This window comes from Myceligenerans pegani (genome assembly GCF_014892515.1).
GTDB classification, from domain to species: Bacteria; Actinomycetota; Actinomycetes; order Actinomycetales; family Cellulomonadaceae; genus Myceligenerans; species Myceligenerans pegani.
Map to the genome: position 1 here is coordinate 181,507 of NZ_JADBGR010000104.1, position 57,344 is coordinate 238,850.

Annotated in this window: 52 protein-coding genes; 29 read left to right on the forward strand and 23 right to left on the reverse strand. The window is 71.9% G+C overall.

The annotated features are described in order from the left end of the window. Positions 1–93 precede the first annotated feature (93 nt). On the forward strand, positions 94–1,113 hold the full coding sequence (gene holA, locus IIE03_RS18795) for a DNA polymerase III subunit delta (RefSeq protein WP_318843065.1): 1,020 nt from the start codon (positions 94–96) through the stop codon (positions 1,111–1,113). Between the two features lie 166 nt (positions 1,114–1,279). Next, the gene (gene putP, locus IIE03_RS18800; RefSeq protein ID WP_192864292.1) at positions 1,280–2,779 is read left to right on the forward strand and encodes a sodium/proline symporter PutP; all 1,500 of its coding nucleotides are present in this window, start codon (positions 1,280–1,282) and stop codon (positions 2,777–2,779) included. 62 nt (positions 2,780–2,841) lie between these two features. Here the strand turns inward: putP and IIE03_RS18805 are convergent, their stop codons facing one another. Then, positions 2,842–3,465, reverse strand: a complete 624-nt coding sequence (locus IIE03_RS18805) for a G5 domain-containing protein (protein ID WP_225997976.1) — start codon at positions 3,463–3,465, stop codon at positions 2,842–2,844. Positions 3,466–3,657: 192 nt separating this feature from the next. Next, the gene (rpsT, locus tag IIE03_RS18810) at positions 3,658–3,918 is read right to left on the reverse strand and encodes a 30S ribosomal protein S20 (protein ID WP_192864293.1); all 261 of its coding nucleotides are present in this window, start codon (positions 3,916–3,918) and stop codon (positions 3,658–3,660) included. 278 nt (positions 3,919–4,196) lie between these two features. Here rpsT and IIE03_RS18815 point away from each other — a divergent pair, with 278 nt between their 5' ends. The 6 genes from IIE03_RS18815 to IIE03_RS18840 all read left to right on the forward strand — a co-directional run bounded on the left by IIE03_RS18815 (position 4,197) and on the right by IIE03_RS18840 (position 10,515). Then, on the forward strand, positions 4,197–5,360 hold the full coding sequence (locus IIE03_RS18815) for an ABC transporter substrate-binding protein (RefSeq protein WP_192864294.1): 1,164 nt from the start codon (positions 4,197–4,199) through the stop codon (positions 5,358–5,360). A gap of 27 nt (positions 5,361–5,387) precedes the next feature. Beyond that, positions 5,388–6,263, forward strand: a complete 876-nt coding sequence (locus IIE03_RS18820; protein ID WP_192864295.1) for a branched-chain amino acid ABC transporter permease — start codon at positions 5,388–5,390, stop codon at positions 6,261–6,263. Continuing rightward, on the forward strand, positions 6,263–8,038 hold the full coding sequence (locus IIE03_RS18825; protein ID WP_192864296.1) for a branched-chain amino acid ABC transporter ATP-binding protein/permease: 1,776 nt from the start codon (positions 6,263–6,265) through the stop codon (positions 8,036–8,038). Before IIE03_RS18820 ends, IIE03_RS18825 begins: the two co-directional genes overlap by 1 nt. Further along, on the forward strand, positions 8,038–8,724 hold the full coding sequence (locus IIE03_RS18830) for an ABC transporter ATP-binding protein (RefSeq protein WP_192864297.1): 687 nt from the start codon (positions 8,038–8,040) through the stop codon (positions 8,722–8,724). The genes IIE03_RS18825 and IIE03_RS18830 overlap by 1 nt, the downstream gene beginning before the upstream one ends. 108 nt (positions 8,725–8,832) lie before the next feature. Beyond that, on the forward strand, positions 8,833–9,954 hold the full coding sequence (locus IIE03_RS18835) for a calcium:cation antiporter (protein WP_192864298.1): 1,122 nt from the start codon (positions 8,833–8,835) through the stop codon (positions 9,952–9,954). A 27-nt stretch (positions 9,955–9,981) separates the two neighbouring features. Further along, positions 9,982–10,515, forward strand: a complete 534-nt coding sequence (locus IIE03_RS18840) for a type II toxin-antitoxin system PemK/MazF family toxin (protein ID WP_192864299.1) — start codon at positions 9,982–9,984, stop codon at positions 10,513–10,515. Positions 10,516–10,763: 248 nt separating this feature from the next. On the opposite strand, the gene IIE03_RS18845 is transcribed toward IIE03_RS18840, so the two are convergent. The 5 genes from IIE03_RS18845 to IIE03_RS18865 all read right to left on the reverse strand — a co-directional run bounded on the left by IIE03_RS18845 (position 10,764) and on the right by IIE03_RS18865 (position 13,769). Next, entirely contained in the window at positions 10,764–11,393 is a 630-nt protein-coding gene (locus IIE03_RS18845; RefSeq protein ID WP_225997977.1) for a GNAT family N-acetyltransferase, read from the reverse strand. 3 nt (positions 11,394–11,396) lie between these two features. Then, the gene (locus IIE03_RS18850) at positions 11,397–11,570 is read right to left on the reverse strand and encodes a lasso peptide biosynthesis B2 protein (protein WP_192864300.1); all 174 of its coding nucleotides are present in this window, start codon (positions 11,568–11,570) and stop codon (positions 11,397–11,399) included. A gap of 539 nt (positions 11,571–12,109) precedes the next feature. Next, a complete protein-coding gene (locus IIE03_RS18855) occupies positions 12,110–13,003 on the reverse strand; it encodes an HAD family hydrolase (RefSeq protein ID WP_192864301.1) in 894 nt (297 codons plus the stop codon). After that, positions 13,000–13,413, reverse strand: coding sequence for a hypothetical protein (locus tag IIE03_RS18860; RefSeq protein ID WP_192864302.1), 414 nt, complete (start codon positions 13,411–13,413; stop codon positions 13,000–13,002). The genes IIE03_RS18855 and IIE03_RS18860 overlap by 4 nt, the downstream gene beginning before the upstream one ends. Continuing rightward, positions 13,410–13,769 carry a hypothetical protein gene (locus IIE03_RS18865; protein WP_192864303.1) on the reverse strand — a complete coding sequence of 120 codons (360 nt, stop codon included), beginning with the start codon at positions 13,767–13,769 and terminating at the stop codon, positions 13,410–13,412. Before IIE03_RS18865 ends, IIE03_RS18860 begins: the two co-directional genes overlap by 4 nt. Before the next feature lie 314 nt (positions 13,770–14,083). Between IIE03_RS18865 and IIE03_RS18870 the strand changes: the two genes are divergently transcribed. The 4 genes from IIE03_RS18870 (at position 14,084) to IIE03_RS18885 (ending at position 16,687) form a co-directional block, all read left to right on the forward strand. Further along, on the forward strand, positions 14,084–15,142 hold the full coding sequence (locus IIE03_RS18870) for a helix-turn-helix domain-containing protein (protein WP_225997978.1): 1,059 nt from the start codon (positions 14,084–14,086) through the stop codon (positions 15,140–15,142). A 53-nt stretch (positions 15,143–15,195) separates the two neighbouring features. Continuing rightward, positions 15,196–15,765 carry an HD domain-containing protein gene (locus IIE03_RS18875; protein WP_192864304.1) on the forward strand — a complete coding sequence of 190 codons (570 nt, stop codon included), beginning with the start codon at positions 15,196–15,198 and terminating at the stop codon, positions 15,763–15,765. 227 nt (positions 15,766–15,992) lie between these two features. Continuing rightward, positions 15,993–16,193, forward strand: a complete 201-nt coding sequence (locus tag IIE03_RS18880; protein ID WP_192864305.1) for a hypothetical protein — start codon at positions 15,993–15,995, stop codon at positions 16,191–16,193. After that, positions 16,190–16,687: a hypothetical protein gene (locus tag IIE03_RS18885; RefSeq protein ID WP_192864306.1), complete on the forward strand. Its 498-nt coding sequence runs from the start codon at positions 16,190–16,192 to the stop codon at positions 16,685–16,687. The genes IIE03_RS18880 and IIE03_RS18885 overlap by 4 nt, the downstream gene beginning before the upstream one ends. Before the next feature lie 147 nt (positions 16,688–16,834). Here the strand turns inward: IIE03_RS18885 and IIE03_RS18890 are convergent, their stop codons facing one another. From IIE03_RS18890 to IIE03_RS18905, 4 genes are all read right to left on the reverse strand, one after another. After that, positions 16,835–17,266 (reverse strand): type II toxin-antitoxin system PemK/MazF family toxin, encoded by a 432-nt coding sequence (locus tag IIE03_RS18890; protein ID WP_192864307.1) that lies wholly within the window; start codon positions 17,264–17,266, stop codon positions 16,835–16,837. Between the two features lie 23 nt (positions 17,267–17,289). Further along, a complete protein-coding gene (locus IIE03_RS18895) occupies positions 17,290–18,579 on the reverse strand; it encodes a cytochrome P450 (protein ID WP_192864308.1) in 1,290 nt (429 codons plus the stop codon). A 166-nt stretch (positions 18,580–18,745) separates the two neighbouring features. Beyond that, positions 18,746–19,534, reverse strand: coding sequence for a maleylpyruvate isomerase family mycothiol-dependent enzyme (locus tag IIE03_RS18900; RefSeq protein WP_192864309.1), 789 nt, complete (start codon positions 19,532–19,534; stop codon positions 18,746–18,748). A 43-nt stretch (positions 19,535–19,577) separates the two neighbouring features. Beyond that, the gene (locus IIE03_RS18905) at positions 19,578–20,354 is read right to left on the reverse strand and encodes an HAD-IIA family hydrolase (RefSeq protein ID WP_192864310.1); all 777 of its coding nucleotides are present in this window, start codon (positions 20,352–20,354) and stop codon (positions 19,578–19,580) included. Positions 20,355–20,593: 239 nt separating this feature from the next. Between IIE03_RS18905 and lepA the strand changes: the two genes are divergently transcribed. From lepA to IIE03_RS18920, 3 genes are all read left to right on the forward strand, one after another. After that, positions 20,594–22,483, forward strand: a complete 1,890-nt coding sequence (gene lepA, locus IIE03_RS18910; protein WP_318843066.1) for a translation elongation factor 4 — start codon at positions 20,594–20,596, stop codon at positions 22,481–22,483. A 1-nt stretch (position 22,484) separates the two neighbouring features. Then, positions 22,485–23,804: a radical SAM family heme chaperone HemW gene (gene hemW / locus IIE03_RS18915; RefSeq protein WP_192864311.1), complete on the forward strand. Its 1,320-nt coding sequence runs from the start codon at positions 22,485–22,487 to the stop codon at positions 23,802–23,804. Positions 23,805–23,896: 92 nt separating this feature from the next. After that, positions 23,897–24,880 (forward strand): DUF2189 domain-containing protein, encoded by a 984-nt coding sequence (locus IIE03_RS18920; protein ID WP_192864312.1) that lies wholly within the window; start codon positions 23,897–23,899, stop codon positions 24,878–24,880. Between the two features lie 14 nt (positions 24,881–24,894). On the opposite strand, the gene mnhG is transcribed toward IIE03_RS18920, so the two are convergent. Genes mnhG through IIE03_RS18950 form a run of 6 tightly spaced genes read right to left on the reverse strand, consistent with a single transcriptional unit; the run spans position 24,895 to position 31,372 of the window. After that, complete coding sequence (gene mnhG / locus IIE03_RS18925) at positions 24,895–25,236, reverse strand: monovalent cation/H(+) antiporter subunit G (protein ID WP_192864313.1); 342 nt, start codon at positions 25,234–25,236, stop codon at positions 24,895–24,897. Beyond that, on the reverse strand, positions 25,233–25,568 hold the full coding sequence (locus tag IIE03_RS18930) for an MrpF/PhaF family protein (protein ID WP_192864314.1): 336 nt from the start codon (positions 25,566–25,568) through the stop codon (positions 25,233–25,235). Before IIE03_RS18930 ends, mnhG begins: the two co-directional genes overlap by 4 nt. Beyond that, positions 25,565–26,176 carry a Na+/H+ antiporter subunit E gene (locus tag IIE03_RS18935; protein ID WP_318843067.1) on the reverse strand — a complete coding sequence of 204 codons (612 nt, stop codon included), beginning with the start codon at positions 26,174–26,176 and terminating at the stop codon, positions 25,565–25,567. Before IIE03_RS18935 ends, IIE03_RS18930 begins: the two co-directional genes overlap by 4 nt. Continuing rightward, positions 26,173–27,840, reverse strand: a complete 1,668-nt coding sequence (locus IIE03_RS18940) for a Na+/H+ antiporter subunit D (protein WP_192864315.1) — start codon at positions 27,838–27,840, stop codon at positions 26,173–26,175. Before IIE03_RS18940 ends, IIE03_RS18935 begins: the two co-directional genes overlap by 4 nt. Next, positions 27,837–28,364 (reverse strand): Na(+)/H(+) antiporter subunit C, encoded by a 528-nt coding sequence (locus tag IIE03_RS18945; RefSeq protein ID WP_192864316.1) that lies wholly within the window; start codon positions 28,362–28,364, stop codon positions 27,837–27,839. The genes IIE03_RS18940 and IIE03_RS18945 overlap by 4 nt, the downstream gene beginning before the upstream one ends. Further along, positions 28,361–31,372 carry a Na+/H+ antiporter subunit A gene (locus tag IIE03_RS18950; protein ID WP_192864317.1) on the reverse strand — a complete coding sequence of 1,004 codons (3,012 nt, stop codon included), beginning with the start codon at positions 31,370–31,372 and terminating at the stop codon, positions 28,361–28,363. The genes IIE03_RS18945 and IIE03_RS18950 overlap by 4 nt, the downstream gene beginning before the upstream one ends. A 543-nt stretch (positions 31,373–31,915) precedes the next feature. On the opposite strand from IIE03_RS18950, the gene IIE03_RS18955 reads away from it, so the two are divergent. After that, positions 31,916–33,013, forward strand: coding sequence for a DUF2189 domain-containing protein (locus IIE03_RS18955; protein WP_192864318.1), 1,098 nt, complete (start codon positions 31,916–31,918; stop codon positions 33,011–33,013). A gap of 70 nt (positions 33,014–33,083) precedes the next feature. Here IIE03_RS18955 and IIE03_RS18960 read toward each other — a convergent pair whose 3' ends face one another. The 4 genes from IIE03_RS18960 to IIE03_RS18975 all read right to left on the reverse strand — a co-directional run bounded on the left by IIE03_RS18960 (position 33,084) and on the right by IIE03_RS18975 (position 37,846). After that, entirely contained in the window at positions 33,084–33,632 is a 549-nt protein-coding gene (locus IIE03_RS18960; RefSeq protein ID WP_192864319.1) for a DUF4870 domain-containing protein, read from the reverse strand. A 117-nt stretch (positions 33,633–33,749) separates the two neighbouring features. Further along, on the reverse strand, positions 33,750–34,622 hold the full coding sequence (locus IIE03_RS18965) for a DUF3097 domain-containing protein (protein WP_192864320.1): 873 nt from the start codon (positions 34,620–34,622) through the stop codon (positions 33,750–33,752). Positions 34,623–34,718: 96 nt separating this feature from the next. Then, positions 34,719–37,604, reverse strand: coding sequence for a helix-turn-helix transcriptional regulator (locus IIE03_RS18970; RefSeq protein WP_192864321.1), 2,886 nt, complete (start codon positions 37,602–37,604; stop codon positions 34,719–34,721). Between the two features lie 65 nt (positions 37,605–37,669). Then, complete coding sequence (locus IIE03_RS18975; protein WP_192864322.1) at positions 37,670–37,846, reverse strand: hypothetical protein; 177 nt, start codon at positions 37,844–37,846, stop codon at positions 37,670–37,672. 220 nt (positions 37,847–38,066) lie between these two features. Here IIE03_RS18975 and IIE03_RS18980 point away from each other — a divergent pair, with 220 nt between their 5' ends. The 4 genes from IIE03_RS18980 (at position 38,067) to IIE03_RS18995 (ending at position 42,358) form a co-directional block, all read left to right on the forward strand. Beyond that, positions 38,067–39,161, forward strand: coding sequence for an alpha/beta hydrolase (locus tag IIE03_RS18980; protein WP_192864323.1), 1,095 nt, complete (start codon positions 38,067–38,069; stop codon positions 39,159–39,161). 42 nt (positions 39,162–39,203) lie between these two features. After that, entirely contained in the window at positions 39,204–40,220 is a 1,017-nt protein-coding gene (gene hrcA, locus IIE03_RS18985; RefSeq protein WP_192864324.1) for a heat-inducible transcriptional repressor HrcA, read from the forward strand. Positions 40,221–40,332: 112 nt separating this feature from the next. Continuing rightward, on the forward strand, positions 40,333–41,454 hold the full coding sequence (gene dnaJ / locus IIE03_RS18990; protein ID WP_192864325.1) for a molecular chaperone DnaJ: 1,122 nt from the start codon (positions 40,333–40,335) through the stop codon (positions 41,452–41,454). A 55-nt stretch (positions 41,455–41,509) separates the two neighbouring features. After that, positions 41,510–42,358, forward strand: coding sequence for a 16S rRNA (uracil(1498)-N(3))-methyltransferase (locus IIE03_RS18995; RefSeq protein WP_192864326.1), 849 nt, complete (start codon positions 41,510–41,512; stop codon positions 42,356–42,358). A gap of 158 nt (positions 42,359–42,516) precedes the next feature. On the opposite strand, the gene IIE03_RS19000 is transcribed toward IIE03_RS18995, so the two are convergent. After that, positions 42,517–43,476: an OmpA family protein gene (locus tag IIE03_RS19000; RefSeq protein WP_192864327.1), complete on the reverse strand. Its 960-nt coding sequence runs from the start codon at positions 43,474–43,476 to the stop codon at positions 42,517–42,519. After that, positions 43,473–45,008, reverse strand: coding sequence for a helix-hairpin-helix domain-containing protein (locus IIE03_RS19005; protein WP_192864328.1), 1,536 nt, complete (start codon positions 45,006–45,008; stop codon positions 43,473–43,475). The genes IIE03_RS19000 and IIE03_RS19005 overlap by 4 nt, the downstream gene beginning before the upstream one ends. A 298-nt stretch (positions 45,009–45,306) precedes the next feature. Here IIE03_RS19005 and IIE03_RS19010 point away from each other — a divergent pair, with 298 nt between their 5' ends. From IIE03_RS19010 to leuA, 9 genes are all read left to right on the forward strand, one after another. Continuing rightward, a complete protein-coding gene (locus IIE03_RS19010; RefSeq protein ID WP_192864329.1) occupies positions 45,307–45,684 on the forward strand; it encodes a histidine triad nucleotide-binding protein in 378 nt (125 codons plus the stop codon). A gap of 221 nt (positions 45,685–45,905) precedes the next feature. Next, positions 45,906–46,979 carry a PhoH family protein gene (locus IIE03_RS19015; RefSeq protein WP_192864330.1) on the forward strand — a complete coding sequence of 358 codons (1,074 nt, stop codon included), beginning with the start codon at positions 45,906–45,908 and terminating at the stop codon, positions 46,977–46,979. Between the two features lie 9 nt (positions 46,980–46,988). Continuing rightward, entirely contained in the window at positions 46,989–47,441 is a 453-nt protein-coding gene (ybeY, locus tag IIE03_RS19020) for an rRNA maturation RNase YbeY (RefSeq protein ID WP_192864331.1), read from the forward strand. A gap of 10 nt (positions 47,442–47,451) precedes the next feature. Next, positions 47,452–48,882 (forward strand): hemolysin family protein, encoded by a 1,431-nt coding sequence (locus IIE03_RS26850; RefSeq protein ID WP_192864332.1) that lies wholly within the window; start codon positions 47,452–47,454, stop codon positions 48,880–48,882. After that, positions 48,879–49,832 carry a GTPase Era gene (gene era, locus IIE03_RS19030; RefSeq protein ID WP_192864333.1) on the forward strand — a complete coding sequence of 318 codons (954 nt, stop codon included), beginning with the start codon at positions 48,879–48,881 and terminating at the stop codon, positions 49,830–49,832. Before IIE03_RS26850 ends, era begins: the two co-directional genes overlap by 4 nt. A 19-nt stretch (positions 49,833–49,851) precedes the next feature. Beyond that, complete coding sequence (locus tag IIE03_RS19035) at positions 49,852–51,561, forward strand: alpha/beta hydrolase family protein (RefSeq protein ID WP_192864334.1); 1,710 nt, start codon at positions 49,852–49,854, stop codon at positions 51,559–51,561. Positions 51,562–51,762: 201 nt separating this feature from the next. Continuing rightward, on the forward strand, positions 51,763–54,000 hold the full coding sequence (locus IIE03_RS19040) for a DUF7937 domain-containing protein (RefSeq protein WP_192864335.1): 2,238 nt from the start codon (positions 51,763–51,765) through the stop codon (positions 53,998–54,000). 11 nt (positions 54,001–54,011) lie between these two features. After that, positions 54,012–55,229, forward strand: a complete 1,218-nt coding sequence (locus IIE03_RS19045) for a pyridoxal phosphate-dependent aminotransferase (protein ID WP_192864336.1) — start codon at positions 54,012–54,014, stop codon at positions 55,227–55,229. A 227-nt stretch (positions 55,230–55,456) separates the two neighbouring features. Beyond that, on the forward strand, positions 55,457–57,298 hold the full coding sequence (gene leuA, locus IIE03_RS19050; RefSeq protein ID WP_192864337.1) for a 2-isopropylmalate synthase: 1,842 nt from the start codon (positions 55,457–55,459) through the stop codon (positions 57,296–57,298). Positions 57,299–57,344: the final 46 nt, after the last annotated feature.

Genomic DNA, 57,344 nt, shown 5'->3' on the forward strand with positions numbered 1-57,344 from the left:
GGATCGCCGGCTGGGGCAGGGGGCATCCCGTCGGCCGGCTGCACCGCGCGGCGCCCCGGGTCGATGTCGGCGTGCCGAACTACAGTGTGCTTCGTGCCTCCAGCCACCCGTCGCAAGACCGGTTCCCGTTCGCCGGCCAGAACTCCCGGCCGTTCGTGGGACGAGCCCGCGCTCGCGCCCGTCGTCCTGGTCCGCGGAGCGGAGCCGCTGCTGACGGAGCGCGCCGTCGACGGCGTCGTCCGTCTCGCGCGCGAGCGGGATCCCGAGGTGGAGAAGGTGGAGCTCGAGGGCGCCACCTACACGGCTGGCCAGCTCACCGTTGCCGCCAGCCCGTCGCTGTTCGGGGAGGCGAAGATCGTCGTCGTGCGGGGTGCGGAGTCCGGCACGGAGGACCTGATGCAGGACGTCGTCGCGTACGTCGCCCGGCCGGACGAGGAGACCACGGTCGTCGTCGTGCACGGTGGCGGGCAGCGCGGCAAGAAGATGCTCGACGCCGTGACCAGGTCCGGCGCCCCGGTCATGGTCTGCGATCCGATCACCCGGGACGGCGAGAAGGCCTCGTTCGTCATGGGAGAGTTCAAGGCCGCTCGGCGGCGGGCGGACGCGGAGGCCGTGCGGGCGCTCGTCGACGGCCTGGGGAACGACCTGCGCGAGCTGGCCTCCGCGTGCTCCCAGCTCATCGCGGACACGACCGGCACCATCACGGAGGCCACCGTCGACCGGTACTACGGGGGCCGGGTCGAGGCGACGGGTTTCCGCGTGGCCGACGCGGCCGTGGCCGGTGACGCGGGCGCCGCCGTCTCCCTCCTGCGGCACGCGCTCGCGACCGGGCTCGATCCCGTGCCGATCGTGGCCGCCCTGGCGGTCCGGCTGCGCAACCTCGCGAAGGTCGCCGCGATGCGCGGTGGCGGGATCACGGCTCGCGAGCTGGGCATGGCGCCCTGGCAGGTGGATCGCGCGACCAAGGACCTGCGGCGCTGGACCCCCGAAGGGCTCGCCGCCGCGATCACCGCCGTTGCCCAGGCCGATGCGGACGTCAAGGGGGAGGCCCGTGACCCGGTCTACGCGGTCGAGAAGGCAGTTTTGGCAATAACCCAGGCCCGTCGCGGCTGATGCGGACAAGACACGCGCCGGGTCCTCGTGAATGATCGTGCGGAGCCCTCACCTGGATCCGACCGGCGAGCGACACAGGCGTGCCGCCGGTGCCGGGGCCAGGGTGCCGGGCGCACGTGACATCCACGCGTGAGTGCCCCTTCCGCAACGACCCTGGAGTGACTCCATGTCCCCCGATGTCTGGAAGACGATCGCGATCGTCGCCTACCTCGCAGTGATGCTGGGTATCGGCTACGCGGCCTTCCGCCGTACGGACGACCTCGACGACTACATGCTCGGCGGCCGACGACTGAGTCCCGGCGTCGCCGCGCTCAGCGCGGGCGCCTCGGACATGTCCGGCTGGCTCCTGATGGGCCTGCCGGGCGCGATCTACGTCAGCGGGCTCGTCGAGTCCTGGATCGCGATCGGCCTGACCGTCGGCGCCTGGCTGAACTGGAAGTTCGTGGCGCCCCGCCTGCGTGCCTACACGGAGACCGCACGGAATTCGATCACGATCCCGAGCTACTTCGAGAACCGGCTGCGTGACACGTCGCGACTGCTGCGCGTGGCCTCGGGCGCGATCATCCTCGTGTTCTTCACCTTCTACGTCTCCTCCGGCATGGTGGCCGGCGGTACGTTCTTCGAGGGCTCGTTCGGGCTCGACTACACGACCGGCATCTGGGTGGTCGGCGGCGTGACGCTCGCGTACACCCTGTTCGGCGGCTTCCTCGGCGCCACCTGGACCGACGTCGCGCAGGGGAGCCTGATGCTGCTCGCCCTCGTGGCCGTGCCCGTCGTCGCCTTCCTCGACCTCGGCGGCTGGGAGCCGGTCCGTGAGGGCATCCTCGCCGCGGAGACCAGCGGCGCGGTCAACCACCTGTCGTTCCTGGCCGGTGCCTCCGTCACCGGCGTCATCTCCGCCGCCGCGTGGGGCCTCGGCTACTTCGGTCAGCCGCACATCATCGTGCGCTTCATGGCGATCCGCTCCCCGCGCGACGCCGTCGCCGGCCGTCGCATCGGCATCAGCTGGATGATCGTGAGCACGGTCGGTGCGATCGTCACCGGCCTGGTCGGCGTCGCCTACGTCAACGTGCGCGGCGAGACGCTGGAGAACCCGGAGACGGTGTTCCTCTACCTGTCGCAGGTCCTGTTCCACCCGCTGGTGGCGGGCCTCGTGCTGGCCGCCGTCCTCGCGGCGATCATGTCGACGATCTCGTCGCAGCTGATCGTCTCCTCCTCCGCGCTGGTGGAGGACCTCGTCAAGATCGCGGGCAGGGCGATGACCGCCCGCACCGAGGTGGCGCTGGGCCGCCTCGGCGTCCTGCTGGTCGCGGTGATCGCCGGGCTCATCGCGTTCGACCGCACCGACACCATCCTGGACCTCGTCGGGTTCGCCTGGGCCGGCTTCGGCGCGGCGTTCGGCCCCCTCGTGATCCTGAGCCTGTACTGGCGCCGCCTCACCCGCTGGGGCGCGCTGGCCGGCATGGTCGTCGGCGCCACGGTCGCGTTCGTGTGGGGACGGTCCCCGCTGGCCGACACGCTCTACGAGATCGTCCCCGGCTTCGTCCTGGGTGGGCTCGTCGCGATCGTCGTCAGCCTGCTCACGCCGGCGCCGTCGGAGGCCATCCGGGAGGAGTTCGCCGAGGCGACGCGCCGCGCGACAGCGAAGGAGGCCGCGGCGGCCTGACGGCGCCCCGGCCGGTGCCGGGCACCGGCCGGGGCGTGGTCGACCGGCGGGAAGGAGCAGTTCTATTCGCAGCCCACTCCGTCGCCGTCGCTGTCCAGCCCGTACACGTCCGACCCGATCACCCGGACCGGGCCGCTGACGTACGCGGGACCGTTGCCGCTCCCGCCCGCGCAGTCCACGTCCGAGGAGATCGGCACGCAGCCCGAGTAGTTCGGGTCGCAGTTCGACGGCTCGGGTTCCTCGGGCTCGGGCGGCGGGGGAGGCGGCGGCGTGCGCGTGCCGATCGACGTGACCTGATCGACCGGCTTCTTCGTGACGACGTTCTTGACGACCTTGCGGTCCGTCTCCTCGCCGTCGACGTAGGTGACGCGGATCGTCTTGGTGCGGACTCCCTTGACGCCCTTCGTCGTGACCTTCTTCGTTCCCTTGTCGAGGTTCGGGTCCTTCTTCGTGACCTTCTGGAAGGGGATCGCTTCCTTCTTGGTGATCTTCTTGGTCGTCGTGACCGGCTCCGGCGTCGGGCTCGGGGTGGCCGACACGCTCTCCGAAGCCGTCGGGCTCTGCGAGGCCGACGAGCTGGACAGTGCGCTCGTCGATCCCGGGGCTGCGCAGCCCGACAGGCCGAGGGCAGTCGTGATCGCCACGGCGCAGAGCACGACGGCCGCGGCTCGATGGGTCTGGGGCATCGGAGTGACCTCCTTTGGCATGTCTCCGATCTGAGTCGAACCACCGTAGCCGGTTTCTGTTGTTTGGTATAGGTTCGTGGTAAAAGCCTATTTCACCCGGATCGGCGTCGGAGTCGTTCCGGGCACGCCGAAAGGCGCCGCCGCCCCGGAGGGCAGCGGCGCCTTTCGCCAGCGATCAGCGCAGAGGCTTGATCAGAGCGCGTCGACCTGCTTCGCGATGGCCGACTTGCGGTTCGCGGCCTGGTTCTTGTGGATGACGCCCTTCGAGACGGCCTTGTCGAGCTTGCGCGTCGCGGTCCGGAGCGCCGTGGTCGCGGCCTCCTTGTCGCCCGCGGCGACGGCCTCGCGGACCTTGCGCACGTGCGTCTTGAGCTCGGACTTGACGGCACGGTTGCGCTGACGCGCCTTCTCGTTCGTCTTGATGCGCTTGAGCTGGGACTTGATGTTTGCCACTGGTGGACTTCCTGGTGTGTTCGCCGGACGGCGAGCGGATAGGTCGTAGAGAGCGGACGCAGTCCCGGGACTGGGGTGGGGAACCCGTGGAGAGGGCCTGCGACGGTGCCCGCCGACCTGGGCGGACACGCAGCCATCAACGCTACCAGACGCGGCCCTGTTTTGGTTCTCGTCGAAACCACCGGCGCCTGTGACATTCCTACCGTTAGGGTTCCGCCAGGATTGTCCAATACTTGGCCAGTATCGCCACTGACATACGAAGAGTCCGGAGGCTCACGATGCGACGCACCGCCCCCTTGTCCCTCGCGATGATCGCCCTGCTGGGCCTGAGCGCCTGCGGATCGGGCGACACGGGAGCAGGCGGCAGCCTCCAGGGCGAGGGCTCCGGTGCCGACTGCACCATCCCCGGCCCGGTCCCCGTCGGCGCGGCGCTCTCCCTGACCGGAGCCGCCGGAAGCTACGGCGAGTCGCAGCGTAACGGCCTCGAGCTCGCCGCGGCGCACCTCAACGAGCAGGGCGGCGTCACCTACGAGCTCACGGTCGAGGACGACCAGACGGACGAGCGCCAGGGCATCACCCTCTTCGAGCAGTTCACCGACGACGGCGTCTCGGCGATCATCGGCCCCACGCTCTCCACCACCGCCTTCCAGGCGCAGCCGATCGCCCAGGACGCGGGCGTCCCCGTCGTCGCGATCTCGAACACCGCGGACGGCATCACCGAGCAGGGCGAGTACATCCACCGCGTCTCCCTCACCGAGGGCCAGGTCATCCCGCAGACGGTCGCCGCCGTGACCGAGTCCGAGGACCTCGAGAACGTCGTCGTCATGTACAGCGACGACGACGCGTTCACCGAGTCGGGCTACGAGGTGTTCGCCCAGGCGCTCGAGGACGAGGGCGTCGAGGTCGCCGAGACGCTCACCTTCTCGGTGGCGGACACCGACTTCCGCCCGCTCCTGACCGAGGCGGCGAAGGCCGAGCCGGACGCCGTCATCGTCTCCGCCCTGATCGAAGCGGCCATCCCGCTCGTCACCCAGGCGCGTGAGATCGGCCTCGACGTGCCGATCGTCGGCGGCAACGGCTTCAACAACCCGCAGCTCATGACGGACGCCGGTGAGGCCGCCGAGGGCGTCGTCGTCGGCGCCGCCTGGAACTCCGCGGCGACGCAGAACGAGCTCAACACCGACTTCCTCGCCGCCTACGAGGCGGAGTACGGCAAGGCCCCGGACCAGTTCGCGGCCCAGGCCTACACCGGGCTCATGACCATCGACGCCGCCGTCCGCGCGGAATGCTCGGGCGAGCCGGAGGCGATCAAGGACGGCCTCGGCACCATCGACGGACTCGACACGGTGCTCGGATCCCTCACCATCAACGACGCCCGCGACGCCGAGCACGAGGCCGTCGTCCAGGTCGTGACCGACGGCGAGTTCGTCGCCCTCGACTGACCGGCGGGGAACAGAACGGCAAGCACTGTGCAACAACTCCTCAACGGCCTGTTCGTCGGGTCGATCTACGCCCTCTTCGCGATCGGGTTCACGCTCGTGTTCGGGATCCTGGACCGGCTGAACCTCGCCCACCCGTCGGTGTTCGCGGCGTCGGCGTTCATCGGGATCGAGCTCGTCGAGGTGGCGGGGCTGCCCTGGTGGGCGGCCCTGCCCGCGGTCGCCGTCGTCGGCGGCGTCCTCGGCCTGGTCGTGGAACGCGTCGCCTTCCGCCCGCTGAAGGGGCGCGCCGACGCCCACTTCGCGGGACTCATCTCGTCGATCGCGCTCGGCGGCATGATCATCGCGCTGCTGCAGTGGCGCTACGGGCCGGACACCAGGAGATTCCCGGCAGGCACGTTCCCCGACGGCCAGCTCGAGCTGCTCGGCGCCCGGTTCACGATCCTGCAGGCGGCGATCCTCGTCATCTCCGTGGTGCTGATGGTCGCCCTCGCGTGGCTCGTCGCGAGGTCACGGCTCGGGCGCGCCATGCGGGCCGTGGCCGAGAACCCGACCGCCGCGCGCGTGCTCGGCGTGGACGTGGACCGGGTCACGGCGACCACGTTCGCGATTTCCGCCGCGCTCGGCGCGGTGGCGGGCGCGCTGTTCGCGATGAACGTGAACAGCGCGCAGCTCGGCATGGGATCCGCGATCGAGCTCAAGGGGCTCGCCGTGATCATCGTCGGCGGCATGGGGTCACTGCCCGGGGCGCTCGTGGGTGGCCTGCTGCTCGGCGTCGCCGAGGTGCTCGCCGTCCAGTACATCGGGTCGTCCTGGCGCGATCTCGTCGCGTTCGCCCTGCTGTTCGGGCTGCTGATCCTGCGCCCGCAGGGCATCTTCGGCTCCCGCCGGCTGCGGGAGGTGTGATGTTCACCGACTCCACCCTCCTCTTCGTCGCCCTGTCCGGGATCTTCGCCTTCTCCTTCTACGCGGTGCTCGTCGCCGGGCAGCTCAGCCTCGGACAGGCGGGCTTCGCCGCGCTCGCCGCCTACACCTCGGCGGTGCTCGCGCCCGATCCCGCCGAGGCCGGCGACGCCGTCACGCTCGCCGTCGCCCTGGGGACCGGCGTCGTCGTCGGAGCCGTCGCGGCGGTGCTGCTCGGCCTGCCGACCATGCGGCTGCGCGGCGTCTTCCTGGCCATCGCGACCCTCGGCTTCGCCGAAGCCGTGCGCATCCTGCTCGTCAACGCCGAGTGGACGGGCGGCGCGCAGGGCATGAGCGTGCCGAAGATCGTCACCCCCGGCGTCGCCTGGGTGCTGCTGGCCGTCGTCGCCTACCTGTTCTGGCGGCAGGGACCCACCCGCTACGGGCGCGCGCTGGCCGCGATCCGCGAGGACGAGCTCGCCGCCCGCGCGACCGGCATCGACGTCGGGGCGCACCGCCTGGCCGCGTTCGTCACGGCCGGCGCCGTCTCCGGCGCGTACGGTGCGCTCCTCGCCTTCACCATGCGCTTCATCGACCCGGGCCTGTTCGACTTCGCGTCCGCCATCGACGGCCTGGTCATGGCGGTGGTCGGCGGCTCCACGGTGTGGTTCGGCCCCGTGCTCGGCGGCGCGTTCCTCACCCTGGTCCCCGAGCTCCAGCGCGCCGTCGGGCTGGAGGCGGGCTGGATCCGGCCGTTCCTCGCCGGCCTGCTGCTGCTCGCGGTCATCCTGTTCCGGCCCGGCGGCCTGGCGAGCTTCTTCCCGGCGGGGCGGGGCACGCGACCGCTCTCGCGGGTCCAGGCGAGCGGTGCGCGAGGCGATACCGCCGCCGACGACGGCCCGGGCGCCCCGGGCGGATCCGGCGCGGACACGAACCCCGCAGGCGCGAACCTCGCGGGCACCGTGCAGGCGTCGGTGCAGCCGCACCGTCGTCGTGCACAGGTCGGCGCCGGGGACGTCGTCGCCCGGCTGGCCGGCGTCTCCAAGGACTACGGCGGCGTGCACGCGCTGCGTGGCGTCGACCTGGAGCTGCGGGCCGGTGAGATCGTCGGGCTGATCGGGCCCAACGGGGCCGGCAAGACGACGTGCGTGAACATCCTCAGCGGGCTGGTGCCGCCGTCGGGCGGCGCGGTCGAGGTGCTCGGCATCGATCCGGTCCGCACGCCCGTGCACCGCGTCGCGGCCGCGGGCGTGGCGCGGACGTTCCAGCACGCCAAGCTGTTCGGCAGGCTGTCGGTGCTGGACAACGTGCTCGCCGGCGCCCACCTCGTCACGCGCGGCACCTTCCTGCGCCGCCTGCTCTGGCTGCCGTCGGCGCGGTGGGACGAGCGCGCCGCCGTCGTGCACGCGACGGCCTGCCTGGAGCGCGTCGGTATCGCCGACAAGGCGGGCCTGGCCGCGGGGGAGTTGTCCTACGGCGACCAGCGGCGCGTCGAGATCGCCCGTGCGCTGGCCGCGGACCCGGCCCTGCTGATCCTCGACGAACCCGCCGCCGGGATGAACCGCGTCGAGGCCGCGGCGCTCGGCGACCTCATCACCTCGCTCGCCTCCGACGGGCTGACCATCCTGCTCATCGAGCACGACGTCGGTCTCGTGATGCGGACCTGCGACCGGATCACGGTGCTCGACTTCGGCGCCGTCATCGCCTCGGGCGACCCCGCGCACGTGCGTGACCACCCCGACGTCGTGACGGCCTACCTCGGGACGGAGGCGGACTGATGCTCACGGTCCGGGACCTGGACGTACGGTACGGGCGCGTGCACGCGGTGCGCGGGCTCTCCCTCGACGTGCCCGACGGCGGCCTCGTGACGCTGGTCGGCGCGAACGGCGCGGGCAAGAGCTCCGTGATCAACGCGATCTCGGGCGTGGTGCGGCCGGCGGGCGGCAGCGTCACCTACGACGGGCGGGACATCACGCGCCGGCCCGCGCACCGGCTCGTCAAGGCCGGGCTCGTGCAGGTGCCGGAGGGGCGGCAGATCCTCGCGACGCTCACCGTCGACGAGAACCTCCGCCTGGCGGGGTGGCACTCCGGGCCAGGCCGGATCGGCGAGGTCTACGAGCGGTTCCGTGTACTGGCCGAGCGGCGCGACCTGCCCGCCGGGTCGCTGTCCGGGGGCGAGCAGCAGATGCTCGCCATCGGGCGGGCGCTCGTCGCCGGGCCGCGTCTCGTGCTGCTCGACGAGCCGTCGATGGGGCTCGCGCCGAGGATCGTCGACGAGGTGTTCCGCGTCATCACCGAGATCCGGGACGCGGGTACGGCGGTGCTGCTCGTGGAGCAGAACGCGCGCCGCGCGCTGGCGGCGGCCGACCACGGGTACGTGCTCGCGGGCGGCGAGGTGGTGCGGTCCGGGCCGGCGGGCGAGCTCCTGGAGGACGAGGCGGTCGTGCGGGCGTACCTCGGCTGAATCGCACCACGGCGCGGGCACCGAGCTGACACCGGTCCGTGGTCGACCTCACCCCGGCCGGTGCCCGCGGCAACGTCGTCCGGCGTCACCGCCTCCTAGGATCGGGCCATGACCACGGCGAGCACACGCGGACCCCTGCAATGGGCCGTGGTGGTCCCCGTCCTCGCGGTGGCTCTGCTGGCCGCGACCTGGACACACCACGAGCACCCCGCGGTGCTCGTCGCGATCGCCGCGGCGCTCGTGGGATCGGTGCTCGCCGCCGTGCACCACGCCGAGGTCGTGGCGCACAGGGTGGGGGAGCCGTACGGCTCGCTGATCCTCGCGGTCGCGGTGACGGTGATCGAGGTCGGCCTGATCGTCATGCTGATGTCGAGCGGTGGCGACGGCGCGAGCACCTACGCGCGCGACACCGTGTTCGCGGCGGTGATGATCACCTTCAACGGGATCGTCGGCCTGTCGTTGCTGGTCGGGGCCGCGAAGCATCATCTGGTGAGCTTCAACGCGTCGGGTGCGGGGTCGGCGCTGGGCACCGTGATCGCGCTCGCCACCGTGACGCTCATCCTGCCGAGCTACACGTCCTCGGCGCCCGGCGGCGAGTACACCCCGTTCCAGCTCGCCTTCGCGGCGGTGGCGTCGCTCGTGCTGTACGGGGCGTTCGTGTTCACCCAGACGGTGCGCCACCGCGCGTTCTTCCTGCCCGTCACGTCCGACGACGACGGACGCGTCATCGGGGTGATCGACAAGGATGACGCCGAGCACGTGGCACCGCCGTCCGGTCGCGAGGCGCTGCTCAGCCTCGGACTGCTCCTCGCCTCGCTCGTCGCCGTGGTGGGGCTGGCGAAGCTCCTGTCGCCCACGATCGAACAGGGGGTCGCCTCGGCCGGGCTGCCGTACACGGTGGTCGGCGTCGTGATCGCGCTGATGGTGCTGGCACCGGAGTCGATCGCCGCCGTGCGCAACGCCGCCCGGAACCGCGTGCAGACCAGCCTCAATCTCGCCTACGGCTCCGCGATGGCGTCCATCGGCCTCACGATCCCGACGATCGCCGTCGCGATGATCTGGCTCCCGGGCGAGCTCTGGCTCGGGCTCAACGAGACGCAGGTGGTGCTGTTCGCCGTGTCGGTCGTGGTGGCGATCCTCAGCATCGTGCAGGGACGCGCCAAGACGCTGCAGGGTGTCGTGCATCTCGTGCTGCTGGCGGCCTTCGTCGTGGTGTCGGTACAGCCCTGATCCGAGGGGGCCCGGTACGCTTCCCGCGTGACGGACAACCGGTGGATCCGACTGCTGGGCGAGATCGCCTCGGCGGTCGTCAAGGCGTTCCTGTCGAACGGCGACCGCAGGACGCGGGGTGAGCCGTCCCCCAAGCCGCGACCGCCGGCGAGCCGGTCCGTGCCGGGCGGCGGCTACCCGGGCGACTACACCGGTGCCCTCCAGCCGGTCTACAGCCCCGACCTCGACGGTGAGCCGGATCCCGGCGAGATCGTGTGGACCTTCGTGCCGTTCGAGGAAGACCACAGCCAGGGCAAGGACCGGCCCGTGCTCCTTGTCGGCAGGGACGGCAGGTGGCTGCTGGGCCTGCAGCTCACCAGCAAGGACAACGTCCAGGGCGGGAGCCGGCACGGACGTGGCGGCCGCCGCTACGTGGACATCGGCACCGGTGACTGGGACCCGCAGCGGCGGCCCAGCGAGGTCTTGCTCAGTCGCGTCGTCCGGGTCGATCCGTCGGCGGTTCGCCGTGAGGGCGCGATCCTCGACCGGGCCGTCTTCGAGAAGGTCGTCGCGGAGCTGTAGCGGCGCCTGTCGGCCGGCCGCCGACGCGCTGTCGGCGGCCGGTATGCCTCACGCCGTAGCGCTTTGCCGTCAGAATGTCTCCGAGACGTGGGCAGCCGTTCCGTGGTCCGCTCCCGGCCCAGAGGCTTCATCGGCTCGAACAGCGGCGTCCCACTCGACGGCCGGTGACCACGGCTCAGACCGGCGCTCTCGTCCTTGCTCACCTTCAGGCCGCGCGGTCGTCGCCGGGCCCACGTCGGCGGTACGGATCACGGCGTACCAGAGTGGCCAGGAGCGGCGCCGAGCACTGCTGCTTCGACCAGTCGCGGCCCCGCATACTCCTCCGGGACGGCGTCCATGATGACCTCGTCGGCGGGCTGGCCCAGCCAGGAGCCGGTACGGCGGCGGGTGCCGACGACGCGGAAGCCGGCCTTCTCGTAGGCGCGGATGGCGCCGGTGTTCAGCGCGATGACGGACAGGTGGACACACCGCAGGGCGCTGATGTGGAAGGCCCAGTCGAGCACCATGGTCGTCGCTGCGGTTCCCGTTCCGCGGCCCCGTTCGGAGGGTTCGCCGATGTAGATGAAGAACTCGGCGGTGCGGTACCGGTCGTCGATGAGCAGGGAAGTCATCCCAGCGGGACGCCAGCCCTGGCCGTCGTCGCGACGGTAGATGGTGAAGCGCGTCTGGGTCGCGGTGTCTGCGAGCTGATGATCGAGCCCGGCGGTGCGCTCGACGAGGGACTCGGGGGTCTGGCGGGCGTAGCCGGCCATCACGGGCAGGGAGTTCTCCCAGCGCCAGTAGGTCTCGACCAGGTCGGCACGTAGCGGGCCCAGCCCGACGCCGTCGTGAGTGAGCCACAGGTCGGGCGTGGTGTTCTCGTTGATGGTGAGCTCCAAGGGTCAGATGGTGAGCAGGGGTGTGAAGCTGCTGGTGGAAGGCGGTTCGGCGATCGGCGAGCCGTCGACTTCGATCCAAGCGTGGAACTGGACCGGCGCGGGCGCAACGCCGTGGCACCAGGCTGGCGGTGCCGAGAGAGCTGGAGGTTCGAGGTCTGCCTCCTCGGTGCCGAACATGAGTGTCGCCCCCAGAGCGACCGCGGCGTCCGGTCGGAATGCGTGGACGGCCGTCGCGGCCCTTCGTCAAGCCCAACGTCGTTCGGTTGTCCGTCGGGGCTGTGGTCAAGATGGTGGCGCATGATGCCGACGCGTTGTCGGCAGTCGGGGCTTGAAACTGGCGTTCGCTATGCCCATGTATATGGTCCCGCCTGCCGGTGAGCGCAGCACGATCCCGTCGGTGTGCTCTCCCACGCCGGGGTCCTCGCCAATGCCGGTCTCGCCCCCAGTCGAAGCGTTCGACGCCCTCGGGCAGGTTCGCGTCGATGACGGGCCACAGCCACGGCTTGAAGCGAGTGAGGCGCATATCGCGAGCCTGTGGTCGGCTCTCTCCCCTCGGTCGGGTTGGGGGTGATAACCGGTGGATCCGCTCGGGCCCTGCCCTATGGCGGGCCGGGACCGTGGAGGTCCCGGCCCGCTTCCCGTCGCCGGTCTGGGTGGCGACGGGCTTGCGGCCGGTGCGGGGCGATGCACCGGCCGCAAGATATGCGGACGCCGGTTCAGCGGCGGTCAACTCGTTGGGCGATGGGTTTGCCGGCGGCGATGGCGTCGAGGATGGACGCTGCGCCGTGCTGTGCGAGGGTGCCGGTGACCGCGTCGGCGGCCATGCGGACGACGGCGGGTGCGTGGCCCATGGCGATGGCGGTGGTGGCCCATCGGAACATGGGCAGGTCGTTGGCGGCGTCGCCGATGGCGAGGGTGCGGTCGGGGTGGACGCCCAGGCGGCGCCGGACGCGGTAGAGCGCTGTTGCTTTGGAGATTAGGCCTGCGGCCAGGTCGATCCAGTTCTCCCCTGCGGGGGTTGCGGTCACGTCGAGTGCGCGCAAGTGGCCCAGCAGAGTGGTGACGCCGGGGGTGTGCAGGACCAGGCGCGGCGTCGCTTCGGGCAGGTGGTTGTGGGTGACGATGGTCTGGCGTCCGTTGAGTAGTCCGGGTTCGAACTGGCGGGTGACGTGGTAGCCGTAGCCGATTTCTTCGGCGGCGATCTGGGTCTCGGGCAGGAATTGGCGCACGAGGCGCACGACGGGCGGCACGTCGAGCGTGAACGCATCGGTGAGTTCGTAGCCGCCCGGCGCGTTCCGGGTCAGGCGTGCGGTGACCGCGCCGTTGGAACAGACCAGCCAGCCCGACGCCAGTCCGAGGCTTGCGGCCACCGGTAGCGTCCCCACGAGCGAGCGTCCGGTGGACAGGACGACGTGGTGGCCGGCGGCGGTCACGTCCTGTACGGCGTCGGCGGTGACCGGCGGGACGTCGATCGTGCCTTCGGGAACGATGGTCTCGTCCACGTCCAGGGCGATCAGCATCGGCCCGTCGAGGCTTGCGGCCAGGGCGGGGCCGTCGAGGTCTGTCGCCGTGGTCCGTTCATCGGTTGTGGTGGAGGGGTTGGTGGTCATGCGCGTGTCCTTGCTGCGTGTCGGGGTGTGGGGCGGGAGGCGTGGCGCGGGAATGCATCGGTCAGGCGCGCCGACGCCTTCGTGGTGGTGGTTTCGGGGTCGACGGCGGTGGTTGCGGGCTGGTCGATGAGGAGGCAGACCGCGCCGTCTGCTTCGAGTTCGTGTGCGAGGCGTGCGCGGGCGCTGGCCAGCGTGGTGGCGGCCGGGACGATCACGGCCTGTGCCCCGTGGCGGCGGGCGGTGTCGATGAGTTGGCTGATGGTGTGGCCGTCGAACCGGTCGGTCACAATCTGCGCCAACGCGTACCCCTCGACCCGAGCGTGTTCGGTCACCGCGTCGCGTTGTGCGTCAAGAGTGTCCTGGCCGCGCGCGGACACGTACCCGACCGCGACCGGGGCCGGCGCGCTCACCACGCCCTCCGGGCAGGTTTCCGCAGTGAGGAGCGGACCTGGATTTCCAGCTCGTCACGGGTTCCCGTCCACAGGGTGTGTCCGGGTACGAGCAGACGGTGGTCCAAGGGGTTAGTGCAGCCCAGGATGTGGGCGATCTGCTCTCCGTCGTCGAGTCGGACCGGCTGCAGACATATCCAGCCCCGCGCGAGCGTCGCCATGGCGATCTGCCCCGCGCCGATCTCGGCCAGCGCACCATGCAGGACGCCGATCGCCGGATCGAGCGGGTCCGGCTCGCGTGTGTTCATCGCGTTCTCCTCGCGTGTGTTCATCGCGTTCTCGCTGTGGTCGTTCCCGATGCGTGGTCGAACGGCCATGACGTTCCTCCTTGCGAGGGCTGTCCGTGCTTGTCGTTGGGATCGGCGTTCTGGTTGCTGTGTGCGCGCGGGTCCGACCGTGTCGTCGAGTCCGGCGACGGTCCTGGAGTCCCCGGGTGCGGTGTCTTCGGCTTTCCCGCCAGACCGTTCTCGTTGGCTTGTGGTTCAAGGCTGCGAGCAGGAGCGAAAGGGTTGAACTGACTGGTGGTACGAGTTTCGTGACGTCGAGCGGGACGCGTGAGAGCCTGACGGGCGTGAGGGGGCGAACGACCATGACTCATATGCGGGGTGAAGACCCCGCACCGGAGATCGGAGTGATCTCCGGCTTCGTGCTGAAGGCGTTGCGAGGCGCGATCGGTCACACACAGGCCGGTCTCGCGGAACATCTCGCAATCGACGTGTCGACGGTGCAAGGCTGGGAATCCGGCAGGCGACCGCTGTCGGCGCTTCGTGCCGCCGACCTGACGCGACTACGCCTCCGGCTCGCGGCACTCGGTGCACCGCTTGATGCGGCGGCCCTGTTGATCGAGGCCGTTGACGCCGACGTGATCCTCACGATGTTGGCGCAGCCGTCGAGCCAGTCGTTGCCCTCGGCCGCGCACCCGCTGGGAACATCGGTCCACCGGCGCACGCTGGTTTCGCTGCTCACGTGGCCGTTCACCGGAATCGCCCCGCGGCCGCTACGCCACCTGCCGTGGCCTCGAAGCCGCGGACCGGTCAGCGACCGGCCCGTGCTCGATCCGAGTCTGCGATCAGCGGTCTTCGACCACGTCCTCGCCGCCGCTGAACGCGCGATTGCTCCGGAGGATGGGTTGCTCCGGCGTCAGGCCGCGTACCTGCTCGGCTTCGACCAGCGTTCCGGGACTCACGACTGGCTTTCGGCCGAGTACAAGCGGGCGATCGGAGCGGCGCCCGCGCGCGGCGACGCGGTCGCGACGATCCACGGTAGATCTGCGGCCCTCGCCATCGCGCGACGCGGTGATCGTGACCCGCTGCGAATGTTCATCGACGTCACGCTCGCCGACGACGCGCACGCCGAGGTCAACCTCACCTACTGGGCCTACTGGCTCGGTGAGATCCCCGCCGAGTACGCCGACGACCACTCCATGATCCGCCACGGCCAGCACGCCTGGGCCGGCAACCGGCTCCTCGACCACCTGCTCCACCACCTTGACGACCCGCGCAACGGCCAGCTGAACGTGCACAGCCTGGCCACCGTCGTCGCGGCACGCCCGGCACTACTCAGCCAGAATCCCGCCGCCCGTGCCGAGGCAGCCCGGTGCGTGGAGACCGCGCTGGATGGAAACATGGGACGCCACGCCACCCACGACCTGAACAATGTCCGCTACGCCATCCGGCTCGCCGAACGATGAACCCGCCACACGCCGACCCTGCCCACGCCGATTCCGTCACGAAGGAGTCCACCATGACCGCTCCCCACGAAGACTCTCCCGCCACGGGCGTCGCGACATTCGCCTATGAGATGGGTGTCCTCAAGCGTCTGCGCAGGGCTGGCTGGTGGCATGTCGGGGTCCGCGACCCCGAGTCGGTGGCGGAGCACAGCCTGCGGGTTGCCCAGCTCGCGGGGCTCATCGCCGCTGAGGAAGGCGCCGACCCCGCCCGGGCCGCCTACCTCGGGCTCTGGCACGACTCGCAGGAGACACGCGTCACCGATATCCCGCACTCGGCCCGCCCTTACCTGGCCAAGCCCGACAACGTCACCATCTCCCGCGACCAGGTCAAGCCCCTGCCCGATGCGTCGGCGAAGACCGTGCTGGATGCGGTGACCGAGTTCGAGGCCCAGGAAACCCTGGAAGCGCGGTGCGCGCGCGACGCCGACAAGCTCGAATGCCTCATCCAGGCCATCGAGTACCGGCACAACGGGCAACAGGGCGTCCAGGACTGGATCGACTCCTCCCGCGCCGCACTCACCACCACCTTCGCCGCCCGCGTCGCCGACGCCGCACTCCACACCGACCCCCTCCAATGGCGGTGACGCGCGACCACATCGATCGCAACCTTCATGACCGCCGAGCGGTGTGTGCCCTTATCCTGCGCGGGAGTCGTAGTTCTTGATCCCCGTCGTGTGGTCTGGCTTTGACGGGCCCGATCCACAGCAGAAAACTCGTACCACCAGTGAGTTCAACCAGATCGCACTTGGCCGCAGCCTTGAAGCACGTCGCCGTGGGACCGTCCCGTGGCCCTGGACCAAGGAGGCCGCACGTGCACAAGGAGATCCGCAAGGCGGTCAGGGAAGCCGAGAAGCTCGGCTTCCACATCCGAGAGCTGCGCGGCCATACCTGGGGCCGCATCGAGTGTTCCTGCGGCAGCCACACAAGAGTCTTCTCCACCGGGCGCAATCCGGAAGCCGGAGCCAAGGACATCCTCAACTGGATCGACAAGCACAAGGGCCACGTCAAATGACCGAATTCAGCTTCACCCTGCACATCGACCGTGACCTCACCGAGGACGAGGACGAGTCCATCGCCGCGAACATCCCCGAGATCCACACCGGCGAAGGCGGCCTGGGCGCGACCACCCTCAACGCCACGACAGAGGGCACCTCGTTCCCGGACGCCGTCGCCGACATGGTCCACAAGATCGAAGCTCTCGGGCCGACCATCTGCGGCCTCACCCTCAGCGACTCCGTCCTACGCGACGAGATCGCCGCACGCACAGGCCTGGACGCCGAGTCGCTCTACCCCCTGATGAGCGACCCCGACTTCCCCGACCCTTTCGACCCCGAACTCGGCGGGATCTACAAGTGGTCCGACATCGCCGCCTGGTTCACCAAGAACCGCCCAGATCAGCGGTTCGACCTCGACCAGCAGGCCACCATCGCCGACCTCGTCCTGCGCGCTCGATCCCAGACCACACCCGACATGCGAGACGCGTGGGCACGGCTTCTCACAGTCTGATCAGGCCATCGCTCCTCACAGAAGGTGATAGCCCGTTGACCTCACGAGACGCTCTCGCGGCTGTCTGGCCGGCCTTCGCCTTGGCGGTCCGCTGCGGCGACCTGGGCCTGCGGGTGCCGGACGACGCCGACCTGCTGACACCCACCCTCACGTGAGTTCGAGCGCCCGGTCCATGTACTTGACGACCTCGGCGAAGATCGCCTCGTCGAGGATGTCGCCCTCGCGGCGCACGTCGTCCGGGTCTATCCGGATGACACGGTTGATGCGGACCTCCGAGTCGCGTCCGTCCCGGTCCCAGCGGCCCGTGCCGATGTCCATCCAGATGCGGCCCTCGCGCGCCTCCTGCAGGGCGTCGTGGTCGTGGTCGCGGCTGGAGAGCTGCAGGCCGAGCAGGTAAGGCCCGTCCTTGCCGACGAGCAGCACCGGCCGGTCCTTCCCCTGGGTGTGATCCTCCTCGTAGGGCACCCACGTCCACACGACCTCGCCGGGGTCGGGCTCGCCGTCCAGTTCCGGGTTGTAGACGGGGTGGACCTCGCCCTCGAAGTCGCCGGGATAGGGGTTGTCTGCTGAAAAAGTCACGAAGCGGACGTTACCGGATGACGTCAGGTGCGCAGCGGCTGCCCGGCGTGTGCCGGGATCTCGCCGTCGCTCCAGTGCGGCCGGACCTCGAGCGGCGGCGTGAACGTCACGGGGAGGCGCATCGGCCGGCGCTCCCAGGGAGAGGGGAACCAGTCGATCTCGTCGACCTCGATCGCGAGGCGCACGTCGAGCCGCTTGAGCAGGGTGTCGACGGCGTTCCGCGTGACGATCCGGGCCAGCCGCGGGGCCGGGCAGCGGTGCGGGCCGTTGCCGAAGGCGAGCTGGCTGCGGTTCTCGGCGCGGTCCCAGGCGTCCTCGCTCTGCCGCGCGATCTCATGGCTGGCCGCGCTGACCGCGAGGACCAGGGCGTCGCCGCGCTCGATGTACTTGTCGCCCATCAGGAGATCCTTGTTCGCGATGAGCGGCGGCAGGTTGCCGCTCGGCGAGTTGCCCCACAGGGTCTCCTCCATCGCCTGGTCCACGCCGTAGTAGCCGCTGCCCACCATGCCGGGCGTGCGCTGGTCCGTGAGCAGGCTGAGCAGGGTGGAGGACACCCACGACTCCAGCGGCCCGTTCGCGCCGGCGAGGACCGTGATCAGCGAGTGGGCCACCTCCACCGGCGCGGTGAAGGCGCCGTGCTGGATCAGCCTGCTGGTGAGGTCGTCGGTGGGCCGGACGTACCGGGCACGGATGTGCTCGGTCAGGATGCCCTCGAGCTCGGGGAGCACGTCGGTGTTGCTCGCCATCGGGCTCATCACCTCGCGCGCCAGGTGAGCGACGCGACGGCCGGTCCGGAAGTCGAACCCGAAGAGCTGGCCGACGGCCAGCAGCGGAAGCACGGCGCTGTACTGGGAGACGATGTCGGCCTTGCCGTCCTCGGCGAACTCGTCGATGAGCTGGTTGCACGTGCGCCGGAGCATCGCACCGAGCAGAGGCTCGTCGAGGTCGTTGAAGACGTCGTCGAGCGGCGCCCGCAGCCGTGCGCGCTCGGCGCCGTCCTGGAAGTGGGAGGAGAACCGCTCGGTGGGCGGGATCATCGGCAGCAGGCGGGTGCCGGTGGACAGCAGCCCGCGGGAGTGGCCGTTCCAGTTCTCGCTGCGGCGGGTGAACAGCTTGTCGTCCCGGGCGATGCGGACGATGTCCGCGTGATCGAGCACGAGCCACGCCGGAACACCGGGCTCGAGTTCGACGGGTGCGACCGGCCCCCACTGGTCTCGCAGACCTCGGTAGACCGCGTGCGGGTCCGCCGCCGTGGTGGTCCGGGTGATGGGCATGAGGTCGGTGAGGTCGGTGAGCCTCACGGGCTGCGGCATGTCGGTTGCTCCGGCAGTCGGGACGGGACGGGTGGGTGGGCCCGGCACGAACCCGGGCCGTGCCCATCCTGCCCCGAACCGGGAAAAATGGGCACCTGGCCCGGGAGTATTTCACCTTCACTTGAGTGGCGGAACCCCGTCCAGAGTGCTAGCAGTACTCCGCCCGTCAGGGGACGATCGGTTCCGCGAGCACCGCGTCCAGGTCCCGGCGGCTGCCCTCCACCGTGACGCCGGCCTGATCGGGCGTGAGGCGGCCCCACAGGAGCAGGGCGAGTGCACGGGCCGGGCCGGTCACCGTCGCGTCGGGCACGACCTCCCGCGCGCGGTCGCGGTCCGGGGAGCCGAGCACCCAGGAGTGGGTGCCTGCCGCGTCGTCGGCACCGAGCAGTACGTGGACGGTCAGCGGCCGCATCCGGCCGAGCCCGACCTGGCGCGGCTGGAACACCGTGACGACCTCGTCCACGGCATCGGCCCACACCTCCGGCGGCACGTCCGCGACCAGGTCCTCGCGGGTGTGCCCGGCCGCGGCCGCCCGCAGGTCGTGCAGGTGGATGAGGGTCTCGTACACCTGGCGCCGGTGCCAGAACGAGGCGGGCCCCGGGGCGAGCGGTTTCGGGTGCGAGAGCACGCGCGCGGTCGCGTCGGGCGCCAGGCGGCCGAGCGTCTCCCGGAGCTCGGCGGCCTGGGCCGCGTAGTGCGGCGCCAGCTCGAACGGGCCGTCACCCAGGCGGGACGCGCGCTGAGCGCGGGCCTGGGCGGCGGCCCAGTGGTGGATCTGGGCGAGGTGCTCGACGAGGTCCCGTACCGTCCAGCCGCCGCAGGTGGGCACGGCGGCGGTGGGATCGACGTCGTCGATCGAGGCGTGGAAGGCGTTCTGCAATCGTTCGAGCAGGGCCAGGTAGTCGAGGGCACCCGGCTGCGTTCCGAGAGGGTTCGGGGTACCGGCGGTGGTCATGCGACCAAGGTAGCGCCGCACACCGACATCCGGGCCGGTTCGCTCAGACCAGGTCGACCAGGTCCGCGATCGAGTCCACGACCTGGTTGGGCCGGAAGGGGTGGTCCTGGACCTCGTCGGACCGGGTGGAGCCGGTGAGCACGAGGAAGGTGTGCAGCCCCGCCTCGAGGCCCCCCATCACGTCGGTGTCCATCCGGTCGCCGATCATGGCGGTCACCTCGGAGTGCGCGCCGATCCGGTTGAGCGCGGACCGGAACAGGATGGGGTTGGGCTTTCCCACGAAGTACGGCTTGCGGCCCGTGGCCGCGGTGATCATGGCGGCGACCGAGCCGGTCGCGGGCAGCGGGCCCTCCTGCGACGGCCCGGTGACGTCGGGGTTCGTCGCGATGAACCGCGAGCCGCCCTGGATCAGCCGGATCGCCTTCGTGATCGCCTCGAACGAGTAGGTGCGGGTCTCGCCGAGCACGACGTAGTCGGGGTCGGACTCGGTGAGCGTGTACCCGGCCTGGTACAGGGCCGTGGTGAGGCCGGCCTCCCCGATGGCGTAGGCACTGCCGCCGGGAATCTGCTCGTGCAGGAACTGCGCCGTCGCGAGGGCCGAGGTCCAGATGGCGTCCTCGGGCACCTCGATGCCGCTGGCCGACAGCCGCGCGCGCAGATCGCGTGCCGTGAAGATCGAGTTGTTGGTCAGGATGAGGAACGGCACGTCCTTGTCGCGCAGGCGCTTGACGAAGTCCGCCGCGCCCGGCAGGGCCGTCCCCTCGTGGACCAGGACACCGTCCATGTCGGTGAGCCAGGACTTGATCTCGCGCTCGGGCATCGTGTGGTGCTCCTCGTGTCGCCGGTGGCGGGCCATGGCCCCGCCGCTCGGGCGTAAGCCTATGGGGCGCGCGGCCGAGCCCGCGGCGTCCGGGGCCGGGCCTGTGGATCGTGCACCGCCCGCTCGCGTCACCCGTGGGACAATTCCCCTGGCGGACCGTAGCCACCGAACCCAGCCACGACCGCCGTCGTACACAGACTCACGCGTCACCACCCACCACAGTCCAGGAGCAACCCGCCTTGCCCCCGATCCCCACCGAGTCCGCCGCAGCGCGCATCCAGCCGAACGCCACGCCGCCCGAGCTGATCCGCAACTTCTGCATCATCGCGCACATCGACCACGGCAAGTCCACGCTCGCCGACCGCATGCTGCAGCTCACGGGCGTGGTGCAGGCGCGGGACATGCGGGCGCAGTACCTGGACCGCATGGACATCGAGCGTGAGCGCGGCATCACGATCAAGTCGCAGGCTGTTCGCATGCCGTGGGCGGTCACGGGTGAGGACGGTGTCGAGACGCCGCACGCGCTGCACATGATCGACACGCCGGGGCACGTCGACTTCACCTACGAGGTCTCGCGCAGCCTCGCCGCCTGCGAGGGCGCGGTGCTCCTGGTCGACGCCGCCCAGGGCATCGAGGCCCAGACCCTGGCCAACCTGTACCTGGCCATGGAGAACGAGCTCGAGATCATCCCGGTCCTGAACAAGATCGACCTGCCCGCCGCGCAGCCCGAGAAGTACGCGGAGGAGCTCGCGCACCTCGTGGGTGGCGACCCGGCGGACGTGCTCAAGGTCAGCGGCAAGACGGGCGAGGGCGTCGAGGCCCTGCTGGACAAGATCGTGGCGACCGTTCCCGCTCCGACCGGCGACGCCGACGCGGCCGCGCGCGCCATGATCTTCGACTCCGTCTACGACACCTATCGCGGCGTCGTCACCTACGTGCGCGTGGTGGACGGGAACCTCAACCCCCGTGAGCGCATCGCGATGATGTCGACGCGCGCCACGCACGAGCTCCTGGAGATCGGCGTGCACTCGCCGGAGGCGAACCCGACCAAGGGGCTCGGGGTCGGCGAGGTGGGCTACCTGATCACCGGCGTGAAGGACGTGCGGCAGTCGAAGGTGGGCGACACGGTCACGAGCGCCGCGAAGCCCGCGACCGAAGCGCTCGGCGGGTACAGCGACCCCAAGCCGATGGTGTTCTCCGGCCTGTACCCGATCGACGGGTCCGACTACCCGGCGCTGCGCGACGCGCTCGACAAGCTCAAGCTCAACGACGCCGCGCTGAACTACGAGCCGGAGACGTCCGTGGCGCTGGGCTTCGGCTTCCGCGTCGGCTTCCTCGGCCTGTTGCACCTGGAGATCGTGCGGGAGCGCCTGGAGCGCGAGTTCAACCTCGACCTCATCTCGACCGCGCCCAACGTCGTCTACGACGTCACGATGGAGGACGGCGAGGAGGTCAAGGTCACCAACCCGTCCGAGTTCCCCACGGGGAAGATCAGCGAGGTCCGCGAGCCGGTGGTGCGGGCGACGATCCTCACGCCGAGCGAGTTCGTCGGCACCGTGATGGGGCTGTGCACCGACCGTCGCGGGCAGATGCAGGGCATGGACTACCTGTCCGAGGACCGTGTCGAGCTCCGCTGGACCCTCCCGCTCGCGGAGATCGTGTTCGACTTCTTCGACCAGCTCAAGTCCCGCACCCGCGGCTACGCCTCGCTCGACTACGAGCCCTCCGGCGACCAGGCGGCCAACCTCGTCAAGGTCGACATCCTGCTGCAGGGCGACCAGGTCGACGCGTTCAGCGCGATCGTGCACCGCGACAAGGCGTACGACTACGGCGTGCTGATGACCGCGAAGCTCAAGGAGATCATCCCGCGGCAGCAGTTCGAGGTCCCGGTCCAGGCCGCGATCGGCGCGCGCGTGATCGCGCGCGAGACGGTCCGCGCGATGCGCAAGGACGTGCTGGCCAAGTGCTACGGCGGCGACATCAGCCGGAAGCGCAAGCTGCTGGAGAAGCAGAAGGAAGGCAAGAAGCGCATGAAGAACATCGGGTCCGTCGAGGTCCCGAAGGACGCGTTCATCGCCGCGCTGTCCAGCGATCCGTCGTCGGGCAAGGACAAGGACAAGAAGAAGTAGCGTGCCCGCACTTCCTGACGGTGTTCCCGTGCCCGACGACGGCGCGCTGCCGCGCTGGGTGGGGACGGCGCGGTCCGGAGCCGACGACGACGGCGGGCGCGGTGGCGACTCCGGGCGACGGTTCGGCGTGTACGTGCACGTCCCGTTCTGCTCCGTGCGCTGCGGCTACTGCGACTTCAACACCTACACCGCCGCGGAACTGGGCGGCGGGGCGTCGCAGGTCGCGTACGCGAGCACCGCGCTGCGCGAGGTGGAGCTCGCCACGAAGACGTTGGCCGACGTCGGGCTGCCCGAGCGGGCCGTCTCCACCGTGTTCTTCGGCGGCGGGACGCCGACGATGCTGCCCGCCGGCGACCTCGTGCGGATCCTGGACGGCGTCCGGGACGCCTGGGGCCTGGAGCCGGGGGCGGAGGTCACGACCGAGGCGAACCCCGACTCGGTGACGCCGTCGTCCCTGGAGGAGCTGGCCGCGGCGGGATTCACACGGGTGTCGTTCGGCATGCAGTCCGCCGTGCCGCACGTGCTGGCGACCCTGGAGCGGACGCACGATCCCGCGCGGATCCCCGACGTGGTGCGGTGGGCCCGGGATGCGGGGCTGCGGGTCTCGCTGGACCTGATCTACGGCACACCCGGTGAGACGCTCGGGGACTGGCGGGAGTCGCTGGAGGCGGCGGTCGCGACCGGCGTCGACCACGTGTCGGCGTACGCCCTGGTGGTGGAGGCCGGCACGAAGATGGCCGCCCAGGTGCGGCGCGGCGAGCTCACCCTGCCCGACGAGGACGACCAGGCCGCCAAGTACGAGCTCGCCGACGAGCTGCTCACGGCGGCAGGGCTCAGCTGGTACGAGGTGTCGAACTGGGCGCGGACCGCCGACGACGCCTGCCGGCACAACCTGGCCTACTGGCGCGGGCACGACTGGTGGGGAATCGGGCCGGGGGCGCACTCGTACGTGGCGGCGGAAGCCGGTCGCGCGACGGGTGACGAAGGCGCCGGCCGTGCGGGTGTGCGCTGGTGGAACGTCAAGCATCCGCGGCGGTACGCGGCCGCGCTGGAGGCGGGTGGGTCGCCGGGTGCGGGCCGGGAACTGCTGACGGCCGACGAGGCGTACCTGGAGCGGGTCATGCTGGGCGTCCGGCTGGCCGACGGGCTCGATCTGGACGTGCTCCGGCCTGCCGGGCGTCGTGCCGTGGCCGGGCTGGTCGCCCGCGGACTGCTCGACGGCGCGGCCGCGCTGGGGGCGGGGGGCGTGGCACCCCGGGCCGTGCTCACGCTGCGCGGGCGGTTGCTCGCGGACGCCGTCGTGCGCGAGCTGACCGCTTGACGCGAACGTGTATCGGTCCTGGGTATGTGCTTGGGACTGTCAGTCACTACGGCTAGGTTGATGCCACCAACACGCGCTGGGGAGATGAGTCGATGAGCAACGACGGTGGCGTGCCCGGCCAGGGCGGCCAGAACCCGCAGGACCCGTACGGACAGCAACCCGGTGGGCAGCAGAATCCGTACGGGCCGCCGGGAGCGGATGGCGGGCAGCCGCAGCAGCCACCGAGCGGATCGCAGCCGGAGCCGCCGCAGTACGGGCAACCCCAGTACGGCCAGCCGCAGTACGGGCAGTACGCCCCGCCCGGCTACCAGGCGCAGACGCCCGTGCCCATGGGACATTCGGTGCCCTGGGCGCCGCCGTCCATCGGCGAGTCCCACCGCTACGCCTGGCAGTCGTTCGGCCGGAACGCCGGCGTCTGGATCGTGATGGGGCTGCTGCTGGTCGTCGTGGGCGGCGTCGTCTTCTTCGTGATGAACCCGTGGTTCGGCGCGGCGTTCGCGCAGTTCCCGGAGCTGATGGAGAGCAGCGACCCGGCCGCGATCACCCGGTGGGAGGAGGAGCTCACGTCCGCCTCGATGGAGCCCGGGGCGATCGTGTTCAGCGTCATCTCCAGCGTGATTCTCCAGGTCCTCGGGATGACGTTCTACGCGGCCGCGCTGGCGTCCACGCGTAAGCAGCGCATCGGCTTCGGCGACTTCTTCGCGCTGCGGAACTGGGGCGGCATCCTGCTCCTCGCCCTCCTCATGGTGCTCATCAGCAACGTGGTCGCATTGATCCCTCTCGTGGGGTGGCTCATCCAGCTCGTGGTCGGTGTCCTGCTCGTCGCCGCGCCCTACTTCGTCCTGGCGAAGGACATGAACGCGATCCAGGCGATCTCCTCGAGTGTCAGGCTCGTGACATCGAACCTCGGGCTCGTCGTGCTCGCGTACCTGATCGTCCTCGGGTACACGTTCGCGGGGGCGTGCCTGTGCCTGATCGGGCTCCTCGTGGTCGCACCGTTCTCGGTGATCTTCGGGGCGCACCTGTTCCGGAGGCTGCAGGGCGAGCCGATCGAGGCGGAGCAGATGGCGGCGTGATCACGCCGCGTGCGTCAGCCGTCGGCCTCCGGCTCTCGGGCGTCGCAGGTCCGCGGAGACGTCACGCCGGTGTTGCCGGTGCGCAGTCCTGCCCGGCCGACCATGTGCGCGGCCACGGGGGAGGTCATCAGCTGGAACACGGCGACCAGGAGGAGCATGGCGACCGACGTGCGGTCCTGCAGCCGCAGCGCGAGCGCGGTCAGGAGCAGCAGCAGTCCGAGCACCTGCGGCTTGGCCACGACATGCATCCGGGAGAACAGGTTGTCGAACCGCGTGACACCGACGCCTGCGGAGAACGAGAAGAAGGCCCCCAGCAGCAGGCAGAGCGCGGCAGCAACGTCCGATACGACGATCATGAGTTTCCTCGTTCGCCGGAGTCCTCGGGTCCGCTCCCGCGGCCGGCCCGACGTTTCGGCCCGTCGGTCTTGGGCGGCTCGACGGAGGCGAAGCGGGCGATCGTCACCGACCCGATGAAGCCGACCATGGACAGCACGACCAGGATGGGCACCGACTCGATGCGGCGGGACAGTGCGGCCTCGACCGCGACGGCGCCGACGAGCGTCGTCGTGAGCACGTCGAACGCGACCGTGCGGTCCAGCATCGAGGGCCCTCGCTCCATCCGGACAAGCGCGAACAGGGCGCCCACGGCAAGCAGGGCTGTGGCGCCCACCCCGGCGGCGACCATCATCGGCGTTCCTCCTCGCTCGGCGGGACATGGGGATGCACAACCCGGTCAACCAGCCCGGCGCGGACCAGCTCCGCCTGGGGAGCGAACGCCCGTAGCAGCCGCTCCTCCAGCGCGAGCGTGGCGTCGCGCACTGCGCCTGGACCGCCTGAACCGGTGAGGTCGAGAACATGCACGTGCAGAGTGGGACCGGCCCTGTCGAGGTCGACGACGAGCGTCCCGGGGACCAGGGACGACAAGCTTGCCGTCGTCGCGACGAAGAGCTCCGACGTCGTGCGCAGGGGTACTTCGACGAGCCCGCCACGCGGCGGTGCGCTTGGCCGCACCGCGGTCCAGGCCACCTGGAACGACGCGAGCACGAGGTCGGTCACGAACCGGCCGAGGAGGTGGACCAGCGCGCCGGGCCGTATGGTTGCGGCCGTTCCCAGGGACGGCAGGGGGAACGCTACGGCGACGAGCGCGCCGAGCACCGCCCCCGACACGACGTTCGCCCAGGACAGGTCCCCCCACAGCAGCACCCAGAGCAAGGCGCCCAACGCCATGGTGCGCCATGGTCGGGTGAACCGGGCGAGGGGGCGCCGCGGTGTTCCGGTGGGCTCGGTCAGTTTCACGGTTGATCCTCCCCGGTATCGTTCGTGACCTCGTCGGACTCACCGGTGCCACGTGGTGCGCCATCGGGAAACACCGCATCGATGTAGGCCTCCTCGCCCATGACCGTGCTCGCGGCTCGCTCGGCGTAGTCGTAGAGGGGCCCGGCTACCACGGTGAGTCCCACACCGATCGTGACCAGCGCTGCTGTCGGGCCGACCATGCCCCAGGGCAGGTGGGATTCCTCGGGGAGTTCCTGCCCGTCGGGGCGCGGCTGCCAGAACGCCTTGTTCCAGGCCCGGATCACGGCGTACAGCGTCAGCAACGAGGTGACCACGGACCCGACGACCAGGAGCCAGGCCAGTGCGGAGCCATCGAGTACACCGGCCTCCAGCAGGCCCACCTTGCCCAGGAAACCGGACAGCGGCGGGACGCCGGCAAGGCTCATGGCCGGTATGAAGAAGAGAACGGCCAGACCGGGAGCGAGGGTCGCGAGGCTACCCAGGCGTTCGAGCGACGTCGTGCCGGTTCGGCGTTCCACGAGCCCGACCACCAGGAACAGAGCGGTCTGCACGGTGATGTGGTGCACCACGTAGAAGATGGCCGCTGCGGTGCCGGCCTGGGTGGCAAGCGCCACGCCGAAGATCATGTAGCCGATGTGACTGACCAGCGTGAACGACAGCAGACGTTTCACGTCGTCCTGTGCGACGGCGCCCAGGATGCCGATGAGCATCGTGGCGAGCGCCAGAACGAGCAGGACGATCTCGAGCGCCTCGTTCCGGGGGAAGAGGAGCGTCTGGGTACGCAGGATCGCGTAGACGCCGACCTTCGTGAGCAGGCCCGCGAACACGGCGGTCACCGGTGCGGGGGCGGTCGGGTAGGAGTCGGGGAGCCATGCGGACAGCGGAAAGATGGCCGCCTTGATCCCGAAGGCGAGCAGCAGCAGCGCCTGGATGCCCAGCCGTACGCCGGGATCGATCTCGGGCAGTCGCTCGGCGAGTTGTGCCATGTTCACCGTTCCCGTCGCGCCGTAGGCCAGGCCGACGGCCAGCAGGAACAGGATCGAGCTCAGCAACGCGACGACGACGTAGATGCTGCCGGCGCGGATGCGTTCGACGGTGCCGCCGAGCGTGAGGAGCACGTAGGAGGCGGCGAGCAGGACCTCGAACCCGACGAACAGGTTGAACAGGTCACCGGCGAGGAAGGCGTCCCCGACACCGGCCGCCAGGATGAGGAACGTCGGGTGGAAGATCGCCACCGGCAGGACGTTGCGGCGCCGCAACTCGTCGGCGTCGGGATCCTGCGCCTCCAGGATCCGGCGTATGGCCTCCGTGTCGTGCACCAGGGGCGCCGCCCGGTCGCCGCTGTCGGCGATGCCCTGCGCCATCGAGTACAGCAGCACGCAGAGCAACACGACACTGCTCACGAGCAGCATCAGCGCGGCGAGCGGATCGGCCACCAGGTTGACACCGACCGGGGCCGCCCATCCGCCGACGTCGTACACCACCGGCGCGTCGCGGGCGAAGACGACGAGGCCCGCGGCGGCGACCGTCACCACGGACAGCGCGGCCACGGAGATGATCCGCTGTGCCCGGTCGTACCTGTGGAGGGCCAGGGCCAGACCGGCCGCGAACAGCGGCACCAGTACCGGCAGGGGGACGAGTGTCTGCACTGTCCAGGGATTCACGTGTCACCACCCCCGCGGGCGGAGGAGTCGGGCCGGCGCCTCGTCGCGGCATCCGGGAACGCGACCTCGTCCCGGGCGGCCACCGCCTCCTCGTCGAGCATGGCCCCGGACCCGAGAGCGTCGCTGTCGGCGTAGGACGGTACGTCGTGCTCGGCCAGCCGCGCGATACGGGCGTCCTCCAGGTCGTCCTGCACCTCGTCGTGCTCGTGCAGCTGCCAGGAGCGATACGCCATGGCCAGCACGAACGCCACCAGGGCGAGCGTGATCACGATGGAGGTCAGGATCATGGCCTGGGCCAGCGGATCGCTCATCGGCTCCGTCGCACCGGCCCCGCCGGTGATCGGTGGGGCTCCCGCGCGGCCGCCGGCAACGAGGATCGCGAGGTTCACACCGTTGCCCAGCAGTACGAAGCCGAGCAGGACACGGGTGAGCGATCGTTCCAGCAGGAGGTAGACGCCCGCGGCGAACAGCACGCCCACCGCGAGGAGCAGGGCGCCCGACGGCACGGTGTCGAGGACGATCATGCGGACTCACCTCCGGTGAGGTCGGCCGTACGCCGATCCGAACCTGGTAGCCGGGAGGGGGACTCGGCCTGCCGGTCGAGCTCGGCGCCGAAGGTACGCAGAATGTCGATGACCAGGCCGATGACGACGAGGAACACGCCGATGTCGAAGAACAGACTGGTGACCAGGTGCACGTCACCCACCACCGGCAGGTGCAGGTCCACGATCGTGCTCTCGAGCGCCGCCTGACCGATGAGCAAGGCCGCGAGGCCGACGCCGGCCGAGAGGAACAGCCCGGTGCCGAGCACCAGACCAGGGTGCACCGGTGCGGCCTCGCCCAGCTCGTAGCGCCCGCCGGCCAGGTACCGAACGGCCAGTGCCAGGCCGGCGACCAGACCCGCCGCGAAACCGCCGCCCGGCGCGTTGTGTCCGCTGAACAGCAGGAACAAGGCGAACAGGATCATGGGGTGGAACATGATCCTGGTGAGCACCTCGAACAGCATCGACCGCTGGCTCGGATCGAGCGTGGGTCCTGCCCGCAGCCACTCGCCCTGCCGTGTGTGCTGCGTGGCGGAGCGCGCCGCCGGTTCAGCGGCTTGCAGCGTGGCGGCCCGGTCGAGGCGCAGGACGTCGCTCCTGCGCTGGCGCAGGAAGACCAGCGAGGCGACTCCCGTAGCGGCCACGAGGAGCACCGAGATCTCGCCCACGGTGTCCCAGGCGCGGATATCGACGAGCGTGACGTTGACGATGTTGCGCCCACCGCCGAAGGCCTCCGCCTCCTCGGGGAAGTCCACCGACACGGGCAGATGCACTCGTGCGAGCGGCGCGGTCGCCACGAAGAGCATCACGACCAGCCCGGTGGTCACACCGATGGCGAGCCGTACCCATCTGCTCGCCGCCAGGGGCCGGTCGGAGAAGTAGGGCGGCAGACGCCGCAGCACCAGGATCATGACGATCAGGATCAGCGTCTCGGCCAGCACCTGGGTCAGCGCGAGATCGGGGGCTCCGTGCAGCACGAACAGGGCGGCGTTGCCGTAGCCGGCCACCCCCGCGAGTATCACGGCCTTCAGCCGGCGTCGGGCGTTGGCGGTCAGTACGGCGGCCGCCACGACGACCAGGACGACGGCCAGCTGCGCGGGGCGGTCCCATGGCACCACCGCGAAGGGACCGAGCTCGAGCGTCCTGTTCTCCGCGGCGGGGAGGGACGCGGCGGGGAGGGACGCGTCGCCGGACCGGTCGGTGAGCCCCCAGGCGAGAGCGAGTCCGGGCCCGACGGCCAGGCCGACGAGGATCATGCCCAGGTAGAGGGGCAGGGACCCCCGCTGCGTACCGGCGGTGACGGCGCCCGCGAGCAGGTCCAGCTTCCGCATGAGGCGCCGGTAGACGACGTCCGCGCCGGCCGGGGACCACAGCGTGTCCTGCAGCCGCTCGACACGGTCGCGCCGCACGAACGCCACCGCGCCGGCCACCAGCACCGCACCGGTGACCGCGAGGGCGGGGGTGAACCCTCCCCAGAGGGTGAGGTGCCCCGGCTCTCCGGCGGGGTAGGTGTCCGCGTGCGGCGCCAGGAGCCTCTCGCCGATGCCGGGTACGAGGGCGACGACGAGGCCGAGGACGGCCAGGACGAGCGGAGGCGCGACCATCCAGAACGGCTGGGGGTGCACGACGTCGTGGGAGGCGTCGGATCGCATCGCAGCGGGGAGTCCTGACGCCGGCGGTCCCGGGCGGGACGTGAGGCGAGGCTTGAAGGCGCCCCAGAGAAAGCGCAGGCCGTAGGCCACGGTGAGTACCGAACCCACGGCGACCACGCCGATCATCACCGTGGCCAGGGCGTCGCCGTCATGTGCCCAGGCCTCCAGCGCGGCCTCCTTGGCGACATAGCCGGCGAAGGGCGGCAACCCGATCATCGAGGCCGTCGCGAGTGTCGCGGCCAACGCGGTGACGGGTAGCCTCCGCCCGACGCCGGCGAGCCGGCGTAGGTCGCGGGTGCCGGTCGCCGCATCGACGACGCCGACGACAAGGAACAGGGACGCCTTGAACATGGCATGAGCTCCGAGGAGAGCCAGGCCCGCGAGGGCGGTGGCGCGCGTCCCGTAACCGAGCAGCAGCACGAGAAGCCCGAGCTGAGAGACCGTGCCGAACGCCAGCAGCAGTTTGAGGTCGTGCTGGCGCAGCGCACGATACCCGCCGAGCAGGAGCGTGGTTCCGCCGAGCACCAGCACCACGGCGCGCCACGCCGCCAGGTCGGAGAACGCGGGCGCGAAGCGCGCCACCAGGTAGACACCGGCCTTCACCATGGCCGCGGCGTGCAGGTAGGCCGACACCGGAGTCGGGGCCGCCATCGCAGCCGGCAGCCAGAAATGCGTGGGTACGAGCGCGGACTTCGTGGCCGCGCCCGTGAGCAGGCACAGCACGGCGCCGGTCACGGCGGGCCCGGACGGCGGCTCCGCGACGACGGCGGAGACGCTCCAGGTGCCGGCGGTCACGCCGAGCACGACGATGCCGACCAGCATCACCAGCCCACCAGCGGTGGTGACGACCATTGCCTGGATCGCCGCGCGCCGCGACGCCTTGCGGTCCGTGTAGTGGCCGATCAGCAGATAGGAGAACACCGCGGTGAGCTCCCAGAACACCAGCAGGACCAGCATGTCGTCAGCGATGACCAGGCCCGCCATGGAACCCGCGAACGCCACGAGGAAGCCACCGAACCGGCCGAGACCATGCGCATCGCGCGCGAAGTAGACGCTGCAGTAGAGCAACACCAGGGTTCCGACCGATCCGACCACCAAAAGCATCATCCAGGACAGCGGGTCGAGCCGAAGATCGACGGCGAGACCCAGCGCGGGAATCCACGGCAGATGCTCGGCCGCAGTGCGCCCGGCCAGGATGTTCCCCGTCTGGGACAGGGCGTACGCGGCCGCTGTCGCGGGGCCGAGAGCCAGGATCCAGAACGCTCGCCGTCCGAGGCGAGCGACCAGAGCGGGCGCGGCCAGGGCGACGAGTGTGTGCGCGAGAAGTACGGGAAGCACGTCCGCTCCGTCCTGTCAGGCTCGCGGCCGGCGTGGGCTGTTCTGCAAGCGGTCAGCACTCCTTCTGGGACGGGTCGGGCCCGGGTGGTCGTATCGACGTCGGCTCCTCGAACATAGGGACCTTGAGCAGGGACTCGCATGCCCGGCCACGCGCCGCCGTTGCTCTCGGTACGGGCAGGAGCGAGATTCGGCTAGCGGTACCAGCCTCGCAACGTCGGTGACCTACCCCGTCGGCGCCGCGCCACCAGCCGCTTCGCAGGGGGTCGATCCCCAAGCCCCACTCGCGCCATGGCGTAGCGCGTGACCAGTGCCGCGAGCACGATCACGCCGGCGACCAGAAGCGTTGCCAGGTCCATGCACCATGGTTTCCAGCCACGACGGCGACGGGCAATGGGGTCTGTCCCTCATTTCTCGCGGTAGGCCGGCGGGGCCGGGTCGGCGCGACGCGTTGCCCGCTATGGACCGGTGAGCGCGAGTTCCGGTCGCGGTGTGTCGGCCTGCGAGTGACAGTTGCTCGGGAGAGCCCCGAGCGAAAGGCGAACAATGAGCGAGAACACACCGCGTGGTCCCGTCGACCCGCCCGATCCGGAGTCCGGCGCGTCGGGGACCGGCGAATCCGAGCCGCGACCGCCCTCGGACCGCCCCACGGAACCGCAACGAGCCGACGAGCCCGCGGCGGCCGCGCCGCCCGCGGGGCCGCCTTCCGGCGGAGAGGGGCCACCGCCGATCGGCCGGCACGGTGCGCCACCACCGGCCGGCGACGGGGCCGAGCCGCGCGCGGCATCCGGAACGGGACCCGGTGCCCAGCCCGCTCCCGGCGGATACGGCGCACCCCCGCCCGGTGGATATGCGGCGCAGCCGCCCGGCGGGCCCGGGGCGCCTCCTCCCGGCGGGCCCGGCACACCTCCGCCGTACGGTGGCGGGGGCGCGGCCGGCGCGGGTGCGGCGAGCGGCGGTGCGGCCGTCCCGTCCGGGAGCTTCCGGGTCGGCGAGGCGCTGGGGTACGCCTGGAGGACGTTCACGGGCAACGCCCTCGTGTGGATCTTGTTCGTCCTGCTGCTGATCGTCGTGGGCGCGGTGTTCAACTCCGGCAACATCACGAGCTACCAGGAGATGCTGCGGGACTCGGGGAGCCTGTCCTACACGACCCAGATGGACACCGGCCTGACGTTCGGCGGTTCGCTGCTCGGGCTGATCGGGGCGGTGCTCACCGGCATCATCCAGGGGCTGGGCACGAACGCGGCCCTGCGCGAGGCCTCCGGCGTGAAGCCGACGTTCGCGTCGCTGTTCCAGGCGCCGAAACTCGGCATGATCGTCGTGGCGGCGCTGCTGCTGACGGCGGCGCAGTTCGTCGGGGCCCTGCTGTGCGGGGTCGGCCTGCTCGTGGTGGCGGTCTTCGCCGTCTTCACGTACCAGGGCGTGATCGACAAGGACCAGAACGCCTGGGACGCCTTCATCGCGAGCTTCAAGCTGGTCGGACGGAACTTCGGCGCAGTGTTCCTCCTCGAGCTCGCCCTGCTCGGGATCAACATCCTGGGCGCGATCCCGTGCGGTCTCGGACTGCTGGTCACGATCCCGCTGAGCCTCATCGCGCTGGCGTTCGCGTACCGCCGTCTGACGGGCGGCCCGGTCATGGCCTGACGAAAGGCCGAGGTGGCGGTTCCCCCGACGGGACCCACCACCTCGGCGGCCAAGGATCAGGCGATGCGGCTCACTTGATGATGCGGATGTTGACCGGGTAGCGGTAGGGGCGCCCCTTGGACGTCTCCACGGCGGCCATGATCATGAACACGAGCGCCGCGATGAACGCCAGGTACAGGATCGCGCCGATCCCGAACGTGATGGTCGTGATGATGGCGATCGCGATGCCGGCGATGACGAGCGTGATCTGGAAGTTCAGCGCCTCCTTCGCCTCCGCGTCCACGTAGCGGCTGCGCTCCTTGAACACGAGCCAGACGATCAGCGGGGCGAAGACGCTCAGGATGATCCCGCCGAGGTGGGCGAGGACCGCCCAGGTGCGCTCCTCGTCGGGCCGCAGCGGCGCCGGCGCGTACCCCGGCGCCCCCTGGTACGGCTGCTGGCCCGGCTGGGCGCCATAGGGCTGCTGACCGGGCTGCTGCGCGGCATAGGGCTGCTGACCGGGCTGCGCACCGTACGGCTGCTGGGGCGCGGCGCCGGACTCGGCGTCATGGTTCGGCTGGGGCGTGGACTCCGGCTGCGGACTCGGCTCCGCGCCGGGAGTCTGGGGCGTCTCGGACATACACCAACCCTAGGGCTTCGCACGCCGTCGTGGTCGAGAACCACGCGGTCCGTTGCCGTAATGATGCCGTTGCCGACGATGCCGTCGCCGCCACGGGGCCGAGCGAGAGCCGGCCGGTCACTCCGCCCCGGGCGCCGTCACGAAGTCGATGAGCTCCTCCACGCGCCCCAGCAGGGCCGGGTCGAGGTCACGGAAGTCCCGCACCGATCCGAGGATCCGCTGCCACGCCCTCGCCACGTCGGCCTGCGAGTCCGCCGGCCAGCCGAGCTCCCGCAGGATGCCGTGCTTCCACTCGACGCCGCGTTCGATCCGCGGCCAGCGCTCCAGCCCGATCCGCCCGGGCTTCACCGCCTGCCACACGTCCACGTACGGATGGCCCAGCACGAGCACGGATCCCGGGTGCACCCCTCGCAGTGCCTCGTCGGCCAGACGCTGCTCCTTCGACCCGGGCACGAGGTGATCGACGAGCACGCCCACCCGGCGCCCGTCGTCGGGCCCGAACTCCGCGAGCCGCTCGGCGAGGTTGTCGATGCCGTCGAGCATCTCGACCACCACGCCCTCGACGCGCAGGTCGTCGCCCCAGACCTTTTCCACGAGCTCGGCGTCGTGCCTGCCCTCGACCCAGATGCGCGAGCCGCGCGCCACACGCGCGGGCGAGTCCGGCACGGCTACCGACCCGGAGGCCGTGCGCGACGGCGGCCGCGGGGCGCGCGACACGACCGGCGCCGTGAGCTCGACCGGCCGTCCCTCGACCCAGAAGCCGGGGCCCAGCGGGAAGGACCGCGTCCGCCCGCGCCGGTCCTCCAGCACGACCACCCGCATCCCGCCCGACGTCTCGACCCGCACCACCGCGCCGACCCAGCCGGACTCGACGTCCTCGACGACGAGCCCGGGTTCGGCCGCGACGGGCCGCGTCTCGGGCTTGCGCCGCCCGCGATGCGCCCCGGGAAACTCGGGGTTCAGGACATCGGCTCCGTATCGGTCGTGCACGGGCCGATCGTAGGTCGGCCGCCCCGCCGCTCCCGGCAAGCCACGCCGACACGCGGCGTGCCCCACGGCCGACGGCCGACCACACACCCACACGGTCTACGCACGCGCGCGGAGCGCCGCCTCCGTGCGGGACGAGACACCCAGCTTGCGCAGGATCGCGGAGACGTGCACCGAGACGGTCTTCGGCGAGATGAACAGCCGGCCGGCGATCTCCCCGTTGGTCATCCCCTCCGCGACCAGGTCCAGCACCTGTCGCTCGCGCGCCGTCAGCGGCTCGGTGCCGGCCGGCGACGTCGTGTCCGACGGCGGTCGCGCGGCCCCGGCACCGGTCGTGCCCTCGGCACGCGGTTCCCCGGCACCGCCACCCAGCCCTGCCCGCTCCAGCAGCCCTGTCGCCCAGCCGGTGATCAGCCCCGCGCCGATCCGCTCCGACTCCGCCACCGCGCGCTCCAGCCGGTCGCGGGCGCCCGCCCGGTCGCCCGCGTCGAGGAGCGTCTCGCCCTCCCGGAACAGCGCGTACGGGCGCAGATGGGCCGGCCCGGGCAGGTCGGCGACCGCCGGCCACGGCCCCGTGCCGAGCTCCGCCTCGAACAGCGCCGCCCACACGGGATGCGTCGGCCAGTGGGAGCACGCCGCCAGCGCGGCACGGTACGGCGCGTCGTCCACCTCCTGGCCGGCCGCGCGCAGGCACGTGATCGCCCGGGCGGCGACGGCGAGCCGCGGCAGGTCGTACGGCGGAAGCACCTGGTGCCCCTCGGCGGCGACCTCCGACACGAGCCCGAGCGCCTGCCCCGGCTCGTCGCGCAGCAGGGCGAGCTCGGCCTGCGTGACCGCCACCTTCGACCGGACCTGCACCTCCAGGCTCCCGAACCGCTCCCAGGTGGCGGCCCGCCGCCGCGCCTCGGCCTGCGCCTCGTCCACCAGGCCGCGCCACATCGCGAGCCACGTCCAGCGCTCGGTGAGGTACGCGGCGTAGATGCTCGTGTGCAGCAGGGGGATGTGGCGCTCGTACCAGACGGCGGCGTCGGCCCAGCGGCCCTGCCCGATCCACGCCTCGGCGATGTTCCCCTCCACCATGGAACGGGTGCCGTCGGGCATGAGCAGCGCGTCGCCGGTCGCGCCCTGCCCGCGCTGGGCGCCCTTGGCGGCGATGGCCTCCGCGCCCGCCCAGTCACCCGCGATCAACCGGGCGTCCGACCCGTTGATGTAGTACCGGCTCGCCGCGTACCAGTCGTCGCCCGCGATCTCGAACCCGCGATCGATGTCGTCGATCCCGCCGGGGTCGCCCCCCAGGTGCCGGCTCACGCCCCGCAGGTTGAGGGCCGTGGCGAGGCTCGCCTGGTCGCCGGCCGCCTCGGCGGCGTGACGGGCGCCGTCGGCCGCCTCGATCGCCTCGCGCGGCCATCCCGCGAGCATCGCGTGACGCGCCTGCATGATCAGGACCCGGGCACGCACGGAGTCGTCGGTGCCCGGCGGCACCAGGGCGAGCGCCCGCTCCAGCAGGCCCGGGCCCTCGTCGCTCCCGGCATGACCCGCGATGAGGGCCGTCGTCGTCCGCGCCCGCGCCAGGCCGACCGGGTCGTCCTGCGGCCACTCGGCCAGCGCCTCGTGCGCGAGGGCCAGGGCGCGCTCGGAGCGGGTCGAGTTCCGCACTGTCTCGGCCACCCGCAGGAGCAGTTCGTGATGCGCCAGCCCGGCCACGTCGGCGGCGTCGGGCACCTGCTCCCAGAGCTCCAGGGCACGCTCTCCGAGGGAGACGGCGGTGGAGACCGCGGCGGCGCCGGCCGCGGCGTCGTGCCCGACGACGGCGGCCGCCAGGGCGTTGCCCAGCACGCCCGCCTTCCACCAGTGGTCGGCGATGCGGGACAGCTTCATCACCGACCGGGCTCGGGCGTTCAGGGCCGTGGTCAGTGCCCGCGCGTACGCCGCGTGCAGGCGCCGGCGCTCGCCGGGCAGGAGTTCGGCGTACACGGCCTCCTGCACGAGGGCGTGCCGGAACTCGTAGCCCACGTCGGTCGCGACGAGGACGGCGCCCTCCACCGCCTCGCGGGTCACCTGGTCGGGGTCGTCGCCGACGGCGCCCGCGGCGTCCGCGACGACGTCGTCGAGCACGTCGTGCCAGACCCGCGGCCCGGCGACCGCCACGACCCGGCACAGCGCCTGCGCCTGGGGGCTCAGGCGCCAGTAGCGCAGGAGGAGGATGTCGCGCAGCGACTCGGGCAGCTCCGAGCCGAGGAAGCCGGCGAGCTCCTCCACGTAGAAGGGCACTCCCGCGGAGCGCTCGACGAGGTCGGACAGGGCGGCGGCATCGAGTTCGGCGGCGCTCAGGTCACGCGCCATCGTCCGGACCTCGTCCTCCCCGAGGCGGTCCAGGTCGAGGCGCGTCGCCACCCGCGCGCGGTCGAGCTCGGCGACGGCGGCCCGCAGCGGGTGCCCGCGCCCGACGTCGTCGCTGCGGTAGGTGAGCACCAGGAGCAGGCCGGCCGGCGCGGTCCGGGCCAGCCGGACGGCGAGGGCACGGGTGACGTCGTCGGACCAGTGCAGGTCCTCGAGGACGAGCAGGACGGGGCGGGTGGCGGCCAGCCCGCCCAGGAGGTTCGCGAGCACCTCGGGCAGGCGCTCGGCGCCGGGATCGCCGTCGGGCTCCACGAGCTGGGGCGCGACCACGGACAGCGCGCCCGCGCCGGGCCCGGCCGTCGCGAGGGTCCTCTCGGGGCCGAGCTCGCGCACGACGTCGTGGAGGACACCCATGAGGGCGGCGTACGGCACCGGCCCGGAACCCGAGTCGGCGCACTGGCCGGAGACGAGCGTGACGCCCGCGGCCCCTGAGGTCAGCTCCTCGACGAGGCGTGTCTTGCCGATCCCGGCCTCGCCGGCCACGACCACGGTGCGTCCCGCCCCGGCGCGGACGTCGTCCAGCGCCGTCCGCAGATCCTCGAGCTCGCGGGTACGACCCGCGAGGCGGGCACGGCTGACCGGCATGGGAGCATCGTCCCATGCCGGTCCGGTCGCCGTCCCCGGAATTCGGGGCGCCGTGGTCGTCATGCTCACGCCCAGCGGGCCCGGGCGGGCCGCGCCGCGGCCGCCCGGCGGTCGGTGCCGCGGCCGGTCTCCCGCGTCCCGCGGGTCTCCCGGAGCTCGCGCTCCCGGCGCTTCTGCTCGTTGCGGCGGGTGATCTCCTGCTCGTTGCGGCGGTACTCGGAGTAGTCGGTGAACCCGAACATGTCTGATCCCTCTGCCTTCTGGTGTCCGGCACCGGTTCCTCTCCGGCGCTGGTACCAGCCTCGGAGATGAGGTAGCGGCGGCGGATCGGGCGGTCGCCGTATCTTCGCCGGGGCGCCCCGACCGCGTGCGGCAGCCGCCTAAGGCATCTCCCTACCCGCCGGGTGGGGGAGCGGCGCCGCTCGACGTGAGGCGGACCGGCGGGACCGGTAATTTCTGAGCATGGGACGTCTTCTGATGGACCTCGCCGTCGGAGCCGCGCACGTCGTGGCCCTGGGCATCGGCCGGATGCCCGAGCGGATGCTGCACGGGCTCGCGGGGGCGCCGCACGTCGTCGACGGACAGTCTCTCTATCCGGAGGTGCGCATCGCCCAGCGGCTCGGCGCGCTGCGCCCCACGCCCGACATCGGCGTCCTCGAGACACGCGCCCGCGTGAAGCGGCAGGCCAGGATCCTGGGGACGCGGCCCGCCGTAGGCCGTGTCGAGAACCTCAGCATCCCCGGCCCCCGGGGCCGCATCCCGCTGCGGGTCTACCAGGGCGACCCGGCCGTCCCGCCGGACGGCGTGCTGGTCTGGTACCACGGCGGCGGCTGGGTGGTGGGCGGCCTGTCCACGGCCGATCCGGTGTGCCGTGCCCTGGCACTGAGCTGCAACCTCATGATCGTGTCTGTTCGCTACGGCCTCGCTCCCGAGCATCCCTTCCCCGAGGGTCTCGACGACGCCGTGACCGCGTTCCGCTGGGTGCGGGCGAACTCCCGCCGCTGGCGTCCCGAACTGAGCCGGCTCCCGGTCGCCGTCGGCGGGGACAGCGCCGGCGGCAACGCCGCCGCGGTGGTCGCGAACCTGACGCGGGACGACGCCGGACCCGGCGAGGCCCGCACCGGCGCGCCGGACTTCCAGCTGCTGCTCTACCCGGCCACGGACGCCACCACGCGGTACCCGTCGAGCACGATGTTCGACGGGTACGGCCTCGCGGCGGCACGCGTGAACTGGTACCTGGACCGGTACCTGACCGATCCCGGCCAGACGAAGGATCCGCGGGTGTCGCCGATGGTGGCCGACGACCTGACGGGGGTGGCGCCCGCGCACGTCGTCGTGGCCGGGTTCGACGTGCTGCGCGACGAGGGGCTGGCGTACGCCGAGCGGCTGCGCGAGGCGGGGGTCCGGGTGTCGGTCCAGGTGGCAAGAGGGCATGTGCACGCCTTCGCGAACGCGACGGGCGCCAGCCGCAATGCGCGGCGGCACCTGGCGCGTGCGGCGCGGATCACGGAGACGGCCTTGGCGCGGCGCGTTCCGCGTGTCGGTCACCCCGCGTAGGATTGGCACTCGTAGAGCGAGAGTGCTGGGTGGAGGTGACTCATGAGCGACACGCGACGTCTCGAGGTGCTGCGCGCCATCGTGGAGGACTACGTGCACACGCAGGAGCCGGTCGGCTCGCGCGTGCTCACCGAGCGTCACCAGCTCGGCGTCTCGCCCGCCACCGTGCGCAACGACATGGCCGCGCTGGAGGAGGCAGGGTACATCGCCCAGCCGCACACGTCCGCCGGCCGCATCCCCACGGACAAGGGCTACCGGCTGTTCGTGGACCGGCTCTCCGAGGCGCGGCCGCTGACCCAGCCGCAGAAACGGGCCATCGAGAAGTTCCTGTCCGAGGCCGTGGACCTGGACGACGTCATCGGGCGCGCCGGCCGGCTCATCGCGCAGCTCACCGGGCAGGTCGCCGTCGTGCAGTACCCGTCGCTGCGGCGCTCCGGCCTGCGGCACCTCGAGCTCGTGCCCACCGGCGAGAACCGCCTGCTCGTCGTGGTCATCACCGACAACGGGCGCGTCGAGCAACGATTCCTCGATGTGCCGGACGACGTCGACGAGGCCACGCTCGGGGAGCTTCGTGCCCGGCTCAACGCCGCGGCCGCCGGGCGCCGGCTCACGCAGATGGACGTGGCGTTCAACGAGGTGTCCGCCGCCGTCGCCCCCGAGCACCGGCCCCTCGTCACCGCGATCGGCGAGGTCGTGACCAGCGCGCTCGACGAGGAGCAGGAGGAGCGACTCGTCGTGGCCGGCCAGGCGAACCTCGCCCGCGCGGGCATGGGGTTCGACCAGGGCCTCAGCCCGCTGCTGGAGGCGCTCGAGGAGCAGGTCGTGCTCCTGGGGCTGCTGACCGAGATGACGTCCGACGAGAACGTGGCGGTCAGCATCGGCCACGAGAACAAGCTGGCCGGGCTCTCGCGCGCGTCGGTGGTGAGCACCGGGTACGGATCGGACGGGGACACGGTCGCCCTGCTCAGTTCCATCGGGCCGACGCGCATGGACTATCCGGGCACGATCGCCGCGGTGCGTGCCGTGGCCCGCTACCTCTCCCGGGTGCTGCCCACGTGAGCAACCGGACCCCGACCGACCCACCCGCCGACCAGTCGTACCCGCCGACCCGGGCGCGCCATGGCCACCCAGCACCGCTGCCTTCCGACCCAGAGCGAGCGAAGAGAGACCTGTGACCGACTACTACGAGATCCTGGGTGTCCCGCGGGACGCCTCGCCCGAGCAGATCAAGAAGGCGTACCGCAAGCTCGCCCGCACCCTGCACCCGGACGTCGCCGGGAGCGATGGCGAGGACAAGTTCAAGGACGTCGCGCGAGCGTACGAGGTGCTCTCCAACCCGGAGAAGCGTCAGCAGTACGACATGGGCGTCGACCCCAGCGCCCCGGGTGGCGGCGCCGGCGGCGGATTCGGGAACGGGTTCGGGTTCCAGGACATCTTCGAGACGTTCTTCGGCGGGGGTCAGCCGAGCGGCCCCGTTCCCCGTGCCCGCCGCGGCAACGACTCGCTGGTGCGGCTCGACATCGACCTGGCCGAGGCCGCCTTCGGCGTCAAGCGCGAGCTCCAGGTCGACACGGCCGTGGTGTGCTCCACCTGCTCCGGCGACGGCGCCCGGCCGGGCACCACCTCCCGCACCTGCGAGGTCTGCCACGGGCGCGGCTCCGTGCAGCGCGTTGCCCGGTCGTTCCTCGGCCAGGTCATGACCACCGCGCCGTGCTCGGCGTGCGGCGGGTTCGGCACGGTCATCCCGGAGCCCTGCCCCGACTGCTCGGGCGAGGGCCGCGTGCGCTCGCGGCGCACCGTGACCGTGAACGTGCCGGCCGGCGTCGACACCGGGACGCGCATCAAGCTCTCGGCGCAGGGCGAGACGGGCCCGGGCGGCGGACCGGCCGGCGACCTGTACGTCGAGATCCGCGAGAAGTCGCACGACACCTTCGTGCGCCGCGGCGACGACCTGCACTGCACGCTTCCCGTCCCGATGACGGCCGCCGCGCTCGGCACGACCCTGTCGCTGGACACGCTCGACGGGCCGCAGGAGATCGACATCCGACCCGGTACGCAGCCGGGACAGATCGTCACGCTGAAGAACCTCGGCGTGGGGCACCTGCACGGCAGCGGCCGGGGCGACCTCAACGTGCACATCGAGGTCCAGGTGCCGACGGGCCTCACCGAGGAGCAGACCAGCCTCCTCCGGCAGCTTTCGGCGCTGCGCGGCGAGGAACGGCCCGAGCCGCGTCTGGCCGCCGCGCACCCGGGCGTCTTCTCCCGCCTGCGCGACAAGCTGTCCGGGCGGTGACGGATTCCTCGGGGCCGGCCGTGGAAGCGTCACGCCTGAACGCCGAGGGTGTGCCATGAGCGCGCCGGTCTTCCTCGCCGAGGGGACGCGGCTGGGCGAGTACGCCGTCGGCTCGGTGTTCGTGCTCGACGGCGCGGAGGGGCGCCACGCCGGCGTCGTGCAGCGGCGCGGGCCGGGCGAGCGGATCGACGTCGTCGACGGCGCCGGCCTGCGGCTCGAGGGCGTCGTCGAGTCCGTTGACGACGGTCACGTGCACCTCCGGGTCGGGGGCGTCGTGGCCGAGGAGCCGCCCGTACCCGTCGTGACGCTCGTCCAGGCGCTCGCCAAGGGGGACCGGGACGAGCAGGCGATCGAGGCCGCTACGGAGACGGGCGTCGACGCCGTCGTGCCGTGGCAGGCCGAGCGGTCGATCGTGGTGTGGCGCGGGCCGCGCGCGGCGAAGTCGCAGGCCAAGTGGGTGGCCACGGTACGCGCGGCGACGAAGCAGGCCCGGCGGGCGCGGGTGCCGGAGGTGGCCGCGCCGGTGACGACGAAACAGCTCGCCGCACGGGCGCGGGACGTGGTCGGCGCCGGGGGAGTGGTGGTCGTGCTCCACGAGGAGGCGACGCTCCCGCTGCGTGAGGTGCCGCTGCCGGAGGCGACCGGGCATGAGGCGTCGGGGAGTGAGGTACCGGCCACCGGGATGCCGGTGTCCGGGGCGTCGGTGTCCGGGGCGGGTGGTTCGCCGGTGCCCGAGCTGCTCGTCGTCGTCGGGCCCGAGGGCGGGATCTCCGAGGCGGAGGTGGACGCCCTCACGGCGGCCGGCGCGGTGACCGCCCGGCTGGGCCCGCACGTCATGCGTACCTCGACGGCCGGCCCGGTCGCGGTGGCGATGCTCAACGAACGCCTCGGCCGCTGGTCCTGACGCCATCGCCCGCCGAGGCAGTGGGTCCGTGTGGAACCCACTGCCTCGGCGGGCCTGACCGTCGCAACCGGTTCCGGGCCGCCGGAGGGCGTGCGAAGACCGAGGACGCGACGCAGGAGCGCCCGCAGGCCTGAGCCCGGCGGTTCCGGAAAACACTGTCAGTCCCGGACCACGAACTCCACGCGGCGGTTCTTCTCCAGGTCCGCGAACGTCAGGGGCGCGACCCGCGGGCGAGACTCGCCGAACCCCTTGTACGACAGCCGGTCCTCGTCCACGCCGAGGTCGACGAGCCGGTCCAGCACCGTCCGCGCGCGGCGTTCGCTCAGCCTCTGGTTGTCGTCCTCGTCACCACGAGAGTCCGTGTGGCCCTCGATGCGGACCCGCACGTCCGGGTGCTCCTCCAGCACGCGGGCCGCCTGCCGCACCACCTTCTTGCCGTCCCGGGTCAGCCGGGCGCTGTCGGTGACGAAGGTGATGTTCGGGATCTCGACGAGGTCGTCCTGGGCCTCTGCCCTTTCCTTCTTCGTCGGCTCGCGGTCCGCGTCATCGGAGTCGCTCTCGGCCGAGTCGTCGTCCCCGGAGCCGCCGTCGCCGTCCTCCGAGTCGGAGGAGCCCGAACCGGATCCGTCGTCCTCCGACTCGGAGTCGTCGGAACCGGCGTCGTCCGCGTCGGAGCCGATGTCGTCGGAGCCGGCGTCCGCGTCGTCGGTGCCGTCCACCGCCCCGTCGTCGGCGGAGTCGCCGGAACCCGAGTCGCTGTCGTCGGCCGTGACCTCACCCGCGGTGCCGTCGTCGTCGGCCTCGCCGCTCGCGACGGCGTCGAGGTCCACCTCGCCGTCCGGACCGACCGCCCGCACCACCCGGACGCCCGTGACGTCCCGGACCACCGCGCCCGCCGCGGCCGCCGCCGTGGTGGTGCCCGCCTCGACGGTCGCGTCGCGGCCGACGAAGCTGACGTCGGCGCCGGCGACGCCGGCCGCGGAGAGCGCCTCCTGCGAGCTCGCGGTGAGCTTGTCCTCGATCTGCTCGCGGAACCCGGTGTCCTGCCAGCTCGACAGGCCGGCCAGGGCCAGCACCGCGACGACGATCGGGCCGAGCAGCGCCTTCAGCGTGCTCATGCGCTCTCACCCTCGGCCCGCGCGACCTTCTCCGCGTCCGCCGCGAGGGCGGCCTGCTTGGCGGTCTCGCCCTCGACCTCGTCGACGTCGGTGTAGTCGACGTCCTCGACGAACTTCGTCGTGCCGCGCTCCTGGCCGCCGACGAGGTAGTCCTGGTACTCGTCGAGGCCCGCGCCGTCGCCCTCCACCAGGTACTGCGCCTGCTGCGCCCAGGTCTTGACCGACGGGGCGAACTTGATGCCGCTCTTGGCGATCGACTCGCGCAGCTCCGCCTCGGAGGTCGCCGCCACCTGGGCGTACGAGGTGATCCCGGCAGCCTTGAGGGCCTTCTCGATCTTCGGGCCGATGCCCTCGATCACCTTGAGGTCCTCGTCCGCCGGCTGCTCCGGCTCGGGAGCGACGGCGGCCGCGGCCTCGGCGTCGTCGGCCACCGCCTCGGCGTCGACGTCCTCGCCGGTCGCCTCGGCGGCCTTCGCCGCGTCGGCCGCGAGGGCGGCCTGCTTGGCGGTCTCGCCCTCGACCTCGTCGACGTCGGTGTAGTCGACGTCCTCGACGAAGTCGGCGCTGCGCCGCTCGCGCCCGGCGATCAGGTAGTCCTGGTACTCCTCCAGGCCCTCCTCGTCGCCCTCGACCAGGTACTGCGCCTGGGCGGCGAAGGACGTCGCGGCCGGCGCGAACTTGATGCCGGAGTCCGCGAGGGCCTTGCGGATGTCGTCCTCGGACGCCTCGGCGACCCGGGCGTACGAGCCGTAGCCCGCGTCCCGCAGCGCCGACGCGATCTTCGGGCCGATGCCCTCGATGCGGGTGAGGTCGTCGTCGGACCCGGCCTCGTCGTCGAGGGCCGTGCCGGAGCCGTCCTCGGTGTCGGGCGCCGTCTCACCCGCGGGCGTCCCGTCGACGGCGGCCTCGCGCGTGGCGGCCTCCGCCTCCGCGACGACCTGGGCCTCTGCGCCCGCGTAGACCGCGAGGTTCTCGTCCTCGATGTCGGAGGGTTCCGTGGTCTTCTCGCCGGCGGTCCCGGCGCCGGCGGTGCTCGCGGCGGGCGAGGTCTCCGTGGTGGCACCGGCGTCCTGGCTGGTCGTCCCGTCAGCGGCGTCCGCCGTGCCGCCCGTGCCGCCCGCGTCGTCGGTCTTCACGTCACCGGAGGGGACGGCGAGGGCGGTGGCGGCGTGCGCCGGGGCACCGGCGGCCACGTCGGTGTCGGCGGGCTCAGTGGTGTCGGACTTGGTGGTGTCGGACTTGGTGGAGCCGGGCGTCTCGCCGCCGGTGTCCGCGTCGGCCCCGGGGGAGTCGGCATTCGCGGTGGCCCCGGCCCTCGCGGTGGCGGTCCTCGCGGCGCCGGCCTTCGCGGAGCTGGTCCTCGTCGTGGTGCTCGCCGGCGTCGACTTCTTCTCGACCGTCTCGGCGGTGTGCCTACCGGTGGCCCGGCCCCGGCGGGCCCACAGAATCCAGCCGACCCACAGGCCGATCAGGAAGAAGATGATCGCGGTGATGATGATGAATAGGAGCGACTGGGTGATGAACCAACCCACGCTGAACCTCCTGGGTGTACGGACGACCGCCGGTCGGGCGGCGGCATCGGCGAGAACGTGTCCGATCTGCGGGGGTCTGGGGCTCCACCCGTCGAACGGGCAGACTCAACCACAGTTGGCGAAGTCTGGCACTTCGGGCGACATAACAATTTCGAATATGCCTCAGATGGACGCAGCGACCGGCCGCTGGCCGGAATATCGGTCGCGTACCCCGGCGTGCGCGGTCGCGTACCCCGGCGTGCGCGGTCGCGTCCGCCGGAGCCGGGCGTCACGGGTCCGTGCCCGGTAACCTGCGGCCATGGTGAGGACGACGGAGACGAGCACGGAGAAGGCCGCGGAGAGGAGTGCGGACTGCCTCTTCTGCAAGATCGTCGCGGGCGAGATCTCGGCCGACATGGTCGCGGAGTCGGAGTCGGCGGTGGCGTTCAAGGACATCAACCCGAAGGCGCCCGTCCACGTGCTGGTGGTGCCGCGCAAGCACCACGCGGACGTGAGCGCGCTGGCGGGTGCGAGTCCCGAGGCGCTGGCCGACGTCGTCGCGCTGGCCGATCAGGTCGCCTCCGATCTCGCGGACGGTCAGTACCGGCTCATCTGCAACGTCGGCCCGAAGGCCGGCCAGACCGTGTTCCACGCCCACGCCCACGTCCTGGCGGGTACCCAGCTGACCGGCTTCTGATCCGGCGCGGCCCCGAGGGGGCCATGCGACCCGGCAGGGGCCATGCGGGCCGCTGGGCCACCAGGCCGGCCGGGGGAGCGGCACGCGAGAGGCACGGCGCAGACCGCCGGGCCGGCGGGCGCCGACCCGGAAATCGGGCGACACAGAAGGGGCAGGGGTCGATAGGATGAACGTGTCACCTTTTCCCGGAGCCCGAGGAGCGCATCGGCATCAGCCGGCCCATGACAACTTCCGCATCGCACGCAACCGCCCAGCAGACCGATCGCAGGCCGCAGCGCGGCACCGAGCATCGCGTCGTCGTCCCGGCCCACATCCCCATGGTCGCTCTGCTCGGTAGTCAGGATGCCGTGCTCCGCGCGATCGAGGACGGGTTCGGCCAGGTCGACGTCCACGCCCGCGGCAACGAGATCGCCGTGTCCGGCCCTCCGGGCGACGTCGAGCTCGTCTCGCGGCTCCTGGACGAGCTCATCCAGGTGGTCGAGGCCGGTACCCAGCTCACCCCCGAGGTGGTCACCCGCTCCATCAGGATGCTCACGTCGGCGTCCGCCCAGCGCCCTGTCGATGTGCTGACCTTCGACATCCTGTCCAACCGCGGTCGCACCATCCGGCCCAAGACCCCGGGCCAGAAGCACTACGTCGAGGCGATCGACGCCAACACGATCACGTTCGGGCTCGGCCCCGCCGGCACGGGCAAGACCTACCTCGCGATGGCCAAGGCGGTGCAGGCGCTCCAGGCCAAGCAGGTCAACCGGATCATCCTCACCCGGCCCGCCGTCGAGGCGGGGGAGCGGCTCGGCTACCTGCCCGGCTCGCTCACGGAGAAGATCGACCCGTACCTGCGCCCGCTGTACGACGCGCTGCACGACATGATCGACCCGGAGCAGGTCCCGAAGCTCGTCGAGAGCGGCACGATCGAGGTCGCCCCCCTGGCCTTCATGCGGGGGCGCTCGCTGAACGACGCCTTCATCATCCTCGACGAGGCGCAGAACACCTCCACCGAGCAGATGAAGATGTTCCTCACGCGACTCGGCTTCAGCTCCAAGATGGTCATCACCGGCGACGCGACGCAGGTCGACCTGCCCGGCAACCAGACCTCCGGCCTGCGTGTCGTGGAGGACATCCTGGCCGGCGTGGACGACGTCGAGTTCTGCCGCCTGGGCTCGGCCGACGTCGTGCGCCACCGGCTCGTGAGCGACATCATCGACGCGTACGCGCGGTGGGACGTCGTCACGAACGGGCAGCGGCCCGGCCGCCAGCCGCAGGACCACCGGCCGCCGCAGCGGCGCCGGCGCTAGGGAGCACGGGTGAGCATCGAGGTCAACAACGAGTCGGGGCACGAGGTCGACGAGGCGGAGTTCGCCGCCCTGGGCAGGTACGTGCTCGACGCCCTGCACGTGCACCCCCAGTCGGAGCTGTCCGTCCTGTTCGTGGACAGCACCACGATGGCCGACCTGCATGTGCAGTGGATGGACGAGCCCGGCCCCACCGACGTGCTGTCGTTCCCGATGGACGAGCTGCGCCCCGGCAGGGAGGGCGAGGACCTCGCCCCGGGCACGCTCGGCGACATCGTGCTGTGTCCCGAGGTCGCCGCCAAGCAGGCGCGGACGGCGGGGCACTCCACAGCCGAGGAACTTCTCCTGCTGACCGTGCACGGCATCCTGCACCTCCTCGGCTACGACCACGCCGAGCCCGAGGAGGAGAAGGAGATGTTCGCGCTGCAGCGCCGGCTTCTCCTGACCTTCCTCGCGAACCGCTGAGGACGACCCCGTGACCGCAGGTCTCCTTGCCTTTGCCGCCCTCGTGGGCTTCGTCCTGGCCGGTGTCCTCTCGGCCGGTGAGGCCGCGCTGCTGCGCGTCACCCGGTCCGGACTCGCGGAGTGTCTCGCCGACGCGGAGCACGGGCCCGAGCCCGACCCCCGCCGCGCGGCGCGTGCGCGTTCCGCCCAGGCCCTCGTCGTGGAGCCGACGGCGACCGTGGCGTCGTTCGCCCTGGTGCGCGTCACCGCGGAGGTGGTGGCGATCGCCGCCGCGACGCTGCTGGTCCAGCAGGCGATCCCGGACCCGCCGTCCGGGGACCCCGTCCCGGAGCTGCTCGTCATGCTCGTCGCCCTGGCCACGGGTCTCGGCGTCGGCGTGCTGTTCGTGCGCATCTCGCCGCGCGCCCTCGGCTTCCGGCGGCCGGTCCAGGTGCTGCTCGCCCTCGCGCCGACCCTGACCGTCGTCTCCCGCGGCGTGGCGCGCCTCACCCGGCTGTCCGTTCCGCGGGTGCCGCCGTCCCCCGAGGAGGACCGGCGGGACATGGCGTACCGCGTGGGCGAGTCCGAGGACCTGGAGGAGGAGGACCGGGAGCTGCTGCGCTCCGCGATCGAGCTGGCCGACACGATCGTGCGCGAGGTGATGGTGCCGCGCACCGACATGATCACCGTCGCCGCCGACACCCCGCTGACCAAGGTGCTGCGCCTGTTCCTCCGCTCCGGCTTCTCCCGCGTGCCGGTCGTCGGGAAGTCCGTGGACGACGTCGTCGGCGTCGCCTACCTCAAGGACGTGGCCGCCGCCGTGCACTGGCCGGTCGACGGCGGGGCGGGGCCCGCGGGCGCGCGGCCCGCCGCGGACGTCGCGCGCGAGGCCGTGTTCGTGCCGGAGTCCAAGCCCGTCGACGAACTGCTCCGGGAGATGCAGTCGTCGGCGTCGCACATCGCCCTCGTCGTGGACGAGTACGGCGGCATCGCCGGCCTCGTCACGATCGAGGACCTGCTCGAGGAGCTCGTCGGCGAGCTGACCGACGAGCACGACACCGTCCCCGTCCAGGAGGCGGAGGAACTGTCCGACGGCGAGTTCCGGGTCCCGGCCCGGATGCCGGTGGACGAGCTCGGCGAACTCTTCGACCTGCGCCTGGACGACGACGACGTCGACACCGCGGGCGGCCTGCTCGCCAAGGCGCTCGGCAAGGTGCCGCTCGCGGGCTCGGCGGCCGAGGTGTCGGGCCTCCACCTGACGGCGGAGCGGGTCGAGGGCCGGCGCAAGCAGCTCGCGACGCTCGTGGTGCGCCGGGTGAGTCCCGCGGACGGCGACAATGGAGGCGAGCCCGCGCCGTCCGGCGTCGTCGGCCCGCCCCCGGACGCCGGGAAGCCGGCGGACGCCACGCGACCGCCGAAGCCCGGGCGCCCGCCGAAGCACGAGAAGGAAGCACACGCGTGAACGACGACAACCCGGTCCACCGGTCCGGCTTCGCCTGCCTGGTCGGCCGGCCCAACGTGGGCAAGTCCACGCTGACGAACGCCCTGGTGGGGGAGAAGGTCGCGATCATGTCCGCGCGGCCGCAGACCACGCGGCACACCATCCGGGGCATCGTGCACCGGCCCGACGCGCAGCTCGTCCTCGTGGACACGCCTGGCCTGCACCGGCCCCGCACCCTGCTCGGCGAGCGGCTGAACGACCTCGTGCGGGACACGCTGAGCGAGGTGGACGTCATCGCGTTCTGCCTGCCCGCCGACCAGAAGGTCGGGCCGGGCGACCGGTACATCGCGCAGCAGCTCGCGGAGCTGATGCGGGGCCGCAGAGCGGTGCCGGTCGTGGCCGTCGTGACCAAGGCCGACCTGGTGGAGCGCTCGGCGATGGTGGAGCACCTGCTCGCCGTGCAGGAGCTGGCGAGGTCCGTGGACCGGGAATGGGCCGACATCGTTCCGGTGTCGGCGAAGGACGGGTACCAGGTCGGCGAGCTGTCCGACGTCCTGGTCGGGCACCTGCCCGAGGGTCCCGAGCTCTACCCCGGCGGCGAGCTCACCGACGAGCCCGAGGCGGTCATGGTCGCCGAGCTCGTCCGCGAGGCGGCACTGGAGGGCGTGCGCGACGAGCTCCCGCACTCGCTGGCCGTGGTGGTCGAGGAGATCGTGGAACGGGAGGGCTCGGGCGACGAGGCGAAGGGCCGCCCGCCACTCCTGGACGTGCGTGTCAACCTGTTCGTGGAGCGCGACTCGCAGAAGGCGATCGTCATCGGCCGGGGCGGCTCGCGCCTGCGGTCCGTGGGCACGGAGGCGCGCCGGGGCATCGAGGCGCTGCTCGGTACCCGCGTGTACCTGGACCTCCACGTCAAGGTCGCCAAGGACTGGCAGCGCGACCCGAAGCAGCTGCGGCGTCTGGGGTTCTGACCCCGGGTAGCCTCGGAGGATGCTCTTCCGGACAGCCGTGACCAGCGCCGCGATCCTGCTCGGGCTCGCGGCCGCGGGGGCACTCGCCGGGCCGGGGTGGAATCCTGACCCGGTCACGGACCACATCCGGCCGGCCGCCGAGGACACGGCGATCGGCGGGGACGACGGCGGCATCCGCGGTCTCCCCGGGCCCGGCCGGTTCGAGGTCCGGGAGACCGCCGTGACCATCGAGCTGGACGACGGCGCCTCCGTGGACGGGCTGCTGCGCGAGCCGGTCGTCGAGGACCCCGGGACCGGCGCGGCCTCGGAGAGCGGCACTGACGCTCCGCCGTCGGACGGTCCGGGAACGACGGCGGGCGCACCCGGCGTCGTGTTCGTGCACGGCGCCGGCACCGGCAAGGCGAGCGACGCCTTCACGGAGGCCGCGACCGCGCTGGCGAGCGCGGGCATCGTCACCCTCGTGCCCGACAAGTACCTCGCCCACTACTCGACCCGCCATCGCGACTACGTCGAGATGGCCGGCGACTACCAGCACTCCGTGGAGTTCCTCCGGGGCGTGCCCGGCGTCGACCCGGAACGGGTCGGGATCTACGCGGAGTCGGAGGGCGGCTGGGTGGCGCCGGTCATGACGGCCGAGGACCCGGCCCTCGCGTTCCAGGTGTGGGTGTCGGCGCCCGTGGTGCCGCCGCGGCAGCAGGCGGCGTTCGCGATGGACAACTACCTGCGCAACACCGGCGTGCCACAGGGCGTGTTCCGGGCGATTCCGCGGGCGGTCGGCATGCGGCTGCCGGGCGGCGGGTTCGAGTACGCCGACTTCGACGTGCAGCCGTGGCTCGACCGGCAGACCGTCCCGATCCTCATGGCGTACGGCGCGACGGACCCGTCGATGCCGATGGAGCAGGCCGTGCGGCAGGTCCTCGCCGAGACGGCCGCGGGGGCCGGGGACGCGCCGGTCACCGTGCGCTTCTACGCCGGGGCGAACCACGGGATCAACGTGTCGGACGAGCCGCTCGGCGACGACATCGTGCCCCACGGCGACGACCTGCACCTGCACCCCGGCTTCGCGCGCGACGTGGCGGCCTGGGTGCACGGTCTGCCGGCGTCGGCCACGGCGAAGCCCCGGATCGCGGGCGCGCAGCCGCGGCAGCTGTACCTCGCGGCGCCCGTGCCCCAGCCGCACTGGTACGCGGACGGGGACGTCGTGCTGGGGATCGCGATCGGCTCCGCCGCGCTGCTCGTGGGCGGCGGCGCGACGCTGCTGACGACCCGGCTGCGCCGCACGCGGGTCGCCCGCCGTCTGGTCGCGGGTCTGCCGCGTGGCCGGGCAGGTGATCTGCCGACCACACGGCAGCCCCCCGACCAGCAGGCGCCCCGGCTGGCGGCCGGGATGGCGGCGCCGCTCGCCGTGATGGCCGGCGTGGCCGTGGCGACCGCCGCCGGACTGGTGGCCTATCTCCTGGCCGTGGCGCGGCTGGCGCTGGACTACGAGCAGAACGCGCTGGTGGTCCAGGGCGGCTGGGTCGGGGTCCGCGCGCTCGGCATCGTCGCGGTGGTCGCGGCGGCGGTCCTGCTCCTGCGCTGCCGGGCGGTGAGGTGGCGGGTCGTGTCCGACGACGGCGGCCGGGCGGGCACCCGGATCGTGACCGCGGCCTTCTGGGCCGTCGCGGCGGGCAGCGTCGCTCTCGGCCTGCTCCTGGCCCACTGGGGCGTCTACCAGCTCGGCATCTGAACGGCCGCCGCCGACGGCGGATGAACTGCCGCGCGCCGACGGCGGAGCGGATGTGAGGGAGGTGCGGAGATCCCACGATGTGACGTGGCTCGCCGCGATTCGGAACGACACGGTCCCGCTTGACGGGGTAGAAACGGTGGCGGACACCCATGCCACCCGCCCCCGCCACCCCGGCCCGCGGCGTCACCTCAGGAGTTGTGAATGACGGATATCCACGCCCCAGAGCGTGCGGAGCACCGGAGCGCCGGACCCGGTGCCGGCCCACGGAACGGCGCGGACCCCCGGAACGGCACCGGCGCGGCTTCCCCCTTCGCCACCTACCGGCCGGGCGACTACGTGCGCGACGTCATCGCCGCGCTCGTCCTCCTGCTCGCGCTCGCCCTGCCGTGGACCGCCGCGGACCACGGCGCCGACCGGGTCGAGGTCGTGCTCGCCACGGCGGTCTCGCTCGCGTCCCTCGCGCTGCCGTACCTGGCGCGGTTCGGCGCGCTGCCGGTGTCGTGGACCGTGCAGGCCACACGCAGGTGGCGGGTGTGGGCGAACGCGCCCACCGTCGTCGTCGCGCTGGTGGTGATCGCCCTCGACCTGGGCAGCGGATCCGGCGTGGGGACCGGCGTCGGCCTCGGCCTCGCCGGAGCCCTGCTCGCCGCCACGCCGCGGGACAGCGAGCTCGGACCGGCCGAGCTCGACGGCCGCGTCCACGACCGGTGGCGCACCGGTCTCGCCCTGGCCGGCGGACTCGTCGCCGCCTGCGCGCTGGTCTCGCTCGTCCAGACGTACATCAGCGATCGCGAACTCGGCCCGATGCTGCGGGCCCCCCTCGGGTTCGCCCTGGTCGCCGGCCTCCTCCTGCTCCTCGTGTTCGCGACCTGGCGCCGTGACCGCGCCGCGCGGCTCGTGCTGCTCGCCCTCGGCGTCGTCCTGATCGTCCTGGCCGTGTTCACCTCCGGCAGCGCGGTGCCCGGCGTGGAGTCCACCCACGGGCAGCGGTTCGGCCTCGTCCTGTTCCCGGCGCTCGCCGCGCTGGCCGGAGCCCCGGCCGTGCGGCGGTCACCGGTCTGGGAGTCCCGGGAGGCAGGCCCCGTGCCCGGCGCCGTCGACGTGTGGGTGCGCGCCGCGGTCCGCGCCTTCCAGGTCCTCGTGCTGTTCGCGCTGTGCAGCGCCGGGGGCGGCCTCGTCAGCCTCGTCGCCGACGGGTTCGACGTCGCGCCCCTGCTCCGCCTCATCCTCGGCCTCGTGATCGCGGGCGTCGCCTGGTTCGGGCAGCGCTCGCTGCGCCGCGACACCTCGACCGGGCACGTGCCGGCCGTCGGTGCCGCCTGCGTCACCGGCGTGCTGGGCCTCGTCGTGGTGGTCGCCACCTCCGGCGGCGGGGACGGCCCGCGGATCGTGGACCTCGTGACGGCCCTCGGGCTGCCGGGCATCGCCGCGTCCGCACTCATGGTCCCGAAGGCCGTGCGCGAGCACTTCCAGACCTCCGGGATCGCCGGTGACGGAGCCGCCGACCACAGCCCCGCGTGGATCTGGGCGCCGGCGGCCGCGGATCGTCCGGCGACGCTGCCGGACAAGCCGGCCCGCGAGCGCGAGCAGATCCCGACGAGTGGCACGCACGTCGCTGCGTCCGCGCGCAGCGGTGCGGGGGCCGAGGACGGGGCTGCCGGCCAGGGCGCGCCGCCGGGTGCTCCCGCGTCCGGGGCCCAGCCCGTGGCGGACGCCGCCGCGACGCCGGACGCTGGCCCCTGGCAGCCCGCGGCCGAGCAGTCCACGGCAGGGCATACGACGGGGCAGAGCACGGTCGAGCAGGCCACGGCCGCGGCGCGGGCCACGGCGGCAGCGTCCGCCGGTACGGGCGACGAGCAGCCGTCCACGCGGGACGTCACCGCGATGCTGCGCCCCGCCTCCGGCGCCGGACCGGCCGCGCCCGCCGCCGCGTCGCCGGACTCCGGCAGCGTGCCGGCGACTCCGGACCGGCCGCGCAAGCGGGTCTCCTCGACCGGTGCCGTGCGCACGTACGCGGGTCAGGAGCACCGCGCCGCCTCGGGCGAGCAGCCGTCCGTGACACAGGTGGCCAAGCAGCCGACGGCCCGCGAGATGCAGAGCCTGGCGGCGCGGCAGGACGCCGCGCGCGAGACCGCCGTCATGCAGCCGGTCCAGGGCGGGGCCCGGCCCGCGGGCGTCGACCACGCCGCGCAGCCCACGCTCGTCGGGCAGCCCGCCCAGCCGCAGCCCGCCCAGCCGCAGCAGCGCGCCTGGACCCCCGAGGTCGCCCTCGACCCGCGCACGCCGCTGGCCGATCTCGCCGTCATCGTGCAGGAGGCGCCCCACCTGCGGCCGCACGTCGCCCGGAACCCCTCCACGTACCCCGCGCTGCTCGACTGGCTCGGCGGGCTCGGCGACCCGGACGTGGACGCCGCGCTCCGCTCGCGCCGACAAGTGTGAGAATGCTGCCTGTGCGCCCCATCACCCAGTCGAACAAGCTGCGCGACGTCCGGTACGACGTGCGCGGGCCCATCCTGGTCGAGGCCGAGCGGCTCGAGGCGGAGGGCCACCAGGTCCTGAAGCTGAACATCGGCAACCCGGCGCCCTTCGGATTCGAGGCGCCGGACGTCGTCGTCGACGGGCTGCGGAAGCACCTGCGCGAGGCGGAGGGCTACTCCGACTCCCGCGGCATCCTCCCGGCGCGCGAGGCCGTGTCGGCCTACTACACGGGCCGCGGGCTGGACGTCACGCCCACCGACGTGTTCATCGGCAGCGGCGTGTCCGAGATGATCTCGCTCGTGCTGCAGGCGCTCGTGGACGACGGTGACGAGGTGCTCATCCCCGCGCCCGACTACCCGCTGTGGACCGGCGCCGTGACGCTCACCGGCGGCACGCCCGTGCACTACGGGTGCGACGAGGCGGCCGGCTGGTCACCCGACCTGGCCGACCTGGAGTCCAGGATCACGCCGCACACCAAGGCGCTCGTGGTGATCAACCCGAACAACCCCACCGGAGCGGTCTACCCGCCCGAGACGGTGCGGGCGCTGGCCGACATCGCGCGGCGGCACGGGCTCGTGCTCCTGAGCGACGAGATCTACGAGAAGATCCTGTTCGACGGCGCGACCCACCACCACACCGCCACGTTCGCGGGCGACGACGTGCTGTGCCTGACCTTCTCCGGGCTGTCCAAGGCCTACCGCGTGGCCGGGTTCCGGTCCGGCTGGGTGGCGGTCACCGGACCGAAGCAGCTCGCCACCGACTTCCTCGAGGGCCTGACCCTGCTGGCGAACATGCGCATGTGCGCCAACGTCCCGGCGCAGTACGCGATCCCGGCGGCGCTCGGCGGCGACCCGGGCGTCGTCGACGAGCTCCTGCTGCCCGGCGGGCGGCTGCTCGAACAGCGCGACACGGCCGTGCGCCTGCTCAACGAGATCCCCGGGGTGCACACGGTCGCCCCGCAGGGCGCGCTCTACTGCTTCCCGCGCCTGGACCCCGCGGTCTACGCGGTGGACGACGACGAGAAGCTGGTGCTCGAACTGCTCCGGGAGAAGCACATCCTGGTGACCCACGGGACCGGCTTCAACTGGCCGTCCCCGGACCACTTCCGCCTGGTCATGCTGCCGAGGGTGGACGTCCTGAAGGACGCGATCGGTCGCATCGCGGACTTCCTGGACACGAAGCGGGTCTGAGGTCGGTGACCAACGCGGCACCACATCGTGGACAGGTGTGGTGCGGGCAACACGCGGAGGTACAGTGACAGCGTGCACCCGGCGAAGAGCCTCCTCCTTCGGTGCCGCGGCGAGGCCCCATAAAGAGGCCGGACTCCTCGCCGCGGTGGCTTCGTGATGCCGGCCGCGGCCCGTGACCCGGGCCGTCGCTGAGAGAAGGTCACTTCTACCCGGAGGACGCGCAAGTCATGAACACCAGCACGGAGAGCACGACCGCCCCTGTCCCGACGCACGGAGACCCCGTGTACGGCACCGCCGGCGGACTCGTCGAGGACAACCCGCAGCAGCCCTCGGGCATGCGGGTGACCAAGTACCGGCCGTTCCACGAGCAGATCACCGTCGACCTGCCCGACCGGACCTGGCCCACCAAGCGCATCGAGCGGGCGCCGCGCTGGTGCGCGGTCGACCTGAGGGACGGCAACCAGGCCCTCATCGAGCCGATGGACGCCGAGCGGAAGCTGCGGATGTTCGACCTGCTCGTGAAGATGGGCTACAAGGAGATCGAGGTCGGCTTCCCGTCCGCGAGCCAGACGGACTACGACTTCGTGCGCAAGCTCATCGAGGAGGACCGGATCCCGGACGACGTCGTCATCCAGGTCCTCACGCAGGCTCGCAGCCACCTGATCGAGCGCACCTACGACTCCATCCGCGGCGCCAGGCAGGCGATCGTCCACCTGTACAACTCGACCTCGGTGCTGCAGCGCGAGGTGGTGTTCCGCACCGACCAGGACGGCATCGTCGACATCGCGCTCGACGGCGCGAAGCTGTGCCGCAAGCTCGAGGAGACGCTGCCCGAGACCCGGATCTACTACGAGTACTCGCCGGAGTCGTACACCGGGACCGAGCTGGAGTTCGCCGTCCGGATCTGCAACGAGGTGCTCGAGGTCTTCGAGCCCACCCCGGAGCGCAAGGTGATCATCAACCTGCCCGCCACCGTCGAGATGGCCACGCCCAACGTGTACGCCGACTCGATCGAGTGGATGAGCCGCCACCTGAACCACCGCGAGAACGTCATCCTGTCGCTGCACCCGCACAACGACCGCGGCACCGCCGTCGCGGCCGCCGAGCTGGGCTATCTGGCGGGCGCCGACCGCATCGAGGGCTGCCTGTTCGGCAACGGCGAGCGCACCGGCAACGTCGACCTGGTCACGCTCGGCATGAACCTGTTCGCGCAGGGCATCGACCCGCAGATCGACTTCTCGGACATCGACCTGATCCGCCGCACCGTCGAGCACTGCAACCAGCTCCCCGTACCCGAGCGCACGCCCTACGTGGGCGACCTGGTGTTCACGGCGTTCTCCGGCTCGCACCAGGACGCGATCAAGAAGGGCTTCGAGCACATGGCCGGGCAGGCCGAGGCCGCCGGGGTCACCGTGGACGAGCTGCCCTGGGGCGTGCCGTACCTGCCCATCGACCCGCGCGACGTCGGCCGCTCCTACGAGGCCGTCATCCGCGTGAACAGCCAGTCCGGCAAGGGCGGGATCTCCTACCTGCTCAAGCACGACCACGGCCTGGACCTGCCCCGCCGCCTGCAGATCGAGTTCTCCGGCGCCGTGCAGCGGGTCACCGACACGAGCGGCCACGAGGTCAGCGGCGACGACATCTGGCGCATCTTCACCGACGAGTACCTGCCGATCGAGGAGGGCTCGGCGGGCGCCGTCGAGTCGGGCCTGCAGCCGTGGGGCCGGCTCAAGCTGGAGCACACGCGCGTGACGTCCGCCGAGGGCGGGCCCGCCACGATGGAGGTCGAGGTCGTCGACCGCGGCGAGAAGCACACGCTGACCGGGTCCGGCAACGGCCCGATCGACGCGTTCGTCGACGCGATCTCCTCCGTCGGGGTGGAGGTCAGCGTGCTCGACTACACCGAGCACGCCCTGTCCGAGGGCGGCGACGCGACCGCGGCCGCGTACGTCGAGTGCCAGGTGGGCGACGACGTGCTGTGGGGCGTGGGCATCGACCCGTCCATCACGACGGCGTCCCTCAAGGCCATCGTCTCGGCGGTCAACCGCGCGGAGCGCTCGGGCGACTGAGGAACCCTCCGGCCTCGTGCCCCGAGGTCGCTCCCGCTGTCGGATG

Bases quoted from the DNA above. Each gene is read 5' to 3' on its own strand.
- putP (WP_192864292.1), top strand. From the start codon at position 1,280: ATGTCCCCCGATGTCTGGAAGACGATCGCGATCGTCGCCTACCTCGCA.
- IIE03_RS18805 (WP_225997976.1), bottom strand. From the start codon at position 3,465: ATGCCCCAGACCCATCGAGCCGCGGCCGTCGTGCTCTGCGCCGTGGCG.
- IIE03_RS18815 (WP_192864294.1), top strand. From the start codon at position 4,197: ATGCGACGCACCGCCCCCTTGTCCCTCGCGATGATCGCCCTGCTGGGC.
- IIE03_RS18825 (WP_192864296.1), top strand. From the start codon at position 6,263: ATGTTCACCGACTCCACCCTCCTCTTCGTCGCCCTGTCCGGGATCTTC.
- IIE03_RS18830 (WP_192864297.1), top strand. From the start codon at position 8,038: ATGCTCACGGTCCGGGACCTGGACGTACGGTACGGGCGCGTGCACGCG.
- IIE03_RS18835 (WP_192864298.1), top strand. From the start codon at position 8,833: ATGACCACGGCGAGCACACGCGGACCCCTGCAATGGGCCGTGGTGGTC.
- IIE03_RS18850 (WP_192864300.1), bottom strand. From the start codon at position 11,570: ATGTTCGGCACCGAGGAGGCAGACCTCGAACCTCCAGCTCTCTCGGCA.
- IIE03_RS18855 (WP_192864301.1), bottom strand. From the start codon at position 13,003: ATGACCACCAACCCCTCCACCACAACCGATGAACGGACCACGGCGACA.
- IIE03_RS18865 (WP_192864303.1), bottom strand. From the start codon at position 13,769: ATGGCCGTTCGACCACGCATCGGGAACGACCACAGCGAGAACGCGATG.
- IIE03_RS18875 (WP_192864304.1), top strand. From the start codon at position 15,196: ATGACCGCTCCCCACGAAGACTCTCCCGCCACGGGCGTCGCGACATTC.
- IIE03_RS18885 (WP_192864306.1), top strand. From the start codon at position 16,190: ATGACCGAATTCAGCTTCACCCTGCACATCGACCGTGACCTCACCGAG.
- IIE03_RS18895 (WP_192864308.1), bottom strand. From the start codon at position 18,579: ATGCCGCAGCCCGTGAGGCTCACCGACCTCACCGACCTCATGCCCATC.
- IIE03_RS18900 (WP_192864309.1), bottom strand. From the start codon at position 19,534: ATGACCACCGCCGGTACCCCGAACCCTCTCGGAACGCAGCCGGGTGCC.
- IIE03_RS18905 (WP_192864310.1), bottom strand. From the start codon at position 20,354: ATGCCCGAGCGCGAGATCAAGTCCTGGCTCACCGACATGGACGGTGTC.
- IIE03_RS18920 (WP_192864312.1), top strand. From the start codon at position 23,897: ATGAGCAACGACGGTGGCGTGCCCGGCCAGGGCGGCCAGAACCCGCAG.
- mnhG (WP_192864313.1), bottom strand. From the start codon at position 25,236: ATGATCGTCGTATCGGACGTTGCTGCCGCGCTCTGCCTGCTGCTGGGG.
- IIE03_RS18930 (WP_192864314.1), bottom strand. From the start codon at position 25,568: ATGATGGTCGCCGCCGGGGTGGGCGCCACAGCCCTGCTTGCCGTGGGC.
- IIE03_RS18945 (WP_192864316.1), bottom strand. From the start codon at position 28,364: ATGATCGTCCTCGACACCGTGCCGTCGGGCGCCCTGCTCCTCGCGGTG.
- IIE03_RS18955 (WP_192864318.1), top strand. From the start codon at position 31,916: ATGAGCGAGAACACACCGCGTGGTCCCGTCGACCCGCCCGATCCGGAG.
- IIE03_RS18960 (WP_192864319.1), bottom strand. From the start codon at position 33,632: ATGTCCGAGACGCCCCAGACTCCCGGCGCGGAGCCGAGTCCGCAGCCG.
- IIE03_RS18970 (WP_192864321.1), bottom strand. From the start codon at position 37,604: ATGCCGGTCAGCCGTGCCCGCCTCGCGGGTCGTACCCGCGAGCTCGAG.
- IIE03_RS18975 (WP_192864322.1), bottom strand. From the start codon at position 37,846: ATGTTCGGGTTCACCGACTACTCCGAGTACCGCCGCAACGAGCAGGAG.
- IIE03_RS18980 (WP_192864323.1), top strand. From the start codon at position 38,067: ATGGGACGTCTTCTGATGGACCTCGCCGTCGGAGCCGCGCACGTCGTG.
- hrcA (WP_192864324.1), top strand. From the start codon at position 39,204: ATGAGCGACACGCGACGTCTCGAGGTGCTGCGCGCCATCGTGGAGGAC.
- IIE03_RS18995 (WP_192864326.1), top strand. From the start codon at position 41,510: ATGAGCGCGCCGGTCTTCCTCGCCGAGGGGACGCGGCTGGGCGAGTAC.
- IIE03_RS19000 (WP_192864327.1), bottom strand. From the start codon at position 43,476: ATGAGCACGCTGAAGGCGCTGCTCGGCCCGATCGTCGTCGCGGTGCTG.
- IIE03_RS19010 (WP_192864329.1), top strand. From the start codon at position 45,307: ATGGTGAGGACGACGGAGACGAGCACGGAGAAGGCCGCGGAGAGGAGT.
- IIE03_RS19015 (WP_192864330.1), top strand. From the start codon at position 45,906: ATGACAACTTCCGCATCGCACGCAACCGCCCAGCAGACCGATCGCAGG.
- IIE03_RS19035 (WP_192864334.1), top strand. From the start codon at position 49,852: ATGCTCTTCCGGACAGCCGTGACCAGCGCCGCGATCCTGCTCGGGCTC.
- IIE03_RS19040 (WP_192864335.1), top strand. From the start codon at position 51,763: ATGACGGATATCCACGCCCCAGAGCGTGCGGAGCACCGGAGCGCCGGA.
- leuA (WP_192864337.1), top strand. From the start codon at position 55,457: ATGAACACCAGCACGGAGAGCACGACCGCCCCTGTCCCGACGCACGGA.